The 41,422-nt window shown below is 31.4% G+C and carries 42 protein-coding genes; 17 read left to right on the top strand and 25 right to left on the bottom strand.

The window, feature by feature from the left end; translation table 11 throughout:
- The 3 genes from rpsT to Q0075_RS02035 form a co-directional block, all read left to right on the top strand.
- Positions 1–95 (top strand): 30S ribosomal protein S20 (gene rpsT / locus Q0075_RS02045; protein ID WP_297868074.1); only part of this gene is annotated, 95 nt, incomplete at its 5' end.
- Between the two features lie 144 nt (positions 96–239).
- The gene (typA, locus tag Q0075_RS02040; RefSeq protein ID WP_297868073.1) at positions 240–2,039 is read left to right on the top strand and encodes a translational GTPase TypA; all 1,800 of its coding nucleotides are present in this window, start codon (positions 240–242) and stop codon (positions 2,037–2,039) included.
- Positions 2,040–2,084: 45 nt separating this feature from the next.
- Positions 2,085–2,519: a hypothetical protein gene (locus Q0075_RS02035; RefSeq protein ID WP_297868072.1), complete on the top strand. Its 435-nt coding sequence runs from the start codon at positions 2,085–2,087 to the stop codon at positions 2,517–2,519.
- 42 nt (positions 2,520–2,561) lie between these two features.
- Here Q0075_RS02035 and Q0075_RS02030 read toward each other — a convergent pair whose 3' ends face one another.
- The 13 genes from Q0075_RS02030 to Q0075_RS01970 form a co-directional block, all read right to left on the bottom strand.
- Positions 2,562–3,572, bottom strand: coding sequence for a peptidylprolyl isomerase (locus Q0075_RS02030; protein ID WP_297868071.1), 1,011 nt, complete (start codon positions 3,570–3,572; stop codon positions 2,562–2,564).
- Between the two features lie 9 nt (positions 3,573–3,581).
- Positions 3,582–4,670 (bottom strand): peptidylprolyl isomerase, encoded by a 1,089-nt coding sequence (locus tag Q0075_RS02025; protein ID WP_297868070.1) that lies wholly within the window; start codon positions 4,668–4,670, stop codon positions 3,582–3,584.
- 5 nt (positions 4,671–4,675) lie between these two features.
- On the bottom strand, positions 4,676–5,233 hold the full coding sequence (gene gldI / locus Q0075_RS02020; protein ID WP_297868069.1) for a gliding motility-associated peptidyl-prolyl isomerase GldI: 558 nt from the start codon (positions 5,231–5,233) through the stop codon (positions 4,676–4,678).
- Between the two features lie 2 nt (positions 5,234–5,235).
- On the bottom strand, positions 5,236–6,246 hold the full coding sequence (locus Q0075_RS02015) for a bifunctional oligoribonuclease/PAP phosphatase NrnA (protein ID WP_297868068.1): 1,011 nt from the start codon (positions 6,244–6,246) through the stop codon (positions 5,236–5,238).
- Positions 6,247–6,290: 44 nt separating this feature from the next.
- Positions 6,291–8,312 (bottom strand): T9SS type B sorting domain-containing protein, encoded by a 2,022-nt coding sequence (locus Q0075_RS02010; protein ID WP_297868067.1) that lies wholly within the window; start codon positions 8,310–8,312, stop codon positions 6,291–6,293.
- 16 nt (positions 8,313–8,328) lie between these two features.
- Positions 8,329–9,180, bottom strand: a complete 852-nt coding sequence (locus tag Q0075_RS02005) for an ABC transporter permease (protein ID WP_297868066.1) — start codon at positions 9,178–9,180, stop codon at positions 8,329–8,331.
- A gap of 7 nt (positions 9,181–9,187) precedes the next feature.
- Complete coding sequence (locus Q0075_RS02000; protein WP_297868065.1) at positions 9,188–10,084, bottom strand: ABC transporter ATP-binding protein; 897 nt, start codon at positions 10,082–10,084, stop codon at positions 9,188–9,190.
- Between the two features lie 134 nt (positions 10,085–10,218).
- Complete coding sequence (locus Q0075_RS01995) at positions 10,219–11,529, bottom strand: AarF/UbiB family protein (protein WP_297868064.1); 1,311 nt, start codon at positions 11,527–11,529, stop codon at positions 10,219–10,221.
- Positions 11,530–11,540: 11 nt separating this feature from the next.
- Entirely contained in the window at positions 11,541–12,200 is a 660-nt protein-coding gene (locus tag Q0075_RS01990) for a TetR family transcriptional regulator C-terminal domain-containing protein (RefSeq protein WP_297868063.1), read from the bottom strand.
- Between the two features lie 143 nt (positions 12,201–12,343).
- Positions 12,344–13,402 carry a nucleoid-associated protein gene (locus Q0075_RS01985; protein ID WP_250581122.1) on the bottom strand — a complete coding sequence of 353 codons (1,059 nt, stop codon included), beginning with the start codon at positions 13,400–13,402 and terminating at the stop codon, positions 12,344–12,346.
- A gap of 85 nt (positions 13,403–13,487) precedes the next feature.
- Positions 13,488–14,039 carry a hypothetical protein gene (locus Q0075_RS01980; RefSeq protein WP_297868062.1) on the bottom strand — a complete coding sequence of 184 codons (552 nt, stop codon included), beginning with the start codon at positions 14,037–14,039 and terminating at the stop codon, positions 13,488–13,490.
- 81 nt (positions 14,040–14,120) lie between these two features.
- The gene (locus Q0075_RS01975) at positions 14,121–15,008 is read right to left on the bottom strand and encodes a tetratricopeptide repeat protein (RefSeq protein ID WP_297868061.1); all 888 of its coding nucleotides are present in this window, start codon (positions 15,006–15,008) and stop codon (positions 14,121–14,123) included.
- A gap of 10 nt (positions 15,009–15,018) precedes the next feature.
- The gene (locus Q0075_RS01970; protein WP_297868060.1) at positions 15,019–15,933 is read right to left on the bottom strand and encodes a glutaminase; all 915 of its coding nucleotides are present in this window, start codon (positions 15,931–15,933) and stop codon (positions 15,019–15,021) included.
- Positions 15,934–16,133: 200 nt separating this feature from the next.
- On the opposite strand from Q0075_RS01970, the gene Q0075_RS01965 reads away from it, so the two are divergent.
- The 4 genes from Q0075_RS01965 (at position 16,134) to Q0075_RS01950 (ending at position 19,333) form a co-directional block, all read left to right on the top strand.
- Positions 16,134–16,754 carry a hypothetical protein gene (locus Q0075_RS01965; RefSeq protein ID WP_297868059.1) on the top strand — a complete coding sequence of 207 codons (621 nt, stop codon included), beginning with the start codon at positions 16,134–16,136 and terminating at the stop codon, positions 16,752–16,754.
- A gap of 10 nt (positions 16,755–16,764) precedes the next feature.
- Positions 16,765–18,102 (top strand): 2TM domain-containing protein, encoded by a 1,338-nt coding sequence (locus Q0075_RS01960; RefSeq protein ID WP_297868058.1) that lies wholly within the window; start codon positions 16,765–16,767, stop codon positions 18,100–18,102.
- A gap of 24 nt (positions 18,103–18,126) precedes the next feature.
- Positions 18,127–18,495: a 2TM domain-containing protein gene (locus Q0075_RS01955; RefSeq protein WP_026724644.1), complete on the top strand. Its 369-nt coding sequence runs from the start codon at positions 18,127–18,129 to the stop codon at positions 18,493–18,495.
- 85 nt (positions 18,496–18,580) lie between these two features.
- Positions 18,581–19,333 carry a LytTR family DNA-binding domain-containing protein gene (locus Q0075_RS01950; RefSeq protein WP_297868057.1) on the top strand — a complete coding sequence of 251 codons (753 nt, stop codon included), beginning with the start codon at positions 18,581–18,583 and terminating at the stop codon, positions 19,331–19,333.
- Here the strand turns inward: Q0075_RS01950 and Q0075_RS01945 are convergent, their stop codons facing one another.
- The 5 genes from Q0075_RS01945 to Q0075_RS01925 all read right to left on the bottom strand — a co-directional run bounded on the left by Q0075_RS01945 (position 19,334) and on the right by Q0075_RS01925 (position 24,441).
- Positions 19,334–20,014: an ABC transporter ATP-binding protein gene (locus tag Q0075_RS01945; RefSeq protein ID WP_297868056.1), complete on the bottom strand. Its 681-nt coding sequence runs from the start codon at positions 20,012–20,014 to the stop codon at positions 19,334–19,336.
- Positions 20,015–20,926: 912 nt separating this feature from the next.
- Complete coding sequence (locus Q0075_RS01940; protein ID WP_297868055.1) at positions 20,927–21,946, bottom strand: COX15/CtaA family protein; 1,020 nt, start codon at positions 21,944–21,946, stop codon at positions 20,927–20,929.
- Positions 21,947–22,020: 74 nt separating this feature from the next.
- A complete protein-coding gene (locus Q0075_RS01935; protein ID WP_297868054.1) occupies positions 22,021–23,436 on the bottom strand; it encodes an HD domain-containing protein in 1,416 nt (471 codons plus the stop codon).
- A 25-nt stretch (positions 23,437–23,461) separates the two neighbouring features.
- A complete protein-coding gene (locus Q0075_RS01930) occupies positions 23,462–23,845 on the bottom strand; it encodes a GxxExxY protein (protein WP_297868053.1) in 384 nt (127 codons plus the stop codon).
- Positions 23,846–23,880: 35 nt separating this feature from the next.
- A complete protein-coding gene (locus Q0075_RS01925; RefSeq protein WP_297868052.1) occupies positions 23,881–24,441 on the bottom strand; it encodes an L-threonylcarbamoyladenylate synthase in 561 nt (186 codons plus the stop codon).
- Between the two features lie 41 nt (positions 24,442–24,482).
- On the opposite strand from Q0075_RS01925, the gene Q0075_RS01920 reads away from it, so the two are divergent.
- Positions 24,483–25,514: a polysialyltransferase family glycosyltransferase gene (locus tag Q0075_RS01920; protein WP_297868051.1), complete on the top strand. Its 1,032-nt coding sequence runs from the start codon at positions 24,483–24,485 to the stop codon at positions 25,512–25,514.
- A 1-nt stretch (position 25,515) separates the two neighbouring features.
- Here Q0075_RS01920 and Q0075_RS01915 read toward each other — a convergent pair whose 3' ends face one another.
- A complete protein-coding gene (locus Q0075_RS01915; protein WP_297868050.1) occupies positions 25,516–27,348 on the bottom strand; it encodes a DUF3413 domain-containing protein in 1,833 nt (610 codons plus the stop codon).
- 86 nt (positions 27,349–27,434) lie between these two features.
- Between Q0075_RS01915 and Q0075_RS01910 the strand changes: the two genes are divergently transcribed.
- The 5 genes from Q0075_RS01910 (at position 27,435) to Q0075_RS01890 (ending at position 32,117) form a co-directional block, all read left to right on the top strand.
- The gene (locus Q0075_RS01910) at positions 27,435–28,199 is read left to right on the top strand and encodes a lipopolysaccharide kinase InaA family protein (protein ID WP_026724653.1); all 765 of its coding nucleotides are present in this window, start codon (positions 27,435–27,437) and stop codon (positions 28,197–28,199) included.
- A 42-nt stretch (positions 28,200–28,241) separates the two neighbouring features.
- Positions 28,242–28,904, top strand: a complete 663-nt coding sequence (locus tag Q0075_RS01905; protein ID WP_297868049.1) for an acylneuraminate cytidylyltransferase family protein — start codon at positions 28,242–28,244, stop codon at positions 28,902–28,904.
- 31 nt (positions 28,905–28,935) lie between these two features.
- Positions 28,936–29,976 (top strand): N-acetylneuraminate synthase, encoded by a 1,041-nt coding sequence (gene neuB, locus Q0075_RS01900; protein ID WP_297868048.1) that lies wholly within the window; start codon positions 28,936–28,938, stop codon positions 29,974–29,976.
- A 93-nt stretch (positions 29,977–30,069) separates the two neighbouring features.
- The gene (neuC, locus tag Q0075_RS01895; protein WP_297868047.1) at positions 30,070–31,197 is read left to right on the top strand and encodes a UDP-N-acetylglucosamine 2-epimerase; all 1,128 of its coding nucleotides are present in this window, start codon (positions 30,070–30,072) and stop codon (positions 31,195–31,197) included.
- An 89-nt stretch (positions 31,198–31,286) separates the two neighbouring features.
- Positions 31,287–32,117 (top strand): glycosyltransferase family 2 protein, encoded by an 831-nt coding sequence (locus tag Q0075_RS01890; protein WP_297868046.1) that lies wholly within the window; start codon positions 31,287–31,289, stop codon positions 32,115–32,117.
- On the opposite strand, the gene Q0075_RS01885 is transcribed toward Q0075_RS01890, so the two are convergent.
- From Q0075_RS01885 to Q0075_RS01875, 3 genes are all read right to left on the bottom strand, one after another.
- Positions 32,086–33,153, bottom strand: coding sequence for a glycosyltransferase family 9 protein (locus Q0075_RS01885; RefSeq protein ID WP_297868045.1), 1,068 nt, complete (start codon positions 33,151–33,153; stop codon positions 32,086–32,088). The genes Q0075_RS01890 and Q0075_RS01885 overlap by 32 nt on opposite strands.
- A gap of 12 nt (positions 33,154–33,165) precedes the next feature.
- Positions 33,166–35,037, bottom strand: a complete 1,872-nt coding sequence (locus tag Q0075_RS01880; protein ID WP_297868044.1) for an LTA synthase family protein — start codon at positions 35,035–35,037, stop codon at positions 33,166–33,168.
- A gap of 150 nt (positions 35,038–35,187) precedes the next feature.
- Positions 35,188–36,003: a 2,3,4,5-tetrahydropyridine-2,6-dicarboxylate N-succinyltransferase gene (locus Q0075_RS01875; RefSeq protein ID WP_297868043.1), complete on the bottom strand. Its 816-nt coding sequence runs from the start codon at positions 36,001–36,003 to the stop codon at positions 35,188–35,190.
- Between the two features lie 115 nt (positions 36,004–36,118).
- Between Q0075_RS01875 and ruvX the strand changes: the two genes are divergently transcribed.
- From ruvX to mazG, 4 genes are all read left to right on the top strand, one after another.
- Positions 36,119–36,532 (top strand): Holliday junction resolvase RuvX, encoded by a 414-nt coding sequence (ruvX, locus tag Q0075_RS01870; protein ID WP_297868042.1) that lies wholly within the window; start codon positions 36,119–36,121, stop codon positions 36,530–36,532.
- Positions 36,533–36,587: 55 nt separating this feature from the next.
- Entirely contained in the window at positions 36,588–37,175 is a 588-nt protein-coding gene (gene def / locus Q0075_RS01865) for a peptide deformylase (RefSeq protein WP_297868041.1), read from the top strand.
- A gap of 114 nt (positions 37,176–37,289) precedes the next feature.
- Positions 37,290–37,724 carry a DUF5606 domain-containing protein gene (locus tag Q0075_RS01860; protein WP_297868040.1) on the top strand — a complete coding sequence of 145 codons (435 nt, stop codon included), beginning with the start codon at positions 37,290–37,292 and terminating at the stop codon, positions 37,722–37,724.
- A 183-nt stretch (positions 37,725–37,907) separates the two neighbouring features.
- Entirely contained in the window at positions 37,908–38,681 is a 774-nt protein-coding gene (gene mazG / locus Q0075_RS01855) for a nucleoside triphosphate pyrophosphohydrolase (RefSeq protein ID WP_026724666.1), read from the top strand.
- Between the two features lie 446 nt (positions 38,682–39,127).
- On the opposite strand, the gene Q0075_RS01850 is transcribed toward mazG, so the two are convergent.
- The 3 genes from Q0075_RS01850 to Q0075_RS01840 form a co-directional block, all read right to left on the bottom strand.
- Positions 39,128–39,568 carry a hypothetical protein gene (locus Q0075_RS01850; RefSeq protein WP_297868039.1) on the bottom strand — a complete coding sequence of 147 codons (441 nt, stop codon included), beginning with the start codon at positions 39,566–39,568 and terminating at the stop codon, positions 39,128–39,130.
- Positions 39,569–39,678: 110 nt separating this feature from the next.
- Complete coding sequence (locus tag Q0075_RS01845) at positions 39,679–40,167, bottom strand: hypothetical protein (RefSeq protein WP_297868038.1); 489 nt, start codon at positions 40,165–40,167, stop codon at positions 39,679–39,681.
- 137 nt (positions 40,168–40,304) lie between these two features.
- Positions 40,305–41,422: DUF349 domain-containing protein (locus tag Q0075_RS01840; protein WP_297868037.1), on the bottom strand; the 1,118-nt coding region annotated here is incomplete at its 5' end.

Below are 41,422 nucleotides of genomic sequence, written 5' to 3'. Positions count from 1 at the left end.
CTATGATTGATAAATTAGCTAAGAAAAATATTATCCATGATAATAAAGCTTCTAACTTAAAATCTAAATTAACTAAACACGTAGCTTCTTTATAGTCTACCGTTAGTGAAATATACTAAAGCTCTCATTCCGAGGGCTTTTTTTATACGTTACTATTATGTTATTTCTACTAAAGTATTGATTACTATAGTGTTTTTATCAAAATAAACATTACCTTTGCACCTTCAAAAATTTTATAAATGACTTCTATTAGAAACATCGCAATTATTGCCCACGTTGACCACGGTAAAACTACTTTGGTTGATAAAATTATGTACCACTGTCAGTTGTTTCGTGAAAACGAAAACACAGGAGATTTAATCTTAGATAATAATGACTTAGAGCGTGAAAGAGGTATTACTATTACTTCTAAAAACGTTTCTGTAACTTATAAAGGAACAAAAATCAACATTATCGATACTCCAGGTCACGCCGATTTTGGTGGTGAAGTAGAGCGTGTGCTTAATATGGCAGATGGTGTATGTCTTTTAGTGGATGCTTTTGAAGGACCAATGCCACAAACGCGTTTCGTATTACAAAAAGCGATTGACTTAGGATTGAAACCTTGTGTGGTTATTAACAAAGTAGATAAAGAAAACTGTACTCCAGAAGAAGTACATGAAAAAGTTTTCGACTTAATGTTTGAATTAGGTGCTACTGAAGAGCAGTTAGATTTCCCAACAGTTTACGGTTCGGCTAAAAACAACTGGATGTCTGATGACTTTAGAAACCAAACGGAAAACATTGAGCCATTGTTAGATATGGTTTTGAAACATGTTCCAGCTCCTAAAGTTTCTGAAGGGACACCTCAAATGTTAATTACATCTTTAGATTTCTCTTCGTTTACAGGTCGTATCGCGATTGGTCGTTTACAAAGAGGTGTTTTACGTGAAGGAATGAACGTTTCTTTAGTAAAAAGAGATGGAAAAATAAGCAAATCAAAAATTAAAGAATTACATACTTTTGAAGGTTTAGGGCGTAAAAAAGTAGAAGAAGTTGTTGCTGGTGATATCTGTGCATTAGTTGGTTTAGAAGGTTTTGAAATTGGTGATACAGTTGCTGATTTTGAAAATCCAGAAGCATTAGAAACTATTGCTATTGATGAGCCAACAATGAGTATGTTGTTTACAATTAACGACTCTCCTTTCTTTGGTAAAGAAGGTAAATTTGTAACTTCTCGTCACATTAAAGATCGTTTGAATAAAGAATTAGAGAAAAACTTAGCATTAAGAGTTAACGAAACTGATTCTGCAGATAAATTCTTAGTGTTTGGTCGTGGTGTACTTCACTTATCGGTTTTAATTGAAACGATGAGAAGAGAAGGATATGAGTTACAAATTGGACAACCACAAGTTATTATCAAAGAAATCGATGGTGTAAAATGTGAGCCAATTGAAGAATTAACAGTTGATTTACCAGAAAATCTTTCAGGTAGAGCGGTTGAATTTGTAACTATCCGTAAAGGTGAAATGTTATCTATGGAGCCTAAAGGAGAGCGTATGATTATCAAATTCAACATTCCATCTCGTGGAATTATCGGATTAAGAAATCAATTATTAACTGCTACTGCTGGTGAAGCTATTATGTCGCACCGTTTTATTGATTACCAACCATTCAAAGGTGAAATTCCAGGACGTTTAGGTGGTTCATTAATTTCTATGGAAAACGGTAAAGCAATTCCTTATTCAATTGATAAATTACAGGATAGAGGTAAATTCTTCGTTGACCCGAATGAAGATATCTATGAAGGTCAGGTAATTGGTGAAAATTCACGTGGAGATGATATGGTGGTGAATGTAACTAAAACTAAAAAATTAACAAACGTACGTTCTTCTGGAAATGATGATAAAGCAAGAATTATTCCTGCAATCAAATTCTCATTAGAAGAAGCATTAGAGTACATTCAAAAAGATGAGTATGTAGAAGTAACTCCAAAATCGTTACGTTTACGTAAAATCTATTTGAATGAAAACGATAGAAAACGTTTCAAAATAGCATAATTTTTAAATCCCGATGAAAGTCGGGATTTTTTAGCATTATATAGAATGGAAATAAAATTAAAATATGGAATTGACAATTTGCTTTTTGGAATGAAAGAGCATGATGTAATTAAAATTTTGGATAAACCTGATTCAAGTTACAAAGATGAAGACGAAAATGTTGTTTTCATATACAATTCAAGAAAGTTACGTTTAACTTTTTACAAAGAAGAAGACTTTAGATTAGGTTATATGACGACTTCTAATTCAATGCTGAAGTTGTTCAACACTTCTTTAATTGGTAAAAATTGGAGTGAAGTATATCCAATTTTGGAGAAGAATAAAGTTAAATACTTTGAGTCAGATACTTCCGAAGGAATATTAAGTTATTTTAACGAAGAAAACTGGTTGTTTTTTCACCTAGATTATAATGAAATAGTTAAGATTGAACTTGGTGCCGTTTTCAAAGAAAAAGAAGATGATTTCGATTGGAAATTTTAATAGCAATAAATAAGCCGCTAAATTATTTTAGCGGCTTATTTATTATTGATTGATTTTAATTAATTCAACTTCAAAAATTAAATCTGTATTTGGAGGTATAACACCACCTGCGCCTCTTTCGCCGTATGCTAAATTTGAAGGGATATAAAATTTATATTTTGAACCTTCTGACATTAATTGAACGCCTTCTGTCCAACCTTTGATTACTTGGTTCAAACCAAAATCAATTGTTTCACCTCTTTGTACACTACTATCAAAAACTTTTCCGTCTAAGAACATTCCAGTGTAGTGTACTTTAACGTTACTAGTTGCAACTGGTTTATTACCTGTTCCTTCTTGTAAAACGATATATTTTAAACCGCTAGGAGTTGTGGCAGCATTAGCAAATTCTTTTAAAGCTTTTTCTTTTGCTTCTTTTTGTTTTTCAGCAGCCAATTTTTCTTCAACTTCTTTTTTTACAAAGTAATCAGCAAAAGTTTTTTCAGCATTGAATTTTTTAGCTTCTTTGCCCACTCTGATGATTTTTATAGAAGTAATCACGTCATTTTGGGCAACTTTGTCAACTACTTCTTGGCCACTTATTACATGTCCAAAAACAGTATGTTTGCCATCTAGCCAAGGTGTAGCTTTGTGGGTAATGAAAAATTGACTTCCATTTGTAGCTGGTCCTGCATTAGCCATTGATAGTATTCCTTTTCCAGAATGTTTTAAATCGGCCACAATTTCATCTTCAAATTTATATCCTGGTCCAGCAGTACCGTTGCCTTCTGGGCAACCACCTTGAATCATAAAGTCAGCAATAACTCTATGAAATTTTAATCCATTATAGAATGGTTTTCCTTTAAATTTTACATCTGCTTTTGGATTTTTGCCTTCTGTAAGCGAAATAAAGTTAGCAACTGTAATAGGTGTTTTTTGATATTCTAATTGAGTAATAATTTTTCCTTTAGTGGTATTGATTTCTGCAAAAATCCCTTCTTGAGTTTTGTTTTGTGCGAACATCATAGTTGATGAACTCAAAATAATAGCAACTAGTTTAGCAATATTCTTCATTGTATAATTTTATTTAGTGGTATTGGTTTCTAAAAGTTCAACTTCAAAAATAATATTAGCGTTTGGAGGAATAACATCTCCAGCACCTTGTTGTCCATAACCTAATTCAGCAGGGATGTACAACATTAATTTATCTCCAAAATTCATCATGTTAATTCCTTCTATAAATCCAGGGATAAACTGAAGATTTCCTATTGTTGATGGAATTGGAGTATAACCGCCTTGCTGAGCTCTTTGCTGATTAAACTTTCCAAATAATTTAGCAACGTCTTCGTAGCTAGTATCAAAAAGTTGGCCATTTTCTAAATAACCTGCATAATTTACAAACACTTGTGCTCCGTTTGAAGGTTTCTTATCGCCACCTTTTTTAAGGATTTGATAGATTAATCCCGATTTTGTTTTTGTTCCGGTTGCTTTTAAAGTGGTGATTTCTTTAGCTTTATTTTCAATGATTTGTTTTGCCTTTTCTTCAGCTTCTTTAATTTCTTTTGCAACTGAAGAATAGTAATTTTTGAAAATCTTTACAGCATCAAACTTTTTAGCAGCATTTCCAATTCTAATAATTGTAATTTTTTCAATAACATCATCAGCTGCAATTGTATTAATTACCTCTAATCCTTCCACCACTTCACCAAAAACAGTGTGCATATTGTCTAGCCATGGCGTTTCTTTGTGAGTGATGAAAAATTGACTTCCATTCGTACTTGGACCCGCATTTGCCATAGATAAAATTCCAGCTTTTGAATGTTTTAAATCAGGATGAAATTCATCTTTAAATTTATAACCAGGGCCACCAGAACCATCTCCATTTGGATCGCCTCCTTGTATCATGAAATCTCCAATAACTCGGTGAAATTTTAAACCATCATAAAATGGTTTTCCTTTAAATTCTTCACTTACAAAAGGATTTTTGCCTTCTGCTAAGGTTACGAAATTGGCAACGGTATTCGGAACTTTTTCAAATTCTAATTTAACAATCATACTCCCTTTTGCTGTTTCGATATCGGCATATAAACCTTCTTTTAGGTTGTCATAAGATTTTGTGCATGAAGTAAAAAGAGTAAAAATGCTTAGTAGTAAAATTGAGGTAATTTTCATTTTTTTTAGTTTTTAGCTTGAGTGTCTACTTTAATGTCGTTTAAACTTACAGTACAAATTAAAGGCTCGTTAGTGCCAATTTTTTTATCGTCACCATGATATCCATATGCCATGTGTGAGGGAAATAAAAATGTAACAGTTTCTCCTTTTTTCATAAGTTTGATTCCATCACGTAAACCCATCATAATATTTTCTTTATCTACATAATAGGTTTGGGGTTTTGTATCGGCAATTGTGTAGATAATTCTGCTTTTTAAATCTTTGATTTCATAATCAAAAAAAGCAATATCTCCTCTTTTAGGAGTAGGTGTAATTTCGTCTACTTTTGTTTCGTATTTGTACCAATATCCCTTGTTTGAAGCGATGTATGATTTTAAAGAATCGTTTTTAATAATTTCAGCAATTAAATCTTCTTCGTCAGCGATTAATATTTTGTTTCGCTCAATAGATTCTTTTATGAAAGTTCCTGAAGTGTGAGAAATAGGTTTTCTAGCTTGTTGTTGTTGCGAACAACTGGCTAAGAAAATCATTGCTCCAAAAAGGAATAGGTTTTTAATTTTCATAATTATTTTTTTTCTGTTGCTAAAATAGCAATAAATTGTTGTACCGTTTCTTCTAAATTTGAAAAAGATTTTCCACCAGCAGCATTGATGTGACCACCGCCATTGAAATGATTTCTTGCAAATTGATTTACATCAAAATCGCCTTGAGAACGGAAAGAAATTTTAATAATTCCTTCTTCTTTGTTTTCGATGAAAATAGCTGTGAAATCGATTCCTTTGATGCTTAATCCGTAGTTTACAATGCCTTCTGTATCTCCTTTTTGATGACCAAATTCATTTAATTCGTCTTGACTTAGAGTAATATAGGTTGTTTTGTATTCAGGAAGCATTTTCAAATTCTGAAGTGCTTTTCCTAATAACAACAAACGATTGTATGATGAATTATCGAAAAGTAAATTATGAATTTCACTATTGTTTATGCCTTTATCAATTAAATCTGCGACACATTTGTGTGTTTTACTGGTTGTTTTAGGAAATCTAAAACTTCCAGAATCAGTAACAATTCCAGTATATAAACATGTTGCAACTGTTTTGTTGATTAGGTTTTCAAAACCTAATTGGTAAATAAAATCATATACCATTTCACAAGTTGAGCCATAAGTAGTATCTGAAAAAGTATAAGTAGCATATCCATCTGGAGCTTGATGATGGTCTATCATCACACTTGGAACTGTAAGTGTTTTTAACACATTTTCCATTTGATCACCAGTACGATGCAAAGCGTTAAAATCCAGTGTAAAAAGTAATTCGGATTTTTCTAAAATTCCTTTACACGTATCAAAACTGCGTTCAAATACAATGACTTTTTCACTTTCGGGTAACCAAGATAAGAAGTCGGGAAATTCATTTGGTGCCATTACTACAACATCGTGTTGTAATTGTTTTAATGTATGGTATAAACCTAAAGTAGAACCCATAGCGTCTCCATCTGGATTTCTATGAGGTACAATTGTAATTTTTTTTGGCGAAGCTAAAAGTAATTTAATGGCTTCAATTTCGTGTATTTGCATCATACTGCGAATATATTATTTTGTAAGCTATTCTGCAATTATTATGCCTAACGTTTTAGTGTAAAGTGACCTTTTATAATTTTTCCATTTGTTAATTCCAATGTGAACCAATAATCGTTTGAGGGTAAATTACTTCCATTAAATGTGCCATCCCAAGCTTCAGTATTAGCATTATACTGTTTTATTAATTTTCCATATCGATCAAAAATACTAACTGTACTATTTTGTAAATTTCTTTTTCTTAAATTTTTGATATACCAAGTATCATTATAATTATCGCCATTAGGAGTAAAGTATTTTGGATAATCTAAAATGTAAAATGTTCTTTTAGCAACACCACATTTTTTCTTATCGTTGACATAAACGGTGTATTCGCCCTCTAATAAATTGGTGAATATATTAGAATCTTGATAATTAATGTCGTCTAGTGAAAATTCATAATTACCTAAACTAGAGGCTGAAATTTGAATAGTAGCTGAGTTGTTTTCTTGAAAATCGTTAATGAATATATCTTCAATCGTTGCAATTCCAGAAGCTTCAACTGTAAATGTTTTTGTTTTGGAGCAATTAAATGAGTTTGTTACCGTAACTTCATAACTTCCGCCAGAATTTACGGTTATTTGTTGGGTAAATTGAGGTGGATCTGTATTCCACTCATAAGAGGTAAAACCGCTTCCAGCATCTAAAGTTAATATAGAATTTTCACAAAGGCCAATAGTCTCATCCGCTAAAATAGTATCAAATGTATTTACTACTAAATTCACAGGATAATCCGAATAACAACCTTGAATATTCATGATTCTAGCATAAATGGTTTGATTGTTTGGAATTGTATTGGTATAATTTGTTGGTAAAGCTGTTGTGCTTGTAGGTATTTCAAAAAATGAAATGTTATAATCTGTAGGAAGGTTTGTGAATAATTGATTTTTGATAACATCTAAATCAAAAACTGTTTTTCCATCTTGATTAGTATCAGCATCACATTCTGTAAATAAATCTTGATTGATTACTAATGATTCTGCGTATTCGATTTTAAGTGTATTGGAAGGAGGAGAACACGTGGTGCCATAAAAAATGTTTACCGTATAATCTCCTGCAGATGTAATAGAGTAAGTAGGATTAGTTGCGCCAGGTATTGGGTTTGTGTTTCTAAACCATTGGTATCCAGTTGCTCCAGCTTGAGTAGCATCAACAGTTAATGTTTCGCTAGGACAAAGTGGATTACCTGTTGCAATTAAGCGATCGTCACCTAAATCGATTCCGAAGTTAAAACTTCCTCCACCTAAGAATATGGCAGAGTCAAATCGATGGTTTCCTTCGTCAGCGATTACTAATTTAATGTGATAGGTTTCTCCTGGAATAACATCAGACTCTGCTTTCAAAATTTTGGTTTGACCATTAAAATTAGTGGGATGGTTCGTGTCATTGAAAGCATCAAAATAGGCTTGATTGGCTGGTGGACAAATCGTTCCAGAGCCTCTCACAGTATTCACTTTTACAGGAATATTGGTACCTGGAACCACTGCTAAATTTTGATAATTTGTCTCTCCGTTTCTTTTTAATAAAAATGCAAATCCATCTGTGAAATTACATTGATTTGACATTGGATTTGATAAATATTGTTCGGATGAAAAAATATAATCAAAGCTTATTCTATTTCCCAGTGGGATGAAATCAAATTCTAAAACAGTTGCGTTGAAAGTATTGCTCAAACCTAATGCTTGATTTAAATCGGGATCACCGTTCCAACCCATATTTCCACCATCGTCTGATAAAGAAGTATTTGGGCCTTGCGCATTAACGATTTTTCCTGTTGATAAAACGATACCATTCTGAAAAGGGAAAGAAGTTCCAGTGGCATCAAAATAACCAAAACTTTTTTCGCCACTTGCAAAGTTTCCCCCTGAAACACTAACATTTAAAACATTAGCGCAGGAACTGTTTATTAAAACATCATTTACAAGATATTGTGGTGTATAACCTTCGTCAACTAAAATGTTTTGAGCGTTTCCGAATTGGATTACCAATGCGAAAAGTAAGACAGAAATGGTGATTTTAAAAGTATTCATAGCATCGGCAAAGATACTATAAATCGCGCTTTTTAAGAATGTAATAAGATGTTAAAATAAATATAAAAGTCCAGACTAAAACAATGCTAATTTGCGAGAAATGAATACTATAATCTTTTGCTGTTTGAGCACCTCCAACGGCATTTTCAATCGTTTTAATAGCGCTTAATCGGGTAATTGGTTCTTTTACTAAATTACTCATTGCTTCTATTGGGAAGTACTGAATAATGGTATCTCCAAAGTTTTTATGTTTGTCATCGCCACCTAAAATTACAAATTTTACTAACCAATAAAAGATATTTTCACCTACAAACCAAACGAATAAAAATCCTAAAGCAAAAGCACTTCGTTTTACTAAAATCCCTAAGAACAAACAGAAAGAGAAAAAGGCAAAAAGTTTGATGAAAAAGGCTAATAAATATTCTAAATCACTAAAAACGATTGATAATTCATTGTATGATGAGAAGGAATAACCTAAAATTAAAGACATTATGAATACAAAAATTGTTGAAGCAGCAGCGAAAGAGCTAACAACTAAAAATTTAGAAAGTATAAATTCCTTTTTGCTTAATCCGTCAATAAGGTTTTGTTTTAGCGTTCCGTAAGTGTATTCGTTTGCCATCATCGAAACAATAACTATGGCTAAAAATATTTTGAAAAATGCCGCAACATAAGTGTTAAAATGCCAAATGTAAGGGAAATTGAAAATCCCTTGGTCAGCAATTCTAATCTCGAAAGTTCCAATACTAAATTTAATAGATGCAATTAAGGCAATGAAACTTAATAAGACAAAATAGGTTAATAATAAAACGCGACTGGCTTTGTTTTTCCAAATTTTTTGAAATTCTATAGATAGTAATCTTTTCATCGGTGGATTAGTTTTTTGTTAATTCAAGGAATTGTTCTTCAAGGCTGTTTTTTCTTTTTACTAAGTGTTCTAAAACAATGTTTTGCTCAAATAAATACGAATTCAAATCTTGAGCGGCAATGTCTTGTTTTAGATAAACCATTAGTTTTCCATCTTCTTCAATAGTGTTTTCTACAAAAGGGTGTTTGTCTAAAACGGTCTTCAATCGAAGCATATCGTTTGATTTTAGTTCGAAGAAACTGTTGTTTTCAATCATGTTGTGCACGGTTCCTTGATACAACATTTCGCCTTTTCGTAAAACTACCACATGACTACATACTTTTTCCACTTCGTCTAATAAATGCGAAGCCAATAGAATTGTTGTTCCTTGTGATGCAATTATTTTAATAATATCTCGAATTTGACGAATTCCTTGCGGATCTAAACCGTTGGTAGGTTCGTCTAAGATTAAAATTTCTGGGTCGTTTAATAGGGCAGAAGCAATAGCCAAACGTTGTTTCATTCCTAAAGAATAGGTTCTAAATTTATCGTTTTTGCGCTCTAAAAGTCCAACTAATTCTAACTTTTCATCCACTTTTGAAAATGGTGTTCCTTTGATTTTACAAACCAATTCCAAATTTTCTTTAGCGGTCATGTATGGATAAAAGTTGGGTCTTTCGATTATGGCGCCGACTTTTTTCAATGCGTCATGCGTAGCGACTTTTCCACCAAACCATTCAAAATCGCCTGAGGTTTTATTGACCACGTTTAATACAATTCCTAAAGTGGTTGATTTTCCTGAGCCGTTTGGACCCAAAATACCGTAAACATTTCCTTTTTTGATTTCGAAAGAAACATTTTTAACGACGTGTAAGTGTTTATTGAAAATCTTGTTGAGATTCGAGATTTTTAAAATGGTTTCCAAGTTTGTTCGTTTTTTTGATTTATTAGTAAGACGAACGAATTTTAGATTTGTTACGGATTGAAGTGAATGTCAATAAAAAAATCCCTAACATTATGGCTTAGTTAGGGATTTTAAGGTATTGCTTGGGGCAAAAATTAATATTGAATAAAGTTGTTGATTTTCACATTTGTAGCTTTTAAATCGTGCATCAAATTGTATAAACCAAAAAAGGTTCTGTTTATATATATGAAATGCTTTGAACCACGATTACCGTTCATGTTTCGTAATTCGGTGTTTTTAGAATAACGTTCTCCTAAATCAGCAATTTGACCGAAAAATTCCTCATCAGAAAAATCAAATTCTTCCACATGGAAAGGTCGTGCAAATAAGCTTAATAACTCATGAAACATTTCGGTGAAGAATTCAATTTCTTCTTTCGTGTCTTCTTTTCTTAAAATTTCTAATTCGTATAATTTCGATTGGAAGAATTCTGGATTATTCAAGTTTTCTTTTTTCGCCAATTCGAAATAGGGTACATAAAAATCATTCGGAACTTCTTTTATACATCCAAAATCTAAAGCTACTAACTTTGTATCTTTAGTAATTAAGAAATTTCCTGGATGTGGATCGGCATGGACTTTTCTCAAATTGTGCATTTGGAACATGTAAAAATCCCAAAGCGTTTGTCCTAAAATATTCGATTTCTCAGCATCGGTATTATGAGCGGTGAATTCTGATAAATGTTCGCCAGTCATCCAATCCATCGTAATGATTTTCTCCGAAGACCATTCAGGATAGTACTTTGGAAATATCAAATTTGGAATGTTTTGGCAAGCTTCGGCCATCTCAATACTTTGTTTCACTTCGTTGATGTAATTGGTTTCTTCAATCAATTTATCTTCAACTTCTTTGAAATATTTATCCGAATCTTTTCCTTTAATGTTGAACATTTTGATGGCTATAGGTTTCACTAAAGCCAAATCTGAACTAATACTTTCTGCCACACCTGGATATTGAATTTTCACAGCAAGTTTTTTCCCATCTTTGGTAGCTTGGTGCACTTGACCAATGCTAGCCGCATTTATCGAAGTGGCATTGAAGGTATCGTATATTTCGTTTGGTTGTTTACCAAAGTAATTTTTAAAGGTTTTGTTTACCAATGGAGCCGACAACGGTGGAACAGAGAATTGTGCCAACGAGAATTTCTCCACGTAAGCTCTTGGTAAGATATTTTTATCCATGCTTAACATTTGAGCTACTTTCAAAGCACTTCCTTTCAATTGCTTTAAACTGTCATAAATGTCAGCAGCGTTATTTTTGTTTAATGATTCTTTAGCTTCTTCTTCGGATTTGGTGATTTTATCTCCGTAATATTTAAGATAATTCACACCCACTTTAGCTCCTGTTTGAATGAGCTTAGAAGCACGTTGGATTTTTGATGTTGGAATACTATCGATTGTTTTCATATGGTTTTTGCTTACATTTTAAATGCGCCTCTTTCGTGCCACATGAATTTTCCAAAATCGATTAAACTTTTAAAAGGAGTAGTATCCATTAAATCAAAACTGGTATTGACAGATTTTTCAATGAAAATATCGGTTTTTTCGAATGAAATTGAGGTGTCTTCAATCCAAAACTTCAAAGTGAATAAAAATTGGAACCAAGCCATTTCACTCATTGTTTTTTCTTGAATTTCGATTAACTTTTCTTGTTTTAAATCGATTTTTTCAATGTCTAAAGTGTCGTAAAACTGTTTGAAGCTTTTTCTTAATTCGCTCAATTTTGACAAACTTTTCAATTTGTTTTTGTCTTCTTTTAATAACGCTACCACGAAACTTCTGTTAGCAGTTAACATTTCGAAATAAGTGAAGTAGAAACTCAATAATTGGGTACGAGCATCGTATGAAGCGAATTCTTCACTATTTCCTAATAATTCTAATGTATTATCAAATAGCGAAGTGAAAAAGTTTTGCTCAATTTGGTTAAAAGAAGCGTAGTATTTGTAAAACAAACCTTCCTCAAAACCAGCATGTTTGGCAAACAAATAAACCGATTGCGGTTGCTTGTTGTGTTCTAAGAAATAATCGATGTATAAACTTAAAATGCCTTCTTTGTTTATTTCTTTCTTTTTTGCCATGATTTTAAATATTTTTCTCAAAGGTACAGAATGTTTAATTTAAAATCAAAAAAGTTAAACAGAATATTTTGTTAAAGTTCTTTCAAAAAAAACCTCAAGTACAAAAGTTGTACTTGAGGTTTAATAATTTGTATGTAAATACCTTATGATTTCTGCTCTTTATTAAAGTAAACCAAGTAGTAATACATCTGTTTTTCTTCGTCCCAACCTTTTTCTACAAATTTCTCCGCGCTTTCTGGGTTAATAAAATCCAATTTGATTTGGATATTGGTGTCCAATTGAATTGTGTTTTTTAACGAACGACGTACATCTGTTACCGCAGCATTAGCAATTGGAAAACTTGAAACGTCTTCGATGCTGTATTTCGCACCTTTATCCACTTTATAATTTTTGAATTCTGGAATGAACTCAGGATTTTGCATTACTTCATTTAAGAAAGCAGTTTCTTCAAATTCATCATTTTTCGCAAAGTGATTGATAGCACGGTTCATAAACAATACTTCTTGTTGTTTGTCTTCTGCTGGTAAAACTACTTCTTTGGCAAACTCTTGACAGAATTTTAAGTATTTCTTTGTCATGAAGTTTTCGTCTTGAAACGCATCAACTGATAAGAAATGTTCTAACCAATAACGCGCATCGTAACGGTTGCTATCTACAGTTAAAATTTTGTAACCTTCTTCTTTTTTGTAATTGAAAATAATACAACCTTTGTCCAACTTATTCAAGTTGATTCCTTGTTGTAAAATCATTTCTAAGTTGTTTCCGTTTTCTTCGAATTGTAAGAAATCGGTTTGAACTTCACTTTTGAAAACTCCTATAGCATCTACTACATTATTATCAATAGAAACGTGCGTAAAATAAGCAACATACACTTCTCCGTTTTTTATATGCGGATGATTCGATTGTTCGAAAAGGTGTTTTGTGATTTTTTTTGAAACATTGTGAATTTCGCTTGGGTTATTGAAAACTTCGGTAGCAAAATTGTACATTTCGTTGTATTCTAAATCTACTTCATGAGCAAACTGAAAGTAGTTTTCTTCTTTTTCTCTGAAAGGTTTAAAGAAAAATTCCTTCAACAAAGGCATAATTTCATCATTCAACCCGTATGGATTTTCAGATAAGAAAATAGCTTCGTTTCTACTTTTGTTTCCTACTCTATGAATCGATAGGTTTTCGATATGTGCGTTAAATAAGTTGATCATTCTTAAAAGTTTGTAGTTTTTTTGTTTATTGTTAATGGTTATTTTTAAACAATAAACAACCAACAATAAACAATTAACAAATTAATTAATTCCAGTTCTCTTCAAATCCCATGTCTTCGAAGCTGTCATCGCCATCAAACATGTCGAAATCATCGTCATCGAAATCGTCTTCAAAGTCACCGTAGATATCGTCATTTGATAAATCGCCTCTCAATCCGCTTTGACCTGCTTCTGCTGGTAATTCGCCATGAGAAAATAATAACGCAGGATAGGTTTCGCTAGCTTCTTTTTCTTCTTCAATTGCAGCTAATTCCACGAAGAATGTCCACATACTAAAGAAATCATACACATAGACCATTTTTGTATTGTCTTGGTGCATTAAATCTTCGATTTTGAAATCCACCATAGTTTTCATTTCGCCAGGAACTTCGCCTGTGTCAAACAATGGAATTTCATCTTCTTCGTTCCAAGTCCAATCGTCTTCACAAGTGAAAAACGAACCTGTTTCTGTTCCATCAAAGCCAAATGCGTTTACGATAGCATTGTGTAAATCTTCTAAGGTGTTGTCGCTTTCAATGGCAATATCTCTAAAAATATCTTCTTCAGCATCGAGAATCACTCGGAATTTGTAAATCATAATCTTTGAAATTTTAAGAACTGCAAAAGTAATTATTATTTATGAGAAACTTTTTTGCTTTTGCGAATTGTTGATAAGATTTTATTTTAGGTCGTTGATTTTTTTTCTAGACATTTCCTTAGCTTGTTCATCACCAACCTTTTCAATTTTTTGATAATATTTTATAGCATTTTTTTTATCAGAAAGACGTTCGTAAATCAAACCGATATTACTCAGTACAATGGTATCATTTGGATTTATTTTCTCTGCTTTTAAATAAAGTTCTAACGCTTCATTATTTTTATTTTCAATTAAAAATGTCACGCCATAACTGGAAATTACATACAAATCATTAGGAAAAGTATCATACATCCTTTTTGCTACTTTTTTTAAATTTTCATCTGATTCGGCTTGGAAAAGCGTGTTTTGGTATCCTTGAATAGCATCAATAAAGAAGTTTTCAGGATCATCTAAAATTTTATCATTTGACCACAACCATTTGTGTTTGATTTTATTAGAGTGATCAATTGTATTTAGTATTTGGTTACTGAATAAATCAAATTTTTCAAATTCACCCAAGGTATGAATCTTTCCAAAACGTAAATCTAATCGATTCGGATATAATGAAATAGCTTTATCGATAATACTTTGTGAAATGGCGAATAACGAATCATTTTTAGAAACATAAGAATGCAGGTATCCTGATTTATTTCCTAAAGAATCAGTCAAAACCAATGCGTCCTGATTTTTTGTAGGCTCTTCTTTTGACAATTGAAGTAATTCTTGTTGTGATTCTCTGAAATAAAAATTAAAGGCTGCTATGAAATACTCCACATCATTTTTATTGCTTTTTTCCCATTTTTCAAGAATTTCTTTGACTTCTTTCGCATTATAATCCTCATTGTTGAATTTAGATTGAAATTGGTTTTTAAAATTTTGCCCAACTAATGTAATTGGTAAGATTAAAAGGAGTAAAATTACTTTGTTCATTTTTTTTAGTTTAAAATATGGATAAGGAGGTTTCAGTCGTCAATCGTTCTAAGGTTTCTAATCCATAAAATGAATTTCCTTTTTTGTTTAATTTCGGACTCCAAACGGCAACCGTGTAATGATTTGGGAAAACAGCAACTACGCCACCGCCAACACCACTTTTTCCAGGAAGCCCAACTTTAAACGTAAATTCGCCAGCTTGGTCGTAAAAACCACACATTTGCATTAAAGCATTCATGCGTTTGCATTTGCTAGTCGAAAGGAATTTTTTATCGCTTTTTGGAATGACACCATTATTCGCAAATACTTGAAAACACTTGGCTAAATCAACGCAAGTCATTTCAATAGAACATTGATGGTAATAAAAATCTAAAACCGCTTCGGGTTCGTTTTTGATGTTGCCAAAGGATTTGATAAAGTTCACCAAAGCTGCATTTCGGTAACCAAAAGTTTTTTCGGATTGAGCTACATTTTCGTTGTAATTGATATTTGGATTTTCGGTCAGTTCTCTCACGAAATCAAGTAGGAATGCTTTTGGATTTTCAAAATGCTCTAACATTAAATCGGCAACAACCAAAGCACCAGCATTGATAAACGGATTTCTTGGAATACCATTTTCATTTTCTAGTTGTACCAAGGAATTAAACGAATTTCCAGAAGGTTCATAACCTACGCGTTCCCATAAATCGTTTCCAATTTTAGAAAAAATAAGCGAAGTGGTAATGACTTTTGAAATACTTTGAATTGAAAATTTCTCTAAAGCATCGCCTTTTGTAAACACGTTTTGATATTTGTCTACCAAAGCAATTCCGAATTTATTAGCATCAATTTTTGCTAATTCTGGAATGTAATCGGCTACTTTTCCAGTGTTTTCGATTTGAATGACTTCGTTGTAAATTCCGTCTAAAATATCTTGGTATGCCATGAAACTAATTTTGGTAAAAGTAATTAAAATTAGGAAAGCTACAATTCATCCTCAAAAAATGACAGTTCGGTTACTTTCAATTTTATGGGCGCGATTTCTGTTGCAACTTTGCTTCATCAAAATAAGATAGTTCAAGCGCAAGAACAATAACAAAATCAAAATCAAAAAACGAACAATTTAACCATTAAAAAAAATTTATCATGACGAAATTAATCACTATCATCGCAATGTTTGTCGCTTCAATTGTATCAGCACAAACTCAGTTTGACCAAGGAATGAAAAAAGCCTTACAAACTTGGAAAGACGGAAATTCAAAAGAAGCGGTTGCGCAATTAGAACGAATTGCTTCAGTTGAAAAAACAAATTGGTTGCCAAATTATTACGTCGCTTTTATCACAACAACACAAGCGTTTGGTGAAAAAGACAAAACTAAAATGGAGTCTTTACTGAAAACAGCTCAAAAAGCACAAGATGTTTGTAACGAGTTAGCACAAGACAATCCAGAAATTTTAGTAATGCAAGCTATGATTCACACCGCTTGGATTGTATATGATCCAATGACAAACGGACAAAGATTATCGGGCGATGTAATGTATATTTTGAATAAAGCGAATAAAATAGCTCCTGAAAACCCGAGAGTTGTGTTCCAAAAAGCTTCGTTTGAAAAAGGTATGGCGCAATATTTTGGACAAGATACGAAATCAATGTGTGCCCAAATTGAAAAAGCAATCGAACTTTTTGCTACTTTTAAACCTGAATCGGCTTTGCATCCAAGTTGGGGATTAGATAGAGCACAAGAGGAAGTTAAGGCTTGTAAATAAAATTTTTAAAATGAAATATTCAAGAGAAATAGTTAAAGCAATAGTAATTGGAATTGTAGTTTTTGCAATACTTCAAGGTGTGAATTTATTAATCAGCAGAAGTTTGCCAAGTCTTACAACTTTAAAGTGGAATTTCATTTTTACAATGTTGTATAGTGTGGTGCTTTATTTTGCTAATGCTTTAATTTTTATCCAATTAGATAAGTATTTTGAAAAAAATAGATTTCATTTAAAACGATTAGTAATCGGATTTTTAGCTTCGTTTTTAGTTTCGGGATTAGCTATTTTCTTTTTGCGAATGTTAGAAGACGTTGGCTTTGAAGACAAAACAATTCAAGAATTTATTCAAAACGAAATGCCAGCTAATTATGTTGTAGCAATGGTGATTACAATTATTGTTTCTTTAGTAATTCACTTGGTTTATTTCTACAAATCGTATCAGGAAAATAAATTAAAAGAACAAAAAATTATTGCAGGAACGGCTTCGGCACAGTTTGAAAGTTTAAAAAATCAAATCGATCCACATTTTCTTTTTAATAGTTTGAATGTGTTAAGTTCTTTAATTGAAGAAAATCCAGAAAGTGCTCAAAAATTTACAACTTCGCTATCCAAGATTTATCGTTATGTTTTGGAGCAAAAGGATAAAGAATTGGTTTCGGTAGAAGAAGAATTACAATTTGCTAAAACGTACATGAATTTACTGAAAATGCGATTTGAAACCAGCATCACATTTGAAATTCCAGAAGGATTTGATAATGAAGAAGCTAAAGTGGTTCCGCTATCATTACAACTATTATTAGAAAATTGCATCAAGCACAATGTAGTTAGTGAAGCAAAACCGCTACATGTAAAGATTAGTATTGAAAATGGTCAGTTAGTCATCACTAACAATCTTCAGAAAAAAGAAGTTTTACAAGACCGAAAAGGAGTAGGATTACAAAATATAGTGAATCGCTACGGAATTTTAACCAAAAGAAAAGTATTGGTAGAAGAAAACGAAAAAGAGTTCAAAGTTTTACTACCAATTTTAACCAAACAAATAAGTATTATGGAAACAACATACAATTATAATGAGCAAACGGCTTATGACAGAGCATCAAGAAGAGTCAAAGAAATAAAAGAGTTTTACGGAAGTTTAATTTCCTATTGCATCGTAATTCCGGTTTTAGTGTTTATCAATTTTAGAACTTTTTCTGAATTTCAATGGTTTTGGTTTCCGATGTTAGGTTGGGGATTAGGATTGTTATTTCATGGATTAAAAGTATTTGGTTACGGAAGTTCGTGGGAAGAACGAAAAATTCAAGAGATTTTGAAAAAAGATCAGGGGAAAAACAATAAATGGGAATAATTAAATTTTAAAAAATAAGAAATCATGAGTTTACAAGATAGAATCAATAGTAGAATGGATAAAGAAGCGTTTAAAAACTTTATTCCATCCAATGCCGAAGAAGCTAGATATTATGAAGCAGTTAAAAGAGTTAAGAAAATCAAAGGATTTTATACGCACGCTGTCGTTTATTTGGTCATCAATATTATGATTGTGATTATCAATATTCAAAATTTAAAAGATGGCGAAAGTTATTTTCAAGCGCATAATTTCTTCACCGCTTTCTTTTGGGGATTAGGACTATTAGCACACGGATTGTCGGTATTTTTGCCTGATTTTATCATGGGAAAAAACTGGGAAGAACGAAAGATTAAAGAATTTATGGAGAAAGAGAAGGCGAATAAGTGGGAGTAATTAGTCGCAGTTTTCAGTCACAGTTAACAACATGAATGAAACTGATAATTTGAACCTGAAACCTGAAACTTGAAACAAAATAACAATGAATATTATTATCATAGAAGACGAAAAACCAGCAGCACGATTGTTGCAACGTAAGGTTGAAAAATTAGGATTGCAAGTGAATACCATGTTGCATTCAGTGGAAGAATCCATTACTTGGTTTCAAAACAATGCACATCCTGATTTGATTTTTTTAGACATTCAATTGTCTGATGGTTTGTCGTTTGAGATATTTGAGCAAATCGATATTAAAAGCGCAGTGATTTTTACAACTGCTTATGATGAATATGCTTTGCGAGCTTTCAAGTTAAATAGTATTGATTATTTATTGAAACCTATCGATGAAGAAGATTTAGAAGTCGCTGTCAATAAATTCAAAGCTAGAAATCAAGTACAAAATATTTCATTAGATTTTGAAGCGATTAAGCGAATGTTGGTCAATCCAGTGGAAAAGGAATACAAAAAGCGTTTTTCGGTAAAAATAGGCCAACAATTAAAAGTGATTTCAATTGATGAAGTAGAATGTTTTTACAGCGAAAACAAAGGAACTTATATTCACACTTTAGACAATCGCGATTATTTAATCGATTCCACTTTAGAAGTTGTAGAAGCCGAAATCAATCCAAAAGAATTCTATCGTGTAAGTCGTAAATTCATAGTTCCACTAAAAGCAGTAAAAGAGATTCAAGTCTATTCCAATACAAGATTGAAAATTATTTTACCAACTTACAAAGACGATGAGGTAATTGTAGCAAGAGAACGAGTTGGGGATTTTAAGGAGTGGATTGGATAATTATTTTAAACCTAAAAGTTCGATTTTATTCCCAATAGTAATTTTTTTCATTTCACTTTCAAGTTGATTAAATTCTGATTTTAAAACTCTTTTAGAAATGACATTGTTTTCTAGAATTAGGATTTCATCACAAGTATCATTTAGCGTTGAAAAAATATGTGAAGAAATAATTATTATTTTTCCTAGTTCTTTTAATTTATGAATGATTTCGGTTATTATGATATTGCTTTGAATATCAACCCCATTAAAAGGTTCGTCTAAAATGAAATATTTGTTTTCCTGAAGCAAAATAGCCGTTAGGGCTAATTTCTTTTTCATTCCGGTAGAATACTTTGATGCATATTCATTTAACGGTAAGTCAAAAATATTATTTTTTTCGAAGTCAATAGTATTGATATTTCTTGCATTACATAATAATTGAATATATTCTTTTCCAGTAATTTTTGGAAAAAAGTAAGGTTCGGTTACCAATAAACCTAAATGATTTTTTAATATAGGTAAGTCAGATTTTATTTCGCCATCATACGTTTCTAAACCTGCAATACAATTAAATAAAGTTGTTTTTCCGGCACCATTTTCTCCAACTAATCCGTATACTTTACCGCTTTCAAAATGTAAATTTATAGACTGTAATACAACCTTGTTGCCATATTTTTTTGATAAATTTTCAATTTGAATCATTTGAGAAGCTGTTTGAGTTGTTTTAATGATTGAAGGTAAAAATATGGAATTATAATAACTAACAATGGTGGAAAATAAATGCAAAAGCCAAGTAATATACTTTGAATAATATTCATTTTATCTGGATAGGCGGCATATTTTGCTAAAATAATAGTTACAAGGAATAAGTATCCAAATGCTAAAAAAGTTACAATCGCTTCTATTTTATCGAAAAATAAAATGACTAAAATTGTAGTAAATGGAAGAGCTATGAAGGAACTATATAGAATAGAAGTCTTAATTTTTTCGATTAAAAAAGATTTTGGATTTAAATTATAACTCCACACAAAAAACGAAGTTTCGGGAACGGAATAATAAGAAAAAAAGATTAGAAAAACTGAAATTAATGCTGCTATCCCAAGATTTAGATTGGTTACTTCAATTGCTTTAAATAATAAGAATATTGAAATAAGGAATATGTAAAAAGTATTTCTAAAGCCAATTGTGAATTCAAATGGCTGTTTTGAAAAAGGTGTTGGAATTATAAAATTATAAATAGATTTTAAACTTATAAACCCTAAAATGATTGCTAAATTATATAAGCAGGAATAAATAGAAAATTTTTAAGATAGATTAAAAAAGCAATGAAAGGTAGAGCAATTAAAATGTTTTCGGAAATTCTAATGAGTTTATAATCTGAGGATTTAAAACAATATTTTAAAAATCTATTTCGAGTAACTTCACTAAGTTTTAGAATCAGAATACAATAGGTTAAAATATAAAGATAATTTGCATAATCTACTTTTTCAAAAAGGGTTTTGGAACCCAAAATGAAAGCAAAAATCAGAATAAAATAACCTAAAATTATAGGCATTCCATATTCAATAAACGAACGATTTATCATTTTATATTGAAGATGGAAATAGTATTTCATTATTTACTAAATCTATGCAATGTGAACGTCATGGCAGTCAATAAAAAGAACGCCATAATTTGATGTGCTAATCCTAACCAAAGCGGCACGTGAAATAACAAGGTGAAAACTCCTAATAGGAACTGGATAAATACAAAAACCAACAACGTTTTAACTCCGTTATCTTGTCTTTTGTCTAATACAAATTTTCTGCTTTTCATGAATAAGAAAATAATCATTCCAACTACCACATAAGCGAATGTTCTGTGAATAAATTGTACACCACTTTTTCCTTCTGTAAATGCTAAAAGTAAATTCGATTGTTCTAATCGGATACTTTCATGGAAGAATTGTCCGTCGCTCATTAATGGCCAATGATTGTGAATTAAACCTGCATTTAATCCTGCTACAAAACCTCCGTAAATGATTTGAATGATTAGAATTACTAAAGCAATTCGGGCGATTTTTCTTAATTCAGCAACAGGTAATTTTCTTTCAGGATAAATTAAATCCAAAGCAACCCAAAGTGTATAAGCAAATGTAATAAAAGCAAATGTTAAGTGAATCGCTAATCTGAAATGACTCACATCAGGCATGTCTTTTAAACCACTGGCTACCATGAACCAACCCAAAAATCCTTGAAAAGCGCCCATTCCTAAAAGAATAAAACATTTTTTGATGGTTTCGTTATCTAATTTCTTTTTGATTAAGAAATAAACAAACGGAATAATGAAAACCACACCAATAATGCGACCAATAAAACGATGAAACCATTCCCAAAAGAAAATGAATTTATAATCGTCTAATTGAAAATCTTTGTATTGATTTACTTTTTGGTATTCTGGAAATTTCTTGTATTCTTCAAAAGCTTCTACCCATTTTTCTTCCGACATAGGAGGGAAGGTGTCGTTAATTAAATGCCAATCAGTCATGGATAAACCGGAGTTGGTTAAACGAGTAATTCCACCTACAGTTACCATGATAAATAACAAAACACATCCCGAAAGTAGCCAATAAATGACTGATTTATTTGTTTTCATTTTTCTTGATATTCAAAAAGCACCCCAAATTTACGTAATGCGTATTTGAAAAGTGCTTTAACAGATTATAATTTTTATAGTTTTTTCAATCCCATTTTTGAAGCTTTGTTTAGGACAAAATCCTTAGCAGCTTCATATTCATTCGGAATTTCACCTTCTAAAATAGCTTCTTTAACGGCTTCTTTCAAAACTCCAATTTCTCTACATGGTTTTAAACCAAATAATTCCATGATTTCTTCGCCTGAAATTGGTGGTTGAAAAACTCGAACTCTATCTTTTTCTTCAACTTCTACAATCTTCTCTTTTACAATGTCGAAGTTTTTGTGGTATTTCTGAAATTTCTTTGGATTTTTAGTCGTGATATCGGCTTTACATAAAGTCATCAAACTATCGATATCTTCTCCAGCATCAAAAACCAAACGACGCACTGCGCTATCCGTAACAATATCTTCTGCAATTACAATTGGGCGCGAACTCATCGTAACCATTTTTTGCACAAATTTCATTTTGTGATTCAACGGCATGTGCAAACGTTCAAATATTTTTTTGACCATTTTTCCACCCAAAAATTCGTGTCCGTGGAACGTCCAACCTTGTTTTTTGTTGAATCTTTTGGTTGGTGCCTTTCCTATATCATGCAACAATGCTGACCATCGCAACCAAACATCATCAGTATTTGGACAAATATTATCTACTACTTCTAAGGTGTGATAAAAATTGTTCTTGTGTGTGTGACCTTCGACTTCTTCGACATTATTCAAAGCGGTTAATTCAGGTAAAATGATATCTAATAAACCGGTTTGGTACAAATGTAAAAATCCAATTGAAGGTTTATCAGAAGCTAAAATTTTATGTAATTCATCTACAATTCTTTCGCCTGAAATGATGTTGATTCTATCTTTATTTTTTGAAATCGCCTCTAAAGATTCTGATTCGATTTCGAAATTCAATTGCGTAGCAAAACGAATCGCTCGCATCATTCGCAACGGATCATCGGAATACGTAATATCTGGATTTAAAGGTGTTTTGATGATTTTGTTTTTCAAATCTTCTACACCGTTAAAAGGATCAACTAAATCACCAAAGTTTTCAGAATTCAAAGAAAAAGCCAATGCATTTATCGTAAAATCTCTTCGTTCTTGATCGTCTTTTAAGGTTCCGTTTTCAACAAGAGGATTTCTGCTGTCGTGTGTATAAGATTCTTTTCTAGCTCCTACAAATTCCACATCAATGTCGTCATAGCGTAGCATCGCCGTACCGTAGTTTTTGAAAACTTGTACTTTTGGATGAAACGGAATTAATTCGGAAACTTTCAAAGCTAATTCAATTCCGCTACCAACGGCAACGATGTCGATGTCTTTTTTGTGATCTCTGTTTAACAAAATATCGCGAACAAAACCACCAATTACATAGCATTCCAAGTTGAGTTCTTGTGCTGCTTGTGAAATGATTTTGAAGATGTTATGTTCTAAATGTTGTTTGTAATTCATGTTATTACCGCAGATTCGCAGATTTTTATTTTTTTGAAAGTACAACTCTTTTGTGTTCAAGTGATACAGAATTAAAATTAACTAAAAGTGCTAATTCATTTCCTGAAACTTTCAAATAATTTAAACATTGATTGTAATGAGCATTGTTAAAACAATCGACAGTTTTTATTTCTAATATAATTTCATTAAAAACTACAAAATCAGCATAAAATTTATGTTTTAATACTGTGTTTTTGTAATTTACTACATATTCTTTTTCTCTTTCGTATGGGATGTTAGCTTGTTGCAACTCAAATTCGATGGCGTCTTTATATACAATTTCAGAAAATCCTTTCCCTAAATTTTTATGGACTTCAAATAGAACTCCAATAATTTGGTAAGTTTTGTCTTTACATAAAAAATCATCCATAATATAATTTTAATCTGCGAATCTGCGGTGCTTTTTTATTTGCGAATCACTTTTACTTGACTATCTAAACCTAATTTGATAATCGTAGAAGGATTTTTGCAAACTTTATCGTGCTGCAAATTTACTACATAGTCGACACCTTTTATAATTTCAGGGCTAATTTCTTTAAAAGTTTTTGGTGTAAACATTCCTGAGATATTTGCTGAAGTTGAAACCAATGGTTTTTTCATGCGTTCCATCAGTTTAAAGCAAAAAGGTTCGGTAACGATTCTAACACCTAATGTGTTGTCTTCTGCTACGATATTTTTGGCAACATTTCGAGGATTATCTAAAATTAAAGTCGTTGGTTTTTCTGATAAATCTAAAATTTGCCAAGCCACTTCAGGAATTTCTTTGAAAACGTTATACATCATGCGTTCGCCATTCATTAAAACAATCATGCTTTTGGTTTCTTCACGTTGTTTTAAAGCATAGATTTTTTTTACGGCTTCTTCATTAGTAGCATCGCAACCAATTCCCCAAACGGTATCGGTTGGGTATAAAATAATACCTCCATTTTTTATAACTTCGAATGCGTTGTGTACCTCTGTGTTCATAATTTAATTATTTTTACAAAAATATTCTAAAAATTTTAAAAATGAATCAAACATTTGTTGGATGTTCTCTTTATCATATATACATATCCATTTTATTAGCACACCAAGCAAAAAAGGAAGGTAAAAAATCATTATTGATTGTAATTAATGATAGGGTTGAAGATATTGAAAAACTTATCCCTAAAATAAATGAATTACAATTGTTTGAATCTGTTTTGTCAATAAAGAGTTATTCTATTTTAACAGATTTTAAAAAAAATTTAGGACTTTTTAATTATATTTTCAACAGGGAGAAAGGTTTAGTTGAGCTATTTGAAAAAACTAACCCAATTTTAGTTGAGAATGATTTTTTTATAAGAAATTCTGAAATTAATTTATTTCATGTTGTAAGAACTAGAGCCTATTTTTTAATAAAATATCCTAATAATTTATTTAGAATGGTAGAAGAAGGATTAGGTACCTATTTGCATAGAATGCCTAAATCTAGATATTTAAAAAGAAAATATTTAATTAAGTTTCCAATTTTAATGGGCTATGATAAGCAAGTTAAAGAAATTTTAGTACAGCATCCTGAGAACATGAAGGATCAGTTTTTGAGAAATAAATCTGTAAAAATGGATTTAAATTTATTACAACAAAATTTATCAGAAATTGAAAAAAAACAATTGATTAATTGCTTTTTAGGAGATGAAATTACATTTTCTCAAGAAAAAAAAATGATATTAATAACACAGCCTTTGTCTGAAGACGGGCATTTAACAGAAAATGTAAAAATTAAGCTTTATAAAAAAGTTGTTGAAAAAGCAATAAGTGAGGGTTACAAAGTTTACGTAAAACAACATCCAAGAGAAACTACCGATTATACAAAATTGTTATCAGATGTTTCCTTTATACCCAAATTATTTCCAATAGAACTGCTAAATTTATCTAAGGACTTTTCGTTTGATTTAGGATTTACTTTTTATTCAAGTTCATTAGAAAATTTGCAGAATATTAAAAAGAAAGTCGTTTTAGGTATGGAAAACCTCAATAAAATAAATGATATCCTAGATAATGATATAGATTTTCTTTAATTTATTTGTAAAACTTTCTTATTTCGTTCATTGTCTGTAATAGATATTCACTATTTGGTTCTTCATCTAGGACGTTTAAATTATTGTCAACAACGTCTAATAAACCTGATGTGTAAATATTGGTTATTCTATTAGTTTCTACTATAGCAAATTTTTGATTATAACCGCAAATGAAAAAATCCCTTTTAGAAGTGTCAAACAAGTTTTTTCCTGAAGAATACTCTTTAGGACTATTGTTTACTCCTAAATAATTGCTCATAATTGTCGGTGCTATATCATAATGTAGCGTAAGATGATTGTATTTTTTTGGAGCTTTATTATAATCATATAATATGAAGGGTGTGTTGATTTGATATTTTGAAAAATTCCCTCCATGCTGCCAGTATCCTTTTTTAGAATCATTAAATTCTTGTCCGTGATCAGAAGTTATAATTATAATAGTGTTTTCTAATTTATTTTTTTTATCGAGTTGCGATATGATTTTTCCGATTAAATCATCAACATAATGTAAACAATTTTTATACCTGTTAATTAGCGGTTTAGGGTCGTAATCATCATCAAAAGCTAAATAATCAACTTTGTCAAGATACGGTTTAAATGGAGCTTTGTAGTTTTTAGGGAAATCAAAACCATGTGCTGCATCAAAAAATAAGAAACCAAAAAACGGATTTTTTTGATTGTAATTTTCAATATAGTTGGTCCAAGAATTAAAAATACACATGTCTCTTTCCGCAGGTGAATTACCATCAGTATTTAACTTAAGATTTTTTACTTTGGTAAAAACATTTTTATTAAAAGGAGGATTTTCAACAGTAGAACTACTTAATATATTGACGTCATATTTTTGTTTTATAAATTGATCAATCATGACCGGACCTTTATTTATTCCCGTAAATGAGTCAAAATAAGTTGCTGGAATTCCATAAAACATAGAGAAAATCCCCCCTGTAGTCATGTTTGATCCGCTTTTATGATTGGTAAATTCTTGTGCGGATTTTTTAAAATTATAGATGTTTGGAGTTATCTCTTCAGTTAAATAATCATATCTCCACGAGTCAATTACAATTAAAAGAATGTTTTTATTAGTTGTATTATTACTATCTATATTTTTTAATGGATAATTTATAGTTTTAGATTCTGTTTCTATTGCGATTTCATTTTTAGATAAATCTTTATTTACAAGATTTAATTTTATAAATAAATTTTCTGCAGTTAAAGGATAATAAGCAGGAAATAAATTTTTAGTTTGAGTAATTTGTCTATAACTATTTGCGTCAGACCATGCAAATCCTATATGAGAAACTAAAATAATTATTAAAAAAGTAAATGAAAAAGTTTTTATAATTTTTCTAAATTTAGTGTTCTCAAAAGAAATTCTATTAATCAACATGAATAGTAACAGTTGAAAACCAACAACTCCAATAATAAATAAAAATGCAGTAATGTAATTTTCATTTGAAAATTGAAAAATATCGCTTGCTCTTTTGCCAAATGCCAATTTAAAAACCATTGGCGATAGATGGTACCTAAATTGACTAAAAACAATGGTATCTAATTTAACTAGAATTAAAAGTAAACTAGAAGATATAATATTTATAAATTTTGTAAGTAATATTCTTTTTGAAACAAAAAATAGTAAAAGAGAAAGAAACAAAGGAATACTACTTAAAACTGCAAAATGGCCAATTTGTGAAATAATAATAAATATATTTGCATTTATTGAATTTACATTTTCAACAAAATCATAATACTTTATTGAAATTATCAATGTCAATAAAGTATTTACTAAAAAAATGAAAAATAATTTTATTGGAAAAATTGTTTTGGAATGCATATTTTGTTTTTTGCAAAAATATAGTATAGTTGTTGATTATTAACATAAATTTAGTATTAAGTTAATTTAATTTTAAAATATTTTAAATGAAGTATTTAATTCATAATAAGTTTAAAGATTTACAAGAAAGGATTGTTTTTTTGATTGATCATTTTTTAATCGAAGGAAAAATTCTAGTTAACGGACAAAGAAATATAATTAAACTATTTGAATTTGAAGAAATTACGCTCAGTATTAAATCGTTTAAAAAACCAAATTTAATTAACAAAATAGTTTATCGATACTTCAGAAAATCAAAAGCACGTCGTTCCTTCGAATTTGCTTCAAAATTGATGGAAATGCAAATTGGTACTCCTCAACCTGTCGCTTTTTTTGAAAATTATGATTTCATTGGGCTTAAAGATAGTTATTACGTTTGTGAACATTTAGAAAATGTATTTGAATTCAGAGAAATTGTCCAAAATGAAGCTTTTGAAAACCGAGATTTTATTATTAGAAAGTTTGCTCAATTTACCTTTGAAATGCACGAAAAAGGCATTGAATTTTTAGATCATTCACCTGGAAATACTCTAATTCGAAAAAATAACGACGTAAGTTATTCCTTTTTTTTAGTGGACTTGAACCGAATGCAATTTCATGAAACTATGAATTTTCAAACCCGAATGAAGAATTTATCAAAGATTACACATAAGAAAGACATGATTGCAGTAATGAGTAACGAATATGCCAAACTTTCAGGTGATGATGAAAATACAGTTTTTGAAACCATGTGGAAACTAACTTCTGATTTCCAACATCGATTTCATCGAAAAAAAAGAATTAAAAAGAAATTAAAGTTCTGGAAAAAGTAATACCTTTTATATGTTTAACATCGTTTTATTGTAAAATTAAAAATGAAAACTATAGCCATAATCCCAGCACGAGGCGGATCCAAACGTTTACCTGGAAAAAATACAAAACTATTGGGCGAAATTCCTTTGTTGGCCCACAGTATTCTATATGCCAAACAGCATAATTTTATCGATGCGGTTTATGTTTCTACCGATGATGATGTTATTAAAGAAATAGCTTTGCAATATGGCGCTATAGTTATTGATAGACCTCAAGCACTTTCAGGTGATTTGGAGCCTACTGTTTCTGCTTTAAAACATGTTTTAGAATCAATTGATGAAATAATTGAAAATGTAATTTTATTACAAGCTACTAATCCATTGCGACCACAAAATTTACTACAAAATGCTTTTGCGATTTTTCAAGAACAACAAACAAATAGTCTGTTTACCGTTTCGCGCAGTCATCATAAATTAGGAAAAATTATAAATAATAGATTTATTCCTTACAACTATGAAGTGGGGCAACGTAGTCAAGATTTAGAGCCCTTATATTATGAAAATGGGTTGCTTTATATTTCAAAATCATCCGCTATACTAAATAATGAAATCATTACAAAAGAAGCATTTCCATTAGAAGTCAATCATCCTTTTGCTAATGTAGATATCGATACACACGAAGACTTTGATTATGCAGAGTATTTGCTTAACAAAAAGAACTTTTAACCCATTATCTAACACTTTAAACCAAATAAAAATGAATCCCTACATAGAAATAGCAGGAAGAAAAATAGGACCCGATTTTCCATCATTAGTTATCGCTGAAATCGGAATTAATCACGAAGGTTCTTTGCAAGTAGCCAAAGAAATGGTTGATGCTGCACATAGAGCAGGAGTTGAGGTCGTGAAACACCAAACCCATATTGTAGCTGACGAAATGAGTGGTGCTGCTAAAAAAGTTATTCCAGGCAATGCTGATGTTTCCATTTACGAAATTATGGAACGTTGTGCTTTAAACGAAGAAGACGAATTAGAATTGAAAAATTATGTGGAAAGCAAAGGCATGATTTTTATTTCAACGCCTTTCTCGCGTGCTGCAGCCGAACGCTTGAAAAAGTTTGATATTCCAGCTTATAAAATTGGTTCGGGAGAATGTAATAATTATCCTTTGTTGGAGCATATTGCTTCTTTTGGAAAACCTGTTATTTTAAGTACGGGTATGAATACCATAGCAAGTATTCAAAAAGCGGTAGCTATTTTTGATAAACACAATATTCCAGTGGCTTTATTGCATACAACCAATTTATATCCCACTCCAATTCATTTAGTACGATTTGGTGCTATGATGGAAATGCATCAAGCATTCCCTGATAAAGTTTTTGGATTATCGGATCATACGTTAAACAATAATGCTTGTTTGGGTGCGGTTGCTTTAGGGGCTTCCATTTTAGAACGCCACTTCACCGACCACATGAACCGAACAGGTCCAGATATTGTATGTAGTATGGATGAGCAAGCCGCAAAAGAATTAATCATTAATAGTGCTGAAATGGCTCAAATGCGAGGTGGAACCAAAAAACCCGCTGATGAAGAACAAGTAACTATTGATTTCGCTTTTGCAACGGTTTGTTCTATTGCTCCAATTAAAAAAGGAGAAGTGTTGACCAAAGAAAATATTTGGGTAAAACGCCCCGGAACAGGAAAAATTTTAGCGGAGCATTTTGATTCGTTATTAGGAAAAAAAGCCACAAGAGATATTGCCCATGATGAGCAATTGGATTTTGGGGATTTTGAGTAATAAGAAAATATGATGGTAATACTTGACAGGTGTTAGAAACCTGTCAGGTATTAACCAAAAATCCTATATTTGCAACACGATAGCAAACAAAAAATGTCTAAAAAAATCCTATTTCTTACCGGTACTCGTGCCGATTTTGGTAAAATAAAATCCTTGATTCAAATTTTGGAAGGACATGCGGCATTTGAGCCTTATATTTTTGTTACGGGTATGCATTTGCAAAAAGAATATGGTTATACTTTGCTAGAAGTAGAGCGATGTGGATTTACCAATATTCATACCTTCGAAAATCACACCCATGAAACCACTATGGATTTGACTTTAGCGAAGACCATTGAAGGACTTTCTGCTTATGTGAAATCTTGCGATCCTGATATGATTGTGATTCATGGCGATCGAGTGGAAGCCTTAGCAGGCGCTATCGTTGGAAGTTTGAATAATATTTTAGTAGCGCATATTGAAGGAGGAGAAGTCTCTGGAACTATCGATGAGTTGATTCGTCACTCAACCAGTAAAATGAGTCACGTGCATTTTGTGTCTAACCCTCAAGCCAAAAAACGCTTGATTCAAATGGGCGAATTAGAACATGCTATTTTTACAATCGGTTCTCCAGATGTAGATATTATGTTTTCCAATACGTTACCTGATTTAGAAACGGCAAAACAGTATTATGATATTACCTTTGATACCTACGCCGTTGCGATGTTTCATCCGGTGACAACAGAAGCCAAATTCATGCAGGAATATGCAGATCATTTTGTGGATGCTTTATTAGCTGATCATCATAATTATGTGGTAGTATATCCCAATAACGATTTAGGAAGTCAAACCATTTTGAAAGCGTATGAGAAATTAAAAGGAAATCCTCGTTTTCGCATTTTTCCATCGTTGCGATTTGAATATTTCTTAACCTTATTGAAAAAATCCCAGTTCATTATTGGAAATAGTAGTGCGGGCATTCGAGAAGCTCCTTATTATGGTTTGCCGATTATCAATATTGGAACACGCCAACAAAATAGGGCACTTCACGCCGATATCATCAATGTTGATTATACATCAGAGCAAATTTCTAAAGCTTTGAGTGTTATTGATACGCATCAAGTACAACCAACAGAAAGCGATTTCGGAAAAGGAAATAGTGCCGAATTATTTTTGAAATCCTTATTAAATGATGATATTTGGCAACTCAATCATCAAAAACAATTTAGAGATTTCGAATAATTTTTTTTTAATGTTTTTGCAGAAAAAAAAGAATCAAAAAGAAATTAAAGTTCTGGAAAAAGTAGTATTTTTCACTTTTAATTCGTTAGATGAAATTATCGGTAATCATCACCACATATAATTCGGAAGAATGGCTTCAAAAAGTGCTTGTTGGATACAGCGTCCAAACCGAGCCAGACTTTGAGGTTGTTATTGCCGATGATGGTTCTACCGAAAAAACAAAAACAATAATTGAATCTTTTCAAAGCCAATTTAAGTTTCCAATTGTTCATGTTTGGCAAGAAGATAATGGTTTTCAGAAATGTAAAATCTTAAATAAAGCTATCTTAAAAACCAATTCCGATTATTTACTTTTTACCGATGGTGATTGTATTCCACGAAAAGATTTTGTTGCCCAACATTTAAAACACCAAGAAGAAGGTTATTTTCTGTCTGGAGGTTATTTTAAATTACCGATGGAAACTTCTCAGAAAATTTCATTGGAAAACATTAAAAATCAAGATTGTTTTTCGATTTCTTGGCTGATTAAAAATGGAGTTTCAAAAACGTTTAAATTATCAAAGCTGACCAAAATTTCACTTTTTGCTTCATTCATGAATTGGTTAACTCCAACAAAACGAACCTTCAACGGTCACAATACGTCTTGTTTTAAGAAAGATTTAATTGCGGTGAATGGTTTTAACGAAGAAATGCAATACGGTGGTTTGGATAGAGAAGTAGGAGAACGTTTGTTCAACTTCGGAATTTTATCAAAACAAATTCGTTACAGTGCTGTTTGTTTGCATTTAGATCATGCACGCGCTTATTTCAATCAAGAAGAATGGAATAAGAACTTGGCATTAAGAGCGTATAACATTAAAAATAATATTACTTGGATTTCAACTGGTATTATAAAAGATGAGAATCTAAAAAAGGAGTAATTTTTTCAATTACAAATCTTGGTTCTAATTTTTCGTAAAGTTGTATAGCGTTTTCTTTTAACTCTTTTTCTGTTTTACTACTAATTAAATCAGGTGCGATATCATTCAAATGAATTGATAAATGTTTTTTTCCATCTTCAAAAGTAGCCCAGATTTTTTTCTCTATCCAAGGCGAAAATATAATGAAAGAAGGTTTGTTAAGTGCTTTTGCTAAATTTATAGCACCTCCATCATTGCCAATAATTATATCACAATTATCCATAATAGCAATATATTCTCGTAAATTTGAACCTAATAAGTCAAAGTAAATATTTTGTTGAGTGCTTTTTCTGCAACTATTAAAAACAATTTTAGCTTCTTCAAGTTGTTTTGGGAAATAATTAAAAAGTATGTTAACATTATACTTGTCAGAAATAAAATCTATAATTTCTGTCATATATTGAAGAGGATAGGTTTTGAGTTTTTCACTTCCTAATAAACTTATCATTACTGTTTTTTTTGATTTGTCTACTTTGTGATTTTCAAATATTTTATCAGCAAAATCTTTTTCTAACTGATCCAAGAATAATTTGGGTTGACCATCAAGTTCAAAATTCAAATTCAATGGAGTTAACAAAGAAAGTCTTCTTTCAATTGCTAATCCAAGGTTACTAGAAGGGTTTTCTGCATATGGAATGTTGTCATCGTATAAAAATGTGCGACCAATTTTTTTATATGAAATTTTTCTCTTACCTCCACAAAGCAATACAATTATCCAACTTTGTAGTTTTGAATAAGCATCAATAACTAAATCGTATTTGTTTTTTCTAAGTCCTATAGCAAATTTTATAAGTTCGTAAGTGCTGTTTTGATGTTTCTTTTCAAAGATGATTAATGAATCAATATTAGGGTTTCCTTTTAAAACATCGATTGTATTATCATTAACTAAATAATCAATTTGTGCATTTGGATATGCTTTTTTTAAATTGTTGCAAATGATGCTACTAATCAAAACATCTCCAATCATTTTATTTTGAATAACCAAAATCCTATTCATTACAAATTGTTTTTATTTTGTCAAAGTTAATTTATTTCCAATAATTCGTTCGTTGAACGATTGAATATACGCTTTTATAAACGTTTCCATTTCGGTTGCTTTTGCTTTTTCGGTTTTGATTAAATTGGTTTTTAGCAATTCATCTTTCTTGAAATTAAATAATCCCAACGATTTTTTTCCGTCGAAAGCCAAGTAATAATCGCCCGAAACATAATGGTAAATGTTGTCTAAATAATACACCACAAAATCTTTTTCAGACTGATACGATTTACCATACGTAATCATTTTACTATCAATATTCAAATAATCAAGTATCGAAGGCATGATGTCAATTTGTTGTAAATTCTTCTGATTTTTTCCAACGATAGAAGGATTTGAAGGGTCAAAAAACAGAATTGGCACTCTAAATTTTCCAACATTAGTTTTAAATTTTTTCTCAGTTGGTTCAGATGAAGTGTGATCAGAAGTAATTACGAATAGTGTGTTTTTATACCATTCTTCTTTAGAAGCGGTATCGAAAAAGCGTTTCAAAGCATTGTCAGCATACGCAATACTTTCATGAATTTTAGTAGTTCCTTTTGGAAATTTTCCTTTGTATTTTTCGGGAACTATGTAAGGATTGTGAGATGAAATAGTGAAAATTGTACTAAAAAAAGGTTGTTTAAATTCGGTCATTTTACCTGAAAAATATTGCATAAATTCCTCATCAAAAACGCCCCATCTTCCGTCAAATGCTTCTGGACCAACGTATTCATTCTTTCCAAAATAATTATCAAAACCAGCCACTTTACAATATTGATCAAAATTTTGGCTTCCGTTAAAAGCACCGTGAAAAAATGCCGTTTGATATCCGTTATCTTTTAAAATTTTTGGCAATCCATACACTTCGTTAATCGAATAACTTGACGTAATTAACGAAGTATTCATTAGACTTGGAATGCTTGAAAGAGTAGAAGGAACCGCGTCAATAGAAAGTTTTCCATTGGCAAAACCATTTTCAAAAAATAACGATTTTTCAATTAATCCATCTAAAAAAGGCGTTTGTCCGCGTTGGATATTTTCTCGTCCAAAACTTTCCAAAATTATAATTACAACGTTTTTTTTGTTTGGATTTTCAGTTGAAGTAATTTCTGTAATTGGATTGAAAATTTGATTTAATTCGGTTTCTGAAAAGTATTTTGGAGATTCTAAAGTTTCTTTTTTTCCAAGGGTTTTTAAGATACAAAATGGAGTATTTAAAACTATCGCAGATTGATTGATAGAACCATAATTTACAGCATCAACAATTTTAATAGGTTTTTTTTGTATTCCACCACGACCTAACAAGAAAACAAATCCCATTAAAAGCACAAACATGCCAGATTGTTTCGCTATTTGTGACCAGTTTGCACTTTGTTCGGTTGCAGATTTTAAATTTGGAGTTGCCTTCCAGAATAGTATTCCTAAAACCAAAGCAAGAAGTGGTAAATACCAAAATTCAATCAAAAAGGAAAAGATTAATCCGCCAATTTCATTTTCCATTCCGCTTGCGGTAATCATACCAAATGTACTTCTTCTGCCGGTGAATTTGTAATATTCAAAATCAACAAAATTGGTTAAAATGAATATCAAATTCACTACAAAGAATCCAATTTTCAAATACTTTTGGTAGTTGGGTTTGTATTTAAAATTACCAGGAAGAAAATGTAAAAGCGCAAAAATTAAATTGATGTAGGCAATTGCCGATAAATCAAAATGAATACCGCCTAAAAAAACCTTAGCAGAAATGTTTTCAAAGGCATTTTTATTGAAAAAGTAAAATAACAAACGACAAATTTGGTAAATAAAAAGAACCACAAAAAAGCGCTTGAAAAATAGTTTTACACTGCTAAAATAGTTTGACATAAAAGGTAATTTTTAGCAAATTTAACTATTCAATCAAGATGTACAATTTATTTACTTGTAATTTCTTATTAATGAAAATAAAAATTCCAATTCACAACAATTTGGTTATGAATTGGAACTCACTTTATTATTTTAACTTCTTACTTTGATTTATACCGCTACGTTATATTCTCTTAAAGCATCATTTAAAGAAGTCTTCAAATCGGTTGAAGGTTTTCTTTGTCCAATGATAATCGCACAAGGCACTTGATAATCTCCAGCAGGGAATTTCTTTGTATAACTTCCAGGAATTACTACTGAACGAGCTGGAACTACTCCTTTATATTCAATTGGTTCATCACCAGTAACATCAATAATTTTCGTAGAACCAGTTAAGCATACGTTCGCACCTAAAACCGCTTCTTTTCCTACGTGAACACCTTCTACCACAATACATCTTGAACCAATGAATGCACCATCTTCAATAATTACTGGAGCCGCTTGTAATGGTTCTAAAACGCCACCAATTCCAACACCACCCGAAAGGTGAACATGTTTTCCAATTTGCGCACAACTTCCTACGGTTGCCCAAGTATCCACCATCGTGCCTTCATCTACATAAGCTCCAATGTTTACGTAACTTGGCATCAAAATTACACCCGAAGAAATATAAGCACCATATCTTGCCACTGCATTTGGAACTACACGAATTCCTTTTTCAGCATAATTGCGTTTCAATAACATTTTATCGTGATATTCAAAAATACCCGATTCCCAAGTTTCCATTTTTTGAATAGGGAAGTACATTACCACTGCTTTTTTAACCCATTCGTTTACTTGCCAACCTTTTTCAACTGGTTCGGCTACACGAAGTTTTCCGCTATCTAATAATTCGATAACTTCTCTAATGGCTTTTTGCGTAGTTTCTTCTTGTAATAAAGCACGATTTTCCCATGCTTGTTCTATTGTTGCTTGTAAATTGGTCATGTTTTTCAAAATTTGAGTAGCAAAGATAAATCATTTGTTTGAAAGCAAAAATCAATAGTTTAAAGTTTGGAGTCTATTTTGTTAAACAAATGCCTTATTTTTGTAAAAAAATAAAATGTCAAGAATTTTAGCCATAGATTACGGAATCAAACGAACAGGTATAGCCGTTACCGATGAAATGCAAATGATAGCTTTTGGGCTAACTACAATTCCATCTGAAACTGCAATTTCTTTTTTAAAGGATTATTTTGGCAAAGAAAAAGTAGAGAAAGTAATTTTGGGCGAACCAAAGCAAATGGATGGAACGCCTTCGCAAAGTGCAGAAATAATCAATAAATTTCTTGAGACTTTCAAAAGTAATTTCCCTGAAATGCCTGTTGAACGTGTAGATGAACGTTTTACTTCCAAAATGGCATTCCAAACCATGATTGATAGTGGTTTAAAAAAGAAACAACGACGAAATAAAGCATTAGTTGACGAAATTGCCGCAACAATTATGCTTCAAGATTATTTACATTATAAAAAATAGTACTTTTGCACTCGGAATTTAGAATTCAAAAGTTAGAAAATAGAAATTACAGATTATGATTTTACCAATATACGGATACGGAGAACCAGTTTTACGTAAAGTAGGAGAGGACATTACTCCAGAATATCCGAATCTTAAAGAAACAATCGCGAACATGTATGACACCATGTATCATGCACACGGCGTAGGTTTGGCGGCTCCACAAGTTGGTTTGCCAATTCGTTTGTTTGTTATTGATACCGAACCTTTTGCTGATAGTGATGACGTTTCTAAAGAAGAAGCGGCTTTAATGAAAGATTTTAAAAAAACGTTCATCAATGCAAAAATAATCAAAGAAGAAGGTGATATTTGGGGATTTAACGAAGGATGTTTGAGTATTCCAGATGTGCGTGAAGATGTTTTTCGTCATGATACGATTACAATTGAATATTTTGATGAAGATTTCAATAAGAAAACAGAAGTGTACGACGGTTTAATCGCGCGTGTTATCCAACACGAGTACGATCATATCGAAGGAATTTTATTTACCGATCATTTGTCAATTCTGAAAAAGAAGTTAATTGGGAAGAAATTGCAAAACATTATGGATGGTAAAGCAAGACCCGATTATAAAATGAAATACGTAAACAAAAAAGGACGTTAATAGTAATTCGTTATTAGTGAAAAGTTAATAGCTATTTTAACTAAACTTTTTACTTTTTACGTTTCACTTTTTACTTTAAAATAATATATTTGCCAACCTTAATAAGTAAGAAATATGAGCATTCAAAAAATATTAGCTATTTCTGGGAAACCAGGTTTATATGAATTAAAAATTCAAACACGTACAGGATTTGTTGCCGAATCTTTATTAGACGGAAAAAAGATCACAGTTGGAATGAGAGCTAACGTAAGTTTGTTATCAGAAATAGCAGTGTATACGTATTCTGAAGAAGTGCGTTTAGCAGAAGTTTTCAAAGCAATCGCTACTAAAGAAAACGACGGTATGGCAATGTCTCACAAAGAAGATGATGCAAAATTAAAAGCATATTTCAGAGAAATTTTACCAGAATTTGACGAAGACAGAGTATATAATTCTGATATCAAAAAAATCTTAAACTGGTACAATTTGTTACAACCTAAAGGTTTCGTTTCTGTAGAAGCGTTATCTAAAGAAATCAAACAAGAAGAAGAAACTCCAGTTGCTGAATAAGCTTTGGAAAAATTATACTTTAAAATCCTGCGTTTTCCACGTGGGATTTTTTATTTTTACGATATTATTTCCATCAATATAGTACAGACAAGCCAATGGCTTGTCTCATCAGCCAAGATTAAAAGGCAAATAAGTACAGACAAGCCAATGGCTTGTCTCAACGTCAAATAAACATCACTAATAATGAACACACGCCAACAACAACTACAAGCTTTCAACCGACTTTTAGATATCATGGACGATTTACGCGAAAAATGTCCGTGGGATAAAAAGCAAACGCTGGAAAGTCTACGTCATTTAACGATTGAAGAAACCTATGAATTAGGCGATGCTATTTTAGATAACGATTTAGAAGAAATAAAGAAAGAGTTGGGCGACGTGTTATTACACATTGTCTTTTATGCGAAAATAGGTAGCGAAACCAATGCCTTTGATATTGGCGATGTAGCGAATTCCATTTGTGATAAATTAATCGATCGTCATCCGCATATCTATGGCGATGTGGTTGTGGCTGACGAAGAAGAAGTAAAGCAAAATTGGGAAAAACTAAAACTGAAAGAAGGTAAAAAATCGGTATTAGAAGGTGTGCCAAAAAGTTTACCGGCATTAGTAAAAGCAAGCCGCATTCAAGATAAAGTAAAAGGTGTTGGATTTGATTGGGAAGAGCCACACCAAGTTTGGGACAAAGTACAAGAAGAACTAAACGAACTCCAAGTTGAGGTACAAGCCGGCAATCAAGATAAAATAGAAGCCGAATTTGGCGATGTTTTGTTTTCCATGATAAATTATGCCCGATTCTTAAAAGTAAACCCAGAAGATGCATTAGAACGCACGAATAAAAAATTCATCAAACGTTTTCAATATTTAGAAAGCAAAGCCACCGAATTAGGCAAACCTTTAATGGACATGACTTTGGCGGAAATGGATGTTTTTTGGGAAGAAGCGAAGAAGTTGTAGTGTTCAGTCGCAGTTTTCAGTCTCAGTGTTCAGTTTAGCTTTGTTATGCTGAACTTGTTTCAGTATCTCTTTATTAAACGCAAAGGCGCTAAGTTGTTTCGCAAAGCACGCAAAGTTTTCCATTTAGTTTGTCATGCTGAGGTAACGAAGTATCACATAACGCATATCACGCCTAGTTTGTCATGCTGTTAAGCATCTCTTTTATGTCATCCCTACGGGATTTTTGCCAGCTATGTTACTTTAAGTTACCCATATTTCATGCCTAACGGCATTTTACAACACTTGTATTTACTTTTTTAGTTCCGTAGGAACGGAATGTAGGTAGCTCCGTAGGAACGGAATATGGGTAAAAAAATAAACACAACGATTAGTAAGTCCTGTAGGGGCGATATTTTTATTTGATGGCTTTTTGTCTATTTGAATTATGCTCTCAGCAGTATGTTGATTTATTTTTTTTGATTTAAAAGTTTTTTGCCAAATTCAGATAAACTACCAATTAATTGAATATTAGCATTAGGTATTAAGTTAGTTAATTCACTAATTTTATTTAAAATTTCACTAATTCTTTCTTCGCTAATCTCTTTTCTTGAAATTGTTTCTATAATTTCAATGTGAGAATTGGGAAATGGTAAACCATTAATGAAAATGATATATTTATAGCCAATTTTAATTACTTCTTCAGTACTAAAAGTTTTTTTATTTATAAAAATATCTTGATATGGATGTATTTGTACTTCATAGCTATTAATTCTTTTCCCATTTTCAAACCCACGATTAAATGCGTCTTCTTTTTCTAAAATATTTTGTTCTTTTACTTTAAGTAGTTCTTCTTTCAAATTTTGATTATAAATCTCTAACTTATCTAAATTTTCATTTGATAGTTTCAAATTTTTGTACCTTTCTTTTTCTAATTTATATTTAGTGAATAGTATAAAACAAACAATTGTTAGAATGATTATTATTAGTGTAAAATATAAATTCATATTATTTGCTAATATTATGGTTGTTTAGCATACCCTTTGATACTTTTGGTGTCATCATTGTAATTAAATTCATATTCAAATACTAATTTTCCATTTTCTCTCGAAATTTTAATGAATCCATCTGAAAAGTGTCCTGCTGTACTATAATACCATTCATCCCATTCTGGAAAGTTATATCCGTTTTTTCCTAAGTCAGATTTACCAGGATATCTTGTTCCTCCTCGAGTTATTTCATAAGTCATTAACTCTAATTCGTTTAAATTTGGAGAATTTACATCTATGTGGACATAATTCCCATTACTATTTCTAAAGGAAAATTCATAAATATCGAATCCTCTGTCTGGTCTTTCAGTAACTGGTCCAACTATGAACTGAGGAGTTGAGTAGAATGTATTGTTGACAGTAAAACCATTGTTATTATCCGTAATGTTCTCTGAATCATCGGATGAGCATGACCAAAGAAATAAATTTGTTATCAAAAGCAAAGAAAATATTCTTTTCATTATTTTTAAATTATGTTAAAAGTAGTATTTGATTCTAGTTTATCAAAAATAGGGAAATAAATTTAATTTTTTTTCTATCTCTACTTTTTTAAATAAAGAAACAAAAAAAATCCCGAGCCTAAACTCGGGATTCAATCTTATATATTTTTAATTTGCTGTAGTTTTTCTTTCCACAATTTCAAGTCGTCTTTGTGGCGTTCAATGCTTTTTTGAACTTCTTTAATAAAAGGATTTTCACCTTTCGAACTACTGCTAATAAACTGAATGTTGTTTTCTAACTGGAAAATTTCGCTTTGTACTTCGTCGATTTTCTTTCTGATGAAGAACTGCTCTTGTTCTAAAGCTCTGCGGTCGTCGCCTTCTGCTAATTGCTCTAAGCGATTGTTAAAACGCATCATTTCGGTGTCTTTTTTAGAAATACTTAGTTTTTCAAACAAAGCATCTAAAATCTTATTGAATTTTCCTTCGATGTGTCTTCTGTTAAAAGGCACTTTTCCAAAGGTTTTCCAAGTTGCAATGTGTGCTTTTATCGCATCTAAATCCGCTTTGTGTTCGCCCGTTAAAGTGAATGATTTCAACTCTTCTAAGAATGCTTTTTTCTTTTCAAATGCTTCTACTTCTTCACTAGTTTCGGCATTTCTTGCTTCATGCATTCTGTCGAAATACGCATTACAAGCATCTTTAAAGTCTTTCCAAACACTGTCGGAATATTTACGAGGTACGTGCCCAATTTTCTTCCAATCGTCTTGAATTTTCTTCATAATTGGAGTTGTAGCAGCGAAATCAGAACTGTCTTGTAACGATTTGGCTTTTTCTACTAAGGCTAACTTTTTATTTAAGTTTTCGTTTTGCTCGTGTTTGATGTCTTTATAAAAAACATTTTTATTCACATTAAAAGAACGAACCGCATTCTTAAAGTTAGCCCAAGTTTCCTCCGTCACTTCCGCTGGCACTTTTCCTGCTTTAAAGAACGCTTCACGCAACGTTTCCATTTTCTGAATTTGCGCTTGCCATCCACTGTGCGAATCGATTTTCTCGTTTCCTAAAGCAATAATTTGCGAAATGATTTCGTTTTTAACCGCTAAGTTGTCTGATTCTTTTGCTCTTGCTTCAGCATATAAACCTTCGCGTTTATCGTGCATTTGTTTGGTAATTTCGCTGAATTCGTTCCAAATCGCTTCTCTGTGTTCACGATCAACCGGACCAATTTCTTCTTTCCAAACGCGGTGTAACAATTGCAATTCACGGAAGGCTT

The sequence above is a fragment of the uncultured Flavobacterium sp. genome (assembly GCF_937967675.1).
GTDB lineage: Bacteria > Bacteroidota > Bacteroidia > Flavobacteriales > Flavobacteriaceae > Flavobacterium.
Note: the sequence above shows the minus strand (reverse complement) of the source record. Positions and strands in the feature narration are given on the sequence as shown.

Bases quoted from the DNA above. Each gene is read 5' to 3' on its own strand.
- Q0075_RS01875 (WP_297868043.1), bottom strand. From the start codon at position 36,003: ATGACCAATTTACAAGCAACAATAGAACAAGCATGGGAAAATCGTGCT.
- Q0075_RS01845 (WP_297868038.1), bottom strand. From the start codon at position 40,167: ATGAAAAGAATATTTTCTTTGCTTTTGATAACAAATTTATTTCTTTGG.
- Q0075_RS01935 (WP_297868054.1), bottom strand. From the start codon at position 23,436: ATGAATTACAAACAACATTTAGAACATAACATCTTCAAAATCATTTCA.
- gldI (WP_297868069.1), bottom strand. From the start codon at position 5,233: ATGAAAATTAAAAACCTATTCCTTTTTGGAGCAATGATTTTCTTAGCC.
- Q0075_RS01910 (WP_026724653.1), top strand. From the start codon at position 27,435: ATGAAGTATTTAATTCATAATAAGTTTAAAGATTTACAAGAAAGGATT.
- Q0075_RS02025 (WP_297868070.1), bottom strand. From the start codon at position 4,670: ATGAAAATTACCTCAATTTTACTACTAAGCATTTTTACTCTTTTTACT.
- Q0075_RS01975 (WP_297868061.1), bottom strand. From the start codon at position 15,008: ATGAACAAAGTAATTTTACTCCTTTTAATCTTACCAATTACATTAGTT.
- Q0075_RS02035 (WP_297868072.1), top strand. From the start codon at position 2,085: ATGGAAATAAAATTAAAATATGGAATTGACAATTTGCTTTTTGGAATG.
- Q0075_RS01930 (WP_297868053.1), bottom strand. From the start codon at position 23,845: ATGGATGATTTTTTATGTAAAGACAAAACTTACCAAATTATTGGAGTT.
- Q0075_RS01920 (WP_297868051.1), top strand. From the start codon at position 24,483: ATGAATCAAACATTTGTTGGATGTTCTCTTTATCATATATACATATCC.
- Q0075_RS01965 (WP_297868059.1), top strand. From the start codon at position 16,134: ATGACGAAATTAATCACTATCATCGCAATGTTTGTCGCTTCAATTGTA.
- neuC (WP_297868047.1), top strand. From the start codon at position 30,070: ATGTCTAAAAAAATCCTATTTCTTACCGGTACTCGTGCCGATTTTGGT.
- Q0075_RS01905 (WP_297868049.1), top strand. From the start codon at position 28,242: ATGAAAACTATAGCCATAATCCCAGCACGAGGCGGATCCAAACGTTTA.
- Q0075_RS01990 (WP_297868063.1), bottom strand. From the start codon at position 12,200: ATGGCAAAAAAGAAAGAAATAAACAAAGAAGGCATTTTAAGTTTATAC.
- Q0075_RS01960 (WP_297868058.1), top strand. From the start codon at position 16,765: ATGAAATATTCAAGAGAAATAGTTAAAGCAATAGTAATTGGAATTGTA.
- Q0075_RS02030 (WP_297868071.1), bottom strand. From the start codon at position 3,572: ATGAAGAATATTGCTAAACTAGTTGCTATTATTTTGAGTTCATCAACT.
- Q0075_RS01945 (WP_297868056.1), bottom strand. From the start codon at position 20,014: ATGATTCAAATTGAAAATTTATCAAAAAAATATGGCAACAAGGTTGTA.
- Q0075_RS01970 (WP_297868060.1), bottom strand. From the start codon at position 15,933: ATGGCATACCAAGATATTTTAGACGGAATTTACAACGAAGTCATTCAA.
- Q0075_RS02015 (WP_297868068.1), bottom strand. From the start codon at position 6,246: ATGATGCAAATACACGAAATTGAAGCCATTAAATTACTTTTAGCTTCG.
- Q0075_RS01880 (WP_297868044.1), bottom strand. From the start codon at position 35,037: ATGTCAAACTATTTTAGCAGTGTAAAACTATTTTTCAAGCGCTTTTTT.
- def (WP_297868041.1), top strand. From the start codon at position 36,588: ATGATTTTACCAATATACGGATACGGAGAACCAGTTTTACGTAAAGTA.
- Q0075_RS02010 (WP_297868067.1), bottom strand. From the start codon at position 8,312: ATGAATACTTTTAAAATCACCATTTCTGTCTTACTTTTCGCATTGGTA.
- ruvX (WP_297868042.1), top strand. From the start codon at position 36,119: ATGTCAAGAATTTTAGCCATAGATTACGGAATCAAACGAACAGGTATA.
- Q0075_RS01950 (WP_297868057.1), top strand. From the start codon at position 18,581: ATGAATATTATTATCATAGAAGACGAAAAACCAGCAGCACGATTGTTG.
- Q0075_RS01955 (WP_026724644.1), top strand. From the start codon at position 18,127: ATGAGTTTACAAGATAGAATCAATAGTAGAATGGATAAAGAAGCGTTT.
- Q0075_RS01985 (WP_250581122.1), bottom strand. From the start codon at position 13,402: ATGATCAACTTATTTAACGCACATATCGAAAACCTATCGATTCATAGA.
- Q0075_RS01980 (WP_297868062.1), bottom strand. From the start codon at position 14,039: ATGATTTACAAATTCCGAGTGATTCTCGATGCTGAAGAAGATATTTTT.
- mazG (WP_026724666.1), top strand. From the start codon at position 37,908: ATGAACACACGCCAACAACAACTACAAGCTTTCAACCGACTTTTAGAT.
- Q0075_RS02005 (WP_297868066.1), bottom strand. From the start codon at position 9,180: ATGAAAAGATTACTATCTATAGAATTTCAAAAAATTTGGAAAAACAAA.
- typA (WP_297868073.1), top strand. From the start codon at position 240: ATGACTTCTATTAGAAACATCGCAATTATTGCCCACGTTGACCACGGT.
- Q0075_RS01915 (WP_297868050.1), bottom strand. From the start codon at position 27,348: ATGCATTCCAAAACAATTTTTCCAATAAAATTATTTTTCATTTTTTTA.
- neuB (WP_297868048.1), top strand. From the start codon at position 28,936: ATGAATCCCTACATAGAAATAGCAGGAAGAAAAATAGGACCCGATTTT.
- Q0075_RS01890 (WP_297868046.1), top strand. From the start codon at position 31,287: ATGAAATTATCGGTAATCATCACCACATATAATTCGGAAGAATGGCTT.
- Q0075_RS01860 (WP_297868040.1), top strand. From the start codon at position 37,290: ATGAGCATTCAAAAAATATTAGCTATTTCTGGGAAACCAGGTTTATAT.
- Q0075_RS01925 (WP_297868052.1), bottom strand. From the start codon at position 24,441: ATGAACACAGAGGTACACAACGCATTCGAAGTTATAAAAAATGGAGGT.
- Q0075_RS01940 (WP_297868055.1), bottom strand. From the start codon at position 21,946: ATGAAAACAAATAAATCAGTCATTTATTGGCTACTTTCGGGATGTGTT.
- Q0075_RS01885 (WP_297868045.1), bottom strand. From the start codon at position 33,153: ATGAATAGGATTTTGGTTATTCAAAATAAAATGATTGGAGATGTTTTG.
- Q0075_RS01995 (WP_297868064.1), bottom strand. From the start codon at position 11,529: ATGAAAACAATCGATAGTATTCCAACATCAAAAATCCAACGTGCTTCT.